50 protein-coding genes (2 of these 50 only partly in view) are annotated in these 57,671 nt (G+C 63.6%); 22 read left to right on the forward strand and 28 right to left on the reverse strand.

All coding sequences use genetic code 11. From position 1 onward, the window contains the following. From cyoA to FAZ95_RS38060, 14 genes are all read right to left on the reverse strand, one after another. On the reverse strand, window positions 1–64 hold the start of the coding sequence (gene cyoA, locus FAZ95_RS37995) for a ubiquinol oxidase subunit II (RefSeq protein ID WP_137337420.1). The gene continues 824 nt to the left of window position 1, outside the view; 64 of the gene's 888 nt are visible here — the first part of the coding sequence; its start codon is at window positions 62–64; its stop codon lies off the left edge, out of view. Window positions 65–501: 437 nt separating this feature from the next. Next, window positions 502–798, reverse strand: a complete 297-nt coding sequence (locus FAZ95_RS38000) for a cupredoxin domain-containing protein (protein WP_137337421.1) — start codon at window positions 796–798, stop codon at window positions 502–504. 85 nt (window positions 799–883) lie between these two features. Then, window positions 884–1,825 (reverse strand): metallophosphoesterase family protein, encoded by a 942-nt coding sequence (locus FAZ95_RS38005; RefSeq protein ID WP_137337422.1) that lies wholly within the window; start codon window positions 1,823–1,825, stop codon window positions 884–886. A 228-nt stretch (window positions 1,826–2,053) separates the two neighbouring features. Then, complete coding sequence (locus FAZ95_RS38010) at window positions 2,054–3,655, reverse strand: peptide chain release factor 3 (protein ID WP_137337423.1); 1,602 nt, start codon at window positions 3,653–3,655, stop codon at window positions 2,054–2,056. 88 nt (window positions 3,656–3,743) lie between these two features. Then, window positions 3,744–4,865, reverse strand: coding sequence for a glycosyltransferase family 4 protein (locus FAZ95_RS38015; RefSeq protein WP_254700399.1), 1,122 nt, complete (start codon window positions 4,863–4,865; stop codon window positions 3,744–3,746). A 95-nt stretch (window positions 4,866–4,960) separates the two neighbouring features. Beyond that, window positions 4,961–6,169, reverse strand: coding sequence for a glycosyltransferase family 4 protein (locus FAZ95_RS38020; protein WP_137337425.1), 1,209 nt, complete (start codon window positions 6,167–6,169; stop codon window positions 4,961–4,963). Next, entirely contained in the window at window positions 6,166–7,662 is a 1,497-nt protein-coding gene (locus FAZ95_RS38025; RefSeq protein ID WP_137337426.1) for an O-antigen ligase family protein, read from the reverse strand. The genes FAZ95_RS38020 and FAZ95_RS38025 overlap by 4 nt, the downstream gene beginning before the upstream one ends. 12 nt (window positions 7,663–7,674) lie before the next feature. Next, window positions 7,675–8,829: a glycosyltransferase gene (locus FAZ95_RS38030; RefSeq protein WP_137337427.1), complete on the reverse strand. Its 1,155-nt coding sequence runs from the start codon at window positions 8,827–8,829 to the stop codon at window positions 7,675–7,677. A gap of 17 nt (window positions 8,830–8,846) precedes the next feature. Continuing rightward, complete coding sequence (locus tag FAZ95_RS38035; protein WP_137337428.1) at window positions 8,847–9,770, reverse strand: glycosyltransferase family 2 protein; 924 nt, start codon at window positions 9,768–9,770, stop codon at window positions 8,847–8,849. A 13-nt stretch (window positions 9,771–9,783) separates the two neighbouring features. Further along, window positions 9,784–12,018, reverse strand: a complete 2,235-nt coding sequence (locus FAZ95_RS38040; protein ID WP_137337429.1) for a polysaccharide biosynthesis tyrosine autokinase — start codon at window positions 12,016–12,018, stop codon at window positions 9,784–9,786. Between the two features lie 94 nt (window positions 12,019–12,112). Beyond that, window positions 12,113–13,282 (reverse strand): polysaccharide biosynthesis/export family protein, encoded by a 1,170-nt coding sequence (locus FAZ95_RS38045; RefSeq protein ID WP_137337430.1) that lies wholly within the window; start codon window positions 13,280–13,282, stop codon window positions 12,113–12,115. Then, a complete protein-coding gene (locus FAZ95_RS38050) occupies window positions 13,276–13,710 on the reverse strand; it encodes a low molecular weight protein-tyrosine-phosphatase (RefSeq protein ID WP_137337431.1) in 435 nt (144 codons plus the stop codon). Before FAZ95_RS38050 ends, FAZ95_RS38045 begins: the two co-directional genes overlap by 7 nt. A gap of 671 nt (window positions 13,711–14,381) precedes the next feature. Then, a complete protein-coding gene (locus tag FAZ95_RS38055) occupies window positions 14,382–15,788 on the reverse strand; it encodes a UDP-glucose dehydrogenase family protein (protein WP_137337432.1) in 1,407 nt (468 codons plus the stop codon). Between the two features lie 79 nt (window positions 15,789–15,867). Next, entirely contained in the window at window positions 15,868–17,256 is a 1,389-nt protein-coding gene (locus tag FAZ95_RS38060; RefSeq protein ID WP_137337433.1) for an undecaprenyl-phosphate glucose phosphotransferase, read from the reverse strand. Window positions 17,257–17,714: 458 nt separating this feature from the next. Here FAZ95_RS38060 and FAZ95_RS38065 point away from each other — a divergent pair, with 458 nt between their 5' ends. Further along, complete coding sequence (locus FAZ95_RS38065) at window positions 17,715–19,247, forward strand: mannose-1-phosphate guanylyltransferase/mannose-6-phosphate isomerase (protein ID WP_137337434.1); 1,533 nt, start codon at window positions 17,715–17,717, stop codon at window positions 19,245–19,247. Window positions 19,248–19,260: 13 nt separating this feature from the next. Here FAZ95_RS38065 and FAZ95_RS38070 read toward each other — a convergent pair whose 3' ends face one another. From FAZ95_RS38070 to FAZ95_RS38090, 5 genes are all read right to left on the reverse strand, one after another. After that, window positions 19,261–20,421: a DUF6566 family protein gene (locus tag FAZ95_RS38070; protein ID WP_137337435.1), complete on the reverse strand. Its 1,161-nt coding sequence runs from the start codon at window positions 20,419–20,421 to the stop codon at window positions 19,261–19,263. 651 nt (window positions 20,422–21,072) lie between these two features. After that, the gene (locus FAZ95_RS38075; RefSeq protein ID WP_137337436.1) at window positions 21,073–21,654 is read right to left on the reverse strand and encodes a DUF3501 family protein; all 582 of its coding nucleotides are present in this window, start codon (window positions 21,652–21,654) and stop codon (window positions 21,073–21,075) included. 77 nt (window positions 21,655–21,731) lie between these two features. Continuing rightward, window positions 21,732–23,069, reverse strand: a complete 1,338-nt coding sequence (locus FAZ95_RS38080) for a (Fe-S)-binding protein (RefSeq protein WP_137337437.1) — start codon at window positions 23,067–23,069, stop codon at window positions 21,732–21,734. Window positions 23,070–23,322: 253 nt separating this feature from the next. Next, a complete protein-coding gene (locus tag FAZ95_RS38085) occupies window positions 23,323–23,745 on the reverse strand; it encodes a rubrerythrin family protein (protein WP_137337438.1) in 423 nt (140 codons plus the stop codon). Between the two features lie 240 nt (window positions 23,746–23,985). Beyond that, window positions 23,986–24,546, reverse strand: coding sequence for a TetR/AcrR family transcriptional regulator (locus FAZ95_RS38090; protein ID WP_137337439.1), 561 nt, complete (start codon window positions 24,544–24,546; stop codon window positions 23,986–23,988). A 218-nt stretch (window positions 24,547–24,764) separates the two neighbouring features. Here FAZ95_RS38090 and FAZ95_RS38095 point away from each other — a divergent pair, with 218 nt between their 5' ends. From FAZ95_RS38095 to FAZ95_RS38135, 9 genes are all read left to right on the forward strand, one after another. Next, window positions 24,765–25,793: a YncE family protein gene (locus FAZ95_RS38095; protein ID WP_254700207.1), complete on the forward strand. Its 1,029-nt coding sequence runs from the start codon at window positions 24,765–24,767 to the stop codon at window positions 25,791–25,793. 15 nt (window positions 25,794–25,808) lie between these two features. Further along, entirely contained in the window at window positions 25,809–26,780 is a 972-nt protein-coding gene (locus tag FAZ95_RS38100) for a sterol desaturase family protein (RefSeq protein WP_137337440.1), read from the forward strand. A 331-nt stretch (window positions 26,781–27,111) separates the two neighbouring features. After that, window positions 27,112–28,788, forward strand: a complete 1,677-nt coding sequence (locus FAZ95_RS38105; protein ID WP_137337441.1) for a methyl-accepting chemotaxis protein — start codon at window positions 27,112–27,114, stop codon at window positions 28,786–28,788. A gap of 33 nt (window positions 28,789–28,821) precedes the next feature. Further along, window positions 28,822–29,313, forward strand: coding sequence for a chemotaxis protein CheW (locus FAZ95_RS38110; protein ID WP_137337813.1), 492 nt, complete (start codon window positions 28,822–28,824; stop codon window positions 29,311–29,313). Between the two features lie 8 nt (window positions 29,314–29,321). After that, window positions 29,322–30,701 carry a CheR family methyltransferase gene (locus tag FAZ95_RS38115; protein WP_137337814.1) on the forward strand — a complete coding sequence of 460 codons (1,380 nt, stop codon included), beginning with the start codon at window positions 29,322–29,324 and terminating at the stop codon, window positions 30,699–30,701. Next, window positions 30,698–31,444 carry a chemotaxis protein CheW gene (locus FAZ95_RS38120; protein ID WP_137337442.1) on the forward strand — a complete coding sequence of 249 codons (747 nt, stop codon included), beginning with the start codon at window positions 30,698–30,700 and terminating at the stop codon, window positions 31,442–31,444. The genes FAZ95_RS38115 and FAZ95_RS38120 overlap by 4 nt, the downstream gene beginning before the upstream one ends. After that, a complete protein-coding gene (locus FAZ95_RS38125; RefSeq protein ID WP_137337443.1) occupies window positions 31,441–33,921 on the forward strand; it encodes a hybrid sensor histidine kinase/response regulator in 2,481 nt (826 codons plus the stop codon). The genes FAZ95_RS38120 and FAZ95_RS38125 overlap by 4 nt, the downstream gene beginning before the upstream one ends. 22 nt (window positions 33,922–33,943) lie before the next feature. Next, complete coding sequence (locus tag FAZ95_RS38130) at window positions 33,944–34,948, forward strand: chemotaxis response regulator protein-glutamate methylesterase (RefSeq protein ID WP_137337444.1); 1,005 nt, start codon at window positions 33,944–33,946, stop codon at window positions 34,946–34,948. 61 nt (window positions 34,949–35,009) lie between these two features. Next, window positions 35,010–36,143: a GGDEF domain-containing response regulator gene (locus FAZ95_RS38135; RefSeq protein ID WP_137337445.1), complete on the forward strand. Its 1,134-nt coding sequence runs from the start codon at window positions 35,010–35,012 to the stop codon at window positions 36,141–36,143. Here FAZ95_RS38135 and FAZ95_RS39700 read toward each other — a convergent pair. Then, the gene (locus FAZ95_RS39700) at window positions 36,140–36,397 is read right to left on the reverse strand and encodes a hypothetical protein (RefSeq protein ID WP_175425879.1); all 258 of its coding nucleotides are present in this window, start codon (window positions 36,395–36,397) and stop codon (window positions 36,140–36,142) included. The genes FAZ95_RS38135 and FAZ95_RS39700 overlap by 4 nt on opposite strands. Before the next feature lie 209 nt (window positions 36,398–36,606). Here FAZ95_RS39700 and FAZ95_RS38145 point away from each other — a divergent pair, with 209 nt between their 5' ends. Beyond that, window positions 36,607–37,134: a hypothetical protein gene (locus FAZ95_RS38145; protein ID WP_137337446.1), complete on the forward strand. Its 528-nt coding sequence runs from the start codon at window positions 36,607–36,609 to the stop codon at window positions 37,132–37,134. A gap of 68 nt (window positions 37,135–37,202) precedes the next feature. Here FAZ95_RS38145 and FAZ95_RS38150 read toward each other — a convergent pair whose 3' ends face one another. Next, window positions 37,203–37,469 (reverse strand): hypothetical protein, encoded by a 267-nt coding sequence (locus FAZ95_RS38150; RefSeq protein WP_137337447.1) that lies wholly within the window; start codon window positions 37,467–37,469, stop codon window positions 37,203–37,205. Between the two features lie 278 nt (window positions 37,470–37,747). On the opposite strand from FAZ95_RS38150, the gene FAZ95_RS38155 reads away from it, so the two are divergent. Both FAZ95_RS38155 and FAZ95_RS38160 read left to right on the forward strand, forming a co-directional pair. Next, window positions 37,748–37,945, forward strand: coding sequence for a DUF3562 domain-containing protein (locus tag FAZ95_RS38155; protein ID WP_137337448.1), 198 nt, complete (start codon window positions 37,748–37,750; stop codon window positions 37,943–37,945). A 384-nt stretch (window positions 37,946–38,329) separates the two neighbouring features. After that, the gene (locus FAZ95_RS38160) at window positions 38,330–39,598 is read left to right on the forward strand and encodes an NYN domain-containing protein (RefSeq protein WP_137337449.1); all 1,269 of its coding nucleotides are present in this window, start codon (window positions 38,330–38,332) and stop codon (window positions 39,596–39,598) included. 63 nt (window positions 39,599–39,661) lie between these two features. On the opposite strand, the gene FAZ95_RS38165 is transcribed toward FAZ95_RS38160, so the two are convergent. Further along, entirely contained in the window at window positions 39,662–41,077 is a 1,416-nt protein-coding gene (locus FAZ95_RS38165) for a cytochrome P450 (RefSeq protein ID WP_137337450.1), read from the reverse strand. Between the two features lie 88 nt (window positions 41,078–41,165). On the opposite strand from FAZ95_RS38165, the gene FAZ95_RS38170 reads away from it, so the two are divergent. Next, window positions 41,166–42,104 carry a helix-turn-helix transcriptional regulator gene (locus FAZ95_RS38170; protein WP_137337451.1) on the forward strand — a complete coding sequence of 313 codons (939 nt, stop codon included), beginning with the start codon at window positions 41,166–41,168 and terminating at the stop codon, window positions 42,102–42,104. Between the two features lie 27 nt (window positions 42,105–42,131). On the opposite strand, the gene FAZ95_RS38175 is transcribed toward FAZ95_RS38170, so the two are convergent. From FAZ95_RS38175 to FAZ95_RS38185, 3 genes are read right to left on the reverse strand one after another with little or no spacing between them, the layout of a single operon-like run. Then, window positions 42,132–42,869 (reverse strand): SAM hydrolase/SAM-dependent halogenase family protein, encoded by a 738-nt coding sequence (locus tag FAZ95_RS38175; RefSeq protein ID WP_137337452.1) that lies wholly within the window; start codon window positions 42,867–42,869, stop codon window positions 42,132–42,134. A 26-nt stretch (window positions 42,870–42,895) separates the two neighbouring features. Continuing rightward, entirely contained in the window at window positions 42,896–43,282 is a 387-nt protein-coding gene (locus FAZ95_RS38180; protein ID WP_137337453.1) for a VOC family protein, read from the reverse strand. 1 nt (window position 43,283) lies between these two features. After that, entirely contained in the window at window positions 43,284–44,555 is a 1,272-nt protein-coding gene (locus FAZ95_RS38185; RefSeq protein ID WP_137337454.1) for an MFS transporter, read from the reverse strand. 111 nt (window positions 44,556–44,666) lie between these two features. Between FAZ95_RS38185 and FAZ95_RS38190 the strand changes: the two genes are divergently transcribed. Beyond that, entirely contained in the window at window positions 44,667–45,539 is an 873-nt protein-coding gene (locus FAZ95_RS38190) for a LysR family transcriptional regulator (protein WP_137337455.1), read from the forward strand. Between the two features lie 4 nt (window positions 45,540–45,543). Here FAZ95_RS38190 and FAZ95_RS38195 read toward each other — a convergent pair whose 3' ends face one another. Continuing rightward, entirely contained in the window at window positions 45,544–46,425 is an 882-nt protein-coding gene (locus FAZ95_RS38195; protein WP_137337456.1) for an aldo/keto reductase family oxidoreductase, read from the reverse strand. A gap of 104 nt (window positions 46,426–46,529) precedes the next feature. Here FAZ95_RS38195 and FAZ95_RS38200 point away from each other — a divergent pair, with 104 nt between their 5' ends. Next, a complete protein-coding gene (locus tag FAZ95_RS38200; RefSeq protein ID WP_137337457.1) occupies window positions 46,530–47,426 on the forward strand; it encodes a LysR family transcriptional regulator in 897 nt (298 codons plus the stop codon). 48 nt (window positions 47,427–47,474) lie between these two features. Here the strand turns inward: FAZ95_RS38200 and FAZ95_RS38205 are convergent, their stop codons facing one another. Beyond that, window positions 47,475–47,756 (reverse strand): hypothetical protein, encoded by a 282-nt coding sequence (locus tag FAZ95_RS38205; RefSeq protein WP_137337458.1) that lies wholly within the window; start codon window positions 47,754–47,756, stop codon window positions 47,475–47,477. A 599-nt stretch (window positions 47,757–48,355) separates the two neighbouring features. Between FAZ95_RS38205 and FAZ95_RS38210 the strand changes: the two genes are divergently transcribed. From FAZ95_RS38210 to FAZ95_RS38235, 6 genes are all read left to right on the forward strand, one after another. Beyond that, the gene (locus tag FAZ95_RS38210; protein WP_137337459.1) at window positions 48,356–50,119 is read left to right on the forward strand and encodes a hybrid sensor histidine kinase/response regulator; all 1,764 of its coding nucleotides are present in this window, start codon (window positions 48,356–48,358) and stop codon (window positions 50,117–50,119) included. 113 nt (window positions 50,120–50,232) lie between these two features. Next, on the forward strand, window positions 50,233–50,826 hold the full coding sequence (locus FAZ95_RS38215; protein ID WP_137337460.1) for a helix-turn-helix domain-containing protein: 594 nt from the start codon (window positions 50,233–50,235) through the stop codon (window positions 50,824–50,826). Continuing rightward, window positions 50,823–51,353 (forward strand): GNAT family N-acetyltransferase, encoded by a 531-nt coding sequence (locus FAZ95_RS38220; protein WP_137337461.1) that lies wholly within the window; start codon window positions 50,823–50,825, stop codon window positions 51,351–51,353. The genes FAZ95_RS38215 and FAZ95_RS38220 overlap by 4 nt, the downstream gene beginning before the upstream one ends. A gap of 119 nt (window positions 51,354–51,472) precedes the next feature. Beyond that, window positions 51,473–52,879 (forward strand): TolC family protein, encoded by a 1,407-nt coding sequence (locus FAZ95_RS38225; RefSeq protein ID WP_254700209.1) that lies wholly within the window; start codon window positions 51,473–51,475, stop codon window positions 52,877–52,879. A gap of 10 nt (window positions 52,880–52,889) precedes the next feature. Continuing rightward, window positions 52,890–54,005 carry an efflux RND transporter periplasmic adaptor subunit gene (locus FAZ95_RS38230; RefSeq protein ID WP_254700210.1) on the forward strand — a complete coding sequence of 372 codons (1,116 nt, stop codon included), beginning with the start codon at window positions 52,890–52,892 and terminating at the stop codon, window positions 54,003–54,005. Next, window positions 54,002–57,049 carry an efflux RND transporter permease subunit gene (locus FAZ95_RS38235; protein WP_137337463.1) on the forward strand — a complete coding sequence of 1,016 codons (3,048 nt, stop codon included), beginning with the start codon at window positions 54,002–54,004 and terminating at the stop codon, window positions 57,047–57,049. The genes FAZ95_RS38230 and FAZ95_RS38235 overlap by 4 nt, the downstream gene beginning before the upstream one ends. Here FAZ95_RS38235 and FAZ95_RS38240 read toward each other — a convergent pair. Further along, window positions 57,023–57,671, reverse strand: partial view of an EAL domain-containing protein gene (locus tag FAZ95_RS38240; RefSeq protein ID WP_137337464.1) — the final stretch only. It continues 962 nt past the right edge of the window; only the last 649 of its 1,611 coding nucleotides appear in the window; its start codon lies off the right edge, out of view; the stop codon is at window positions 57,023–57,025. The two genes, FAZ95_RS38235 and FAZ95_RS38240, sit on opposite strands and share 27 nt — an antisense overlap.

Consider the following 57,671-nt stretch of genomic DNA (forward strand, 5'->3'; position numbering starts at 1 on the left):
CCAACAACATGACCAGTCCGATCTCGAAGGGCACTAACCACCTTCCAATGGTTTTTCTATCCATTACCTTAGCCCGGTTTATTGAACCACCCTGGTTGCTTCTTCGCATTCCTTAGCGCAATGACCGACTCTGGAACACGACGCGGCATTGTAGGAAGAGTCGTTTGTGCCGTCCGTGATCTTTCTCAAACAAAGCGCATAAAGCGCTTATGCTTTTGATTTTTTGGAGGGCGGGAGGTTGAAGGCGGGTGCGCTGCGCGAAGCGTTTTGCGGCCGGGACGCGTCGCCGGCGCGACGCCTTGCGACAATTCGCCGCAAAGATGAAATTGCAGCAGGTATTTAGGGAAGCGAAGAAGTGGAGAAGATCGTCAACCCATCGAGCGCACTGCCGCGGCAATAAGCCGCGGCAGTGGCGCGAAGATCGACGATCGACGGGTAGGCGCCCGTTGGCGTATCGGCTAACGAGCGGAAATCTGGGCGGCGTCGCTTATACGAATCCACCTACTGCACAGTGATGGTCCCCTTCATATACGGATGGATGCCGCAGCGCACGTTGTATACCCCGGGCTTGTCGAACTTGAACTGATACGTATCGTCCTCGTCGAGGGCGGAGGAGTGGAAAAGGCCGGCATCGTTGACGATCGAATGCGGCTCGCCGTCCTTGTTTTTCCAGATCACGGTCGTGCCCGCCTTGACCGTGATGGACATCGGCGAAAACATGAAATTTTTGATGACGATCTCATTGGGCTCCTGTGCTTGCGCGGCTGGCAACCCGGCGGCCAGTGCCGCGATGAGCATCCCGTTTCCGACGCAGAGGACGAACGCGCGACGAAAGAAAGTGGCTAGCATGGTTTGGATCCTTGTCGAGTGAGCGATTTCGTTGTCAAGCGAGGGTCGTGTCGGAAAGCGTCGCGGCGAGAGGATGGCGCGAGATCCTGATGCTCGTCACACCCAGCATCTTGGGAAGCTGATCGCTCGCCACCTTCAGCGGTACAGGTCCAGGGCCATCGCCGGCGGCCGGCTGCGGATAGGCGGTCGAACGTGCGGTATGGAACGTGATGTTCCCTTCCACCTTGGTAACGATTTGATGGATATGGCCATTGAGGACAGTGACTGAGCCGAACCGCTTCAGATACTCCATCGCCTGGCCGGCATCGCCCGTTCCCCACCCCCACGGCTCGTAGATCGTCCACATCGGCATGTGCGTAAAGACAACGATCGGCGTGCTGGACGAGCGTCCTTTCAAATCGCTTTCCAGCCAGGAAAGCTGATCCTCCCCCAGGCCCCCCAGCCCGTTTGGCTTGAAATGCATCACATTGACGAGCCCGATGAAGTGCACACCCTGGTGGTCGAAGCTGTAATAGCCGCGGTTGTCAGACGCCTGGCCGAAGCGTTTGAAGTATTCGCCCTGCGGGCCGTCTGTCACGTCATGCTCGCCAGGCACGGTGTGCAACTCGGTGACGTTCAGGCCCGACAACAATTGGGCCGCGAGGTCGAACTCTGCCGGCTTGGAAAGATGGGTGATATCGCCCGTGTGGATCGTCAGGGCCGGCTTGACCGGCATGGCGTTGACGAAATCAATCGTCTGTTTGAGCGTACCCACGACGTCCGGATTGGCTTCCTTGTTGAAGCCGATATGCGAGTCGCTGATCTGCAGGAATAAGGGAACGCCCGACGCTGACTTGTCCTCGCTGCCGGCGGCGAGTGCCAACTCCACCGGCGTGAGCACGCCTCCGGACAGCACGAACAGGGTGCCCACGCCACCGAAGGCGAGGCATTTCAACGCGCTGCGACGCGACGGTTGGGAAGGAAGATCTGACGACATGGTGTCCTCTCGACGGGAAATCGGAGGCACGCCGCCGGTTTCATCCGGAGGGCCTCCAGGGTTGGTTTCGAGAGTGATACCGCGGCGCAGCCCGTTTTATTCCCCGATCGAAAAATCGCGCATCTGGCGCTCGATGGAACCTGGCCCTTCACCGTGCTGCTGCAACGTGCATGACGTGCGGCCGGCAAATGCCGGCCGCAAGGCTCAATCGTTTTCAGAAGAAGCCTGTCACATGCTCTTGCGGAACGGCGCGCCCGAGTGCTCGCGCAACTCGTTGAAGACGATCTTCGGCCATGCCTTCTGCGCGACCTCGATCTCCGAAATGTGCGATGCGAGGTAAGTCGGCGCGTTCGACGCGTCGTGCGCAATGCGCACTGCGTAGGCGTCCATGAAGCGCCGCAGCTCGCCCGCGTCGTCGCAGGTGACCCAGCGCGACATCCGGTAGCGCGCGGGCATGATCCGCACGTCGACCTTGTACTCGGCGGAAAGCCGGTGCGACACCACCTCGAACTGCAGCTGCCCCACCGCGCCGAGAATCGTCAGGCCGCCGTGCGCCGGGCGGAACACCTGAATCGCCCCCTCCTCGCCCAGCTGCTTCAGCGCTTCGCCGAGCTGCTTCGCGCGCATCGGATCGACCACCTCAATGGTCTGGAAGATTTCCGGCGCGAAGAACGGCAGGCCGACGAATTGCAGCATCTCGCCTTCGGTCAGCGTGTCGCCGAGGCTCAGCGTGCCGTGGTTGGGGATGCCGATGATGTCGCCGGGATAGGCTTCGCTCACGGTTTCGCGCCGCTGCGACAGGAACGTCACGACGTTGTTCGCGCGGAACGTCTTGCCCGAGCGCGACACCTTGAGCGCCATGCCGCGCTCGAAACGGCCCGAGCACACGCGGATGAACGCGACGCGATCGCGGTGCGCCAAATCCATGTTCGCCTGCACCTTGAACACGACGCCCGTGAATTTCGGCTCGTCCGGCTGCACCGGACGCTGCACCGCCATGCGCATCGACGGCGGCGGGGCGAGGTCCACCAGCGCGTCGAGAATCTCCTTCACGCCGAAGTTGTTGATTGCCGAGCCGAACAGCACGGGCGACTGGTCGCCGGCGAGGAACGCTTCGCGATCGAACGTCGGCGTCGCGCCCGAGATCAGCTCGACCTCTTCCATCGCCTTCTGCCAGGGAAAGCCGAAGCGGCGCTCGCATTCTTCGTTGCCGCTGCCTTGCAGCGTCTCGACGTCGCCGCCCAGCGAATCCTGACCCGCGCGGAACACGCGCACCTGATCGCGCTGCACGTCAAAGACGCCGTGGAATTCCTTGCCCATGCCGATCGGCCAGGTGAACGGCACGGCCGAGACGCCCAGGTGCTGCTCGATCTCGTCGAGCAGGTCGAGCGGCTCGCGCACTTCGCGGTCGAGCTTGTTGATGAACGTGACGATCGGCGTGCGGCGGCTGCGGCAGACTTCGAGCAGCTTGAGCGTCTGCGCTTCGACGCCGTTCGCGCCGTCGATCACCATCACGGCGGCGTCGACCGCGGTCAGCACGCGGTAGGTGTCTTCCGAGAAGTCTTCGTGGCCGGGGGTGTCGAGCAGGTTGATGACGGCGTCGCCGTATTCGAACTGCATCACCGAGCTCGCGACCGAAATGCCGCGCTGCTTTTCGATCTCCATCCAGTCGGAGGTCGCGTAGCGGCCGCTCTTGCGGCCCTTGACGGTGCCCGCGATCTGAATCGCGCCCGAGAAAAGCAGCAGCTTCTCGGTCAGCGTCGTTTTACCGGCGTCCGGGTGGGAGATGACCGCGAACGTGCGGCGGCGCTTGAGTTCAGATACGGGCATTTTGGTCGGCGAATCAGGGATTTACGAGCAACCCGCAATGATACACGGAGTTGATCAAGCCCCTTTTCTCGACCTCATTTTCTTGACATCAACCCGCCGCGATCGCCTCCTCATACACCTGCGCCACGCGCCTTGCGATCACCGCGTTATCGAAGTGATCGCGAGCATAGGCGTGACAGGTTTGCGCGTCGGGCAGCGCGATCGCCCCATCGAGCACCGCCCCGACCCCTTCGGCAATCGCGTCCGCTCCCGTCGAGCGCAGCACGAGGTCCTTCGACAACCCCGCCACGGCTTCCGGCAGACCGCCAACCGGCGTCACCAGCACCGGCGTGCCCGCCGCGAGCGACTCGACCGTGATCAAGCCGAAGCCTTCCAACGCCACCGTCGGCACGACGCTGATCGTCGCGGCGCGATAAAGCGCCGCCAGATGCTCGTCGGGCACGAAGCCCAATAGCTTCACGTTGTCTTCGAGACCGCTCGCATCGATGCGCGCCTGCAGTTCGTCTTGCAGCCGCCCTTTTCCGGCGATCAACAGCAGCACGTCCGGATGCCGCTCCTTCACGGACTTGATCGCGTCGATCAGATCCTCGAGCCCCATGCGCTTCACGAGCCGCCGCACCGCCAGCACAATCGGCCGGTCTTGCGGCAGTTGCAAGCGCCTGCGCGCCTCGCGCTTCGTGATATCCAAGTCGAACTGCGCGACGTTCACGCAGCCCGGCACCACGCGGATGCGGTCCGCCGGAATGCCGTAACGCGTATGAAGAATCTGCCCGAACGCGTCCGACAACACGATCAGCCGCGACGAGCGCGCGTACACCGTGCGCTCGAGAAAGTGCTTCGCGCGCTGCCCGAGCGAATCGGCGCCTTCGACATGGCTCTCGTCCGCCCACGGCCCCTGGAAATGCGACACCTGCGGAATGCCGCGCAGCACGTCGAGGCCGGGAAACGTATAGAGCGCGAAATGCGACGAAATCACATCGGGCCGCTCGGCACGCACGACATTCGCCAGCATCTTGCGCGCCGCCATCAAGCGCAGCGGCAGCGAACGCGCGGCCGAACCGAAGCCCTGGATCGCGCCGCCGGTATCGGCGGCCACGCGCGGCGAGCCCGCCACCATCCCGCGCACCGCGACGCCCGCCCCAGGCAGCGCGCCGACGAGCGAGTAGTACATGCGGTCGAGGCCGCCCGCACGCTCCGGAAACCAGTGCATGCCGATTTGAAGCGACTTGATCTGGCGCGCCGGCCGGCCAGGGGGAGCCGCGTCCGTCGCGCGAAAGGAAAGGACTTGTGCGGCAGCAGCTTGGCTCATGATTGTTTCGCTCCTTCATTGGACGCAAACTGCGCCGGTGCGAGTGTCGAATTCGTGCGCGCGGGCAGTTCGCCCTTCGCGCCCGCCATCTGCCGATACAGCGCGATGTATTGCATCGCCATGCGCGACCAGCCGAAATCGCGCGCGAGCCGGCTCGCGGCGGCCCCCATCGCGCAGCGCGTGCGGTCGTCGCCGGCGAGGCCCGCGATGGCGTTCGCGAGCGCGGCTGCGTCGTCGGGATCGTCGAGCACGATGCCGCACTCGGTCGTGATGATCTCGGCGCCGCCCGCCGTGCGCGCGGTCACGACCGGCAAGCCCGCCGCCATCGCTTCGAGCAGCGACAAGCTCATCGCCTCGTAGCGCGACGGAAACACGAACGCATCGACCGAGTGCATCAACGCCGGCATCTCCTTCACGAGGCCGAGGAAGTGCACGCGCGATTCGATCTTCAGCGCACGCGCCTCGTCCGGATAGGGGCTGCCCGGCAGATAGCCGGCCACGGCGATGTGAACGTGCTGGGGCAGGCGCGTGAGCGCCTGCAACACGGTGCCGAGGTTCTTGCGCGGCGTGCGCAAATCGCCGACGAACAGCAGCAGGAACGCGTCCTGCGGCAAACCGAACTTGCGGCGGTCGCCGAGCGCCGCGGCGAACGTCTCGGTATCGACGCCGTTGTAGATCACGCCGACTTTCTGCGCCGGCACGCCGGTATTGCGGATCTCGGCGGCAACCTTCTGCGAGACGGCGGTGACCATGCGCGAGCGCCGATAGGCCCAGCGTTCGAGCCGCGAGTTGATCGCCGTATAGACGAACTGATAGGCCGACCACGGCCCCTTCGCCAAACCGAACGGGTAGTACGGGCTCGCGAACCAGCCGCCGTGCACGAAGTGCGCGGTGTTCACGTCGGCGTGCGCCCACGAGATGAAGCCGTTCACATGCAGCACGTCGTATTCGTCGCGATGCTTCTTGAGCCACAGCGCGCTCTTCAACGCGAACACCTGCTGGCGCAGCAGATTCGACGGCCAGCCGCGGCCGATGCGGATCGGCACCCAGCGCACGCGCGGATTCGCGAGCAATTCCGGCGCGACGTGCGAGGCGACCAGTGTCACCGAGATATTTTCTTCGAGCGCGGCGCGCGCGATTTCGTAGTTGACGCGGCCTTGTCCGTCGTTATGACGTACCACGTGCGTAACAATGGCGACTCTCAATTTGACAGACTCCCCCGTAAAAGCCGCACGCGCTGGATCTTCTGCCAGTGCGCTGCGGACAGCAGCAAGAACACGCTCATGAACAGCAGCAGGCCGCCGGTGCCGACGAGCGAATTGGTGAAGACGAGCATCGCGAACACCGCGAGCGCGAGGCTCAGGCACGCGCCGGCGAACTTGTCGTCGCCGAGCGCGAACGACGCGCGCACCGCGCGCGCGAGCAGCCAGACGATGCCCGAGAGATAGAGCAGCGTGCCGGGCCAGCCGAGCACGAACGGGATGTTCATCACGCCGCTGTCGAAGCTGCCGTATTTGCCGAGCTCGCCGCTGTCGCTCGATAGTTTCGTCGACGAGCCCGTCGCGCCCATGCCTTCGCCGGAGACGTCGGTGAAAGCCGTTTGCGCAAACGTCGCGTAGAACTGGTTGCGCGCTTCGTAGCTCTGGTCGTCGTGCAGATTGGTGACGGTCTGCAGACGCGTCGCCAAGCGGTCCGCGACCGGCCCGACCGCGAGCAGCGGCACGCACAATCCGGCGAGCAGGATGGCGCTCATGATGATCCGCACGCGCACGCGGTTGCTCGATTTCGCGAGCTGAATCACAACCGCGATCACCCAGCCACCCCACGTCGAGCGCACGAGGCACAAGCAGAACGAGATGAAGCCCGCGGCCCCCGCGAGCCAGCGAATCCGCTGCGCGGCGGCGAGCATGAAGATGAGCGAGCCCATCATCGCGAACGCGAACGGCCCCGAGGAATTCATCGTGCTGAACACGCGCACGCCGAACGGCACGGGGTCGCCTTGCGAGTTCATCTGCGAGCCGAGCATCCACAGCGCGTCCCACGGCGGCATGATGAAAAACTGCACCATGCCGTAGACGCCCATGATCAGCATCCCCCAGATGAACGCCGAGAGAATCGCCTCGCGATACTGCGGATAGTTGCGCGAGTCGGCCATGATGTGAAAACCGATCAGGATCGGATAGGCCCAGTTCGTCAAGTCGTATATAGCCGCGAGCGGCCCGCTCGAGACCACGCCGACGAGGAACGCATACGTGAGTCCGAGCAGGATCAAGAGCACCGGCAGGCCGCGCCGCTGCGCGAGGATCCGGTAGTGGCGCAGGAGCGTGAGGCCGGAGAGCATCGTCACGGCGAGCGGCGCGATCTGGATCAGGCTCGTCGGCGTGAAAGCGCCCTTCGCGAAGTCAGCCAGGCGCCGGACTTCGGGGCTCAGGAACCACATCCACCACATGAAGCCGACATAGCGCGCCGGGCTCTTGAAGTAGAGCCAGACGCCCGCCATCGTCGCGAGCACCGGGAACGCGAGCGTGAGCACCGTGCCCTGGTGCGCGACGATCAGGACGAGCGTGATGAACCACAGGATCGCCTGCGCCGCCCAATGCTTCGGATCGGTGCTGAAGAGGCCGCCCTTCTTGCTCTTCGCGCTTTTCGCTTCGCCGGGCGCGGCTCCGAAGTTGCGTGCGAGGTTGGGTGTACTCATGCGATGCGGACCTTAGCGGCGCTCGATCGGCACGGCGCGCTCGGCGATCGCGAGATCGCTCGCGCTCTTACGCCCGCGCGCGACCGGAGCGCCGCGCTCGCCCAACATCGCCCGCGTGATCTGCACGTGCTGCTGCGCGAAATGCTGCGTCGTCAGGCTGCGTGCGGTCAACTGCGCGCCGGCCGCCCACGCTCGGCACAGCGTGGCCTCGGGATGCGCGGCGAGATCGTCGGCGGCATGGCGCAATGCGGCGGGGTCGTACGGCGGAATGTAGGTGACCTGCTGCGCGGTGAAATAGTCGCTCAGGCCGCCCACGTCCGATGCGATCACCGGCTTGCCGAGCGCCGCCGCTTCCAGCACAACGGTGATGCCGGACGCGTGGTAGTTCGGCCGCAGCGGCACGACGACGATATCCGCCCAGTCGTACAGCTCGCGCTGCTTCGCCAGCCCGGAAGCGGGCGCGATCTGTACGTTCGATGCATGCAGCGCCTTCGGGATCTTGCGGCGAGTGGCAAGCCGCACCGTATAGCGTGAATCGTTGCCGAACGCTTTGACGAGCGTGGTCCAATCGCGGTCGCGATCGTTGCCGATCGCCGCGATCCGCAGCGGGGTATGCGGCTGCCACGCGTGCGGCTCGGCCAGCGGGAAGTCCGTCATGTTCAGGCCGTAGTAGACGTGGAGCGCGTCGCGCTTCAAAAAGCGGCGGCACAGCTCGGCGTTGTCGCGCGCGAGCGTCGTCAGCACGTCGGCGCGCGCGAGCAGCTTGCGATAGAACCAGCGGCGCAGCGCGCCGTAGCCGCTCCACTTGTCGAAGAGCCACACGCTTTGCGCGAGCAGCAACGGCTTCCTGCCGCGCTCGCCGGCCAGGAGCAGCACGAGCGCGACGGACAGATGCTCGGCTTCGGTGTGCGTCCAGATCACATCCGAGCGCAGAATTTCGTCGCGATTGCGCAGCGTGTGGATCAAGTCGAAGCCGAGCATCAGCTTGAGTGCGCGGCGTGCTAGGCTCACGGGCTTGCTTTCCTTCGCATCGCGCGAGTACGTCAGCGCGAACTCGTCCGATTCCGCGTGGTGATAGCCGTACAGACAGCCGAAGTCTTCGCCCTTGCGGTAGACGCGCGGGTCGGCGCCGTAAAAGAGGTGCACGTGCACTTTGGTCGCTTGCATGCTTGAGCTCCTGTCGGTCACGACGTCGCCCGCCGCGCGTCTTGCGCGCCGAGGCGCACCGCGCGCCAGCGCGAGCGGACCGTCGCGCCGTCTTTCGAGGTTGCCGACAGCACCGCGTGCACGAGCCCCGGATAGACGCGCGTGCCGACCAGCGTGTACCACCACCACGCGGTTTCGCGCTTGATCGGCGGCAGATGCTCGCGCAGCACGAGATGCAGGTTGTAGGCGGCATTGCGCACGGCGGCCATCGTCTGCACGTCGCGCCTGTTGTCGTCGAAGCGTTCGGCCGGGTAGTGATCGACGGCCACGTGCGGGTCGTACACGAGCTTCCAGCCCGCGCGCTTCACGCCCATGCTGAACGCCATGTCGTTGTGGACCTGCGCGCCCGCGCCGCGCAGACGCTCGTCGAAGCGAAGGCCGGCGATCGCGGCGCGCCGGTAGCTCATGTTCGCGCCCTTGAGCATGTCGACTTCGCGCGCGGCGCCCACGCCGAGATGGTGGTTGCCGATGATCTTGCCCGACGGCAGGATCTTGCCGACCTGATCGCGCTCGCCGTCGAGCACGCGGCCTCGTTCGTGCACCCAGTCTCGCCCGCCGAGCGCACCGAGCCGCGGATCGAGCTTGAACGCCGCCGCGATGCGCTGCAGCCAGTCGGGACGCGGCGCGGCATCGTCGTCGGTGATCGCGATCACGTCGCCCGACGACGCATCGAGGCCGCGGTTGAGCGCCGCGACCTGCCCCGGCACTTCGATCAGCGCGACGCGCAGCGGTAGATTGCCGCGCACCGCGGGATCGGCGAGCCGCTCATGCGTCGCGTCGTCCTCGGGACGCGCGACGACGATCACTTCATCCGGCTTCTTCATCTGCCGCTGTAGCGCGATCAGGCAGCGCGCGAGATCGGCGGGCCGGCGGTAGGTCGGTACCAGTACGGATACTTTCATGCGCTCCCCTCGTTCAGGCAGTCAGATATTCCTGCACGGCCGCATAGCCCGCGCGACCGTAGCCACGGTTGACTTGCGGCATTGCGTTGAAGATGCCGCCTTGCACTTGAATGCCCGCCGAGCGCAGACGCTTGAGCGAATCTGTGATCTCGACTTCGTTGTGCATGCCCGAGCGCAGCACGAGGAAGGTCGAGCCGGCCAGCTCCGCGATGATCGAGGCATCGGTAACGGCGAGCACCGGCGGCGTATCGATGAAGATCACGTCATAGCGCTTGCTCAAACCGTCCAGATACGCCTGCAGACGCGGCGACATCAGCAGCTCCGACGGATTCGGCGGACGCGAGCCGCTCGCTACGAAATCGAGGCCCGTCACGACAGTCGGACGAATCGCGTCCTCCAGCGAGATCTGTCCGCTCAGCAATTCGGACAAACCGCTCTCACGCTGGCCGCCGATATAGCGCTCGAGCGAGCCGCGCCGCATGTCGCCGTCGATCAACAGCACACGCTTGCCGGAATTCGCGAGCAGCACCGCGAGATTCACAGTCAGGAAGCTCTTGCCGATGCCAGGCGAGGGACCGGTCAGCACCGTCACGCGGTTCTTCGCATCCATCAGCGTGAACTGCATCGAGGTGCGCAGACTGCGCAGGCTTTCGACGCAGACATCCTTCGGCCGCAAGAGCGCGAGGATCGGCCGGTCGACGCGATTCATGCGCTCGTTCTGCAGCTCGAGCTTGACGAGTTCCTGACTCAGCGGCACGAGACCATAGAGCGGCAGGCCGAAGTTGCGCTCCACGCGTTCCGGATCGTCGATGCCCGCGAACAGGTTCTTGCGCAGGAACACGACGCCCGTACCGACGATGAGCCCCAGGAACACCGCCGCCGACAAGATCAGCACCTTCTTCGGCTTGACCGGCTCGCCTGGACGCAGCGCGGGGTCGACCAGATGCACGTTGCCGCCGGTGCCCGCCTTCTGCACGGAGAGCTCCTGCACGCGATTGAGCAGCAGCACGTAGATGTCTTCCGCAACCTTCGCATCGCGCTGCAGCGCCACTGCCTTCACTTCCGATGCGGGCAAGTCGCGGAAGCGGTCGGAGAACTTCTGCTGCTCGCCTTGAAGTTGCGTGAGCTGTTGCTTCGCGGTCTGCATGACCGGGTTCTCATTGCCGTAGCGCTGTTCCATCGACGCGATCTGCAGCCGCAATGCCGCGATCTGCTGCTCGTACTGGATGCTGCCTTCGAGGTAGACCTTCGCTTCGTCGCTGGCGTTGATCGAGCCCGACTGCTGTTGATATTGCGTGAGCGCGGCCTCGGCGCGTTCGAGATCGGACTTCAGGCGCGGCTCTTCGCTTGTCAGGAAGGTCAGCATCTTGCTCGCCTCCTCCTGCTTGCTCGCGATGTGCTGGCGCAGGTACGACTGCGCGAGCGCATTGGCGATTTCCGCCGCGCGCGCCGGGTCTTTGTCTTCGAGCGAGATTTGGATGACGCCCGTCTGCTTGCCTTGCTCGGTCACCGTGATCGCGGACTGGAATGCCGTGATCGCATCGAGATCGTTCGCGCGCATCACCTTGAATTGCGTGCCGGGACGCGCGACGAGCTGATTGACCGTGATCGTCACGCCGTTGCCCTTCTCCTGCTCGCCGACGCGGCCGCGCAACAGCAGCTCGCCGTCGGCGGACTGCAGCGAGTATTGGCCGTCGCCGAGCGCCGTCATCGTGAGCTTTTGGTTTTCGAGCGACGGCGTGACTTCGATCGAATCGACGTCCGCGATTTCGCCGCCCCATGCATACGACGCGAGGCCGAGCCACGGCTTCCCCGGTTTGCCCGGTTCGGCCAAATGCGCGGCGATGCTGCCCAGCAGCGGAATCGTCTTCGGCGTCACGGAGAAATTCAGCTTGCACTGCTCGACCACGGGCGCCACCACGCCGCGGCTCTTGATGATCTCGATTTCCGCGTCGGTGGGCAGCGTCTGCGAGCCGCTGTTGATGACCGCGCCCGTCTGCGTTTGCGTGAGCGCTTGCGAGTTGTTGTCGCCTGTTTCCACACGCACGTGCGCGTCGGCCGAGTAGATCGGCTTGGCGAGGTAGCAGTACAGCGCAGCCATCGCGACGATCGTGAGCGCGATGCCGATGAGCCACCACACGTCGTCGAGAATCACCTGCAGCAACTGACCGAGGACGAGGTCCTCTTCCTCGGTCTTGATCGCCGCGAGGGGGGCGGTATGGGTATGCGTGCTCAAACTTGTGCTCATGCTTCGTTCCCGTTTCTGGTCACGGCCGCCGCTAAAAAGCGGCGGCCTAGGGGCCCTAAACTTATTGCGCTCATTACTGCGCTGACTACCGCGCTTACTTCGTCAGCTCTTTCAGATAGAACGCGGTCTCCAGCGCAGGCAGCACCTGCTGGATGACGCGGTTGACCTGCACCGCGCTCGCGGTGCCGACGTAGACCACGTCCATCGGCTGCAACTGGAACTGCGCCGACAGCAGCAACGAATCGGGCTGGGTCATGTCGAGGCGGTAAATGTCGGGCGAGCCTTGCTGCTTGCCTTGCAGGCCGCGAATCACATAGACCTGGCGCGGATTCGCGTCGGTGTCGAGAATGCCGCCCGCGTTCGTCAACGAATCGGCGATCGTCAGGCGCCCGCGGATCATCTGCACGGGCATCGGCGTCTTCACTTCGCCCATCACGAACACGCGGCTATCCGAGCGATCGGGGACGTTGATGATGTCGCCGTCTTGCAGCATCACGTTGTTGCGCACGTCGCCGCGATCGAGCACGCCGTTCAGGTCGATCTGATAGAACTGGTTGTTGCGCGTGAGGCGCACGCGCTGCAGATCGGCATCGGTATTCGCGCCGCCGGAGCGCGTGACGGCATCGACGAGCGTGAGCGGCACGTCGGTGACCGCAAGCGGACCGGGCGTCTTCACGTCGCCCGTCACTTGAATCTTCTGGCCGCGATACGCGAGCACGCGCACGTCGAGCTGCGGGTTCTTGATGTAAGGGCCAAGCGCCGCCGAAAGCTGGTCGCGCACTTCCTCGGTCGTCTTGCCCGCCACCTTGAAGCGGCCGATGAACGGAAAGAAGATCGTGCCGTCGGCGGACACCGTCTGCCCGAACGGATCGGCCTGGCCCGGCAGCGCCGTGGTGTACGGCTGCGCGAGCGCGCCGGCGATCGATTGCGTGGTGTTGCCGCCGGTCGAGAACGACTGGCCTTGCTGCGTCGTCAGCTCCGGATGGTCCCAGATCGTGATGCCGAGGATGTCTTGCGGCGAAATGCGATAGACGTATTTCGACGCATCGCCGAAGCGCGCTTGCGGCAACGGAGACGGCGCCGACTGCGCGGCCGCTTCGTTTCTGAGCAGCGTGGGCGTGATCAAATGGACCGGATAGGTCTCGGTCGGCGTCGCGTCTTTGTCGTCGAGGCGCGACGTATTGAGGTTGTAGCCGGGTGCCCAGGCGCAGCCTGACAGAAAAGCCGTCAGCAAAAGAGAAGTCGCGGCGCAACGTTTCAGCATATTTTTTTCAGCCATCCGGTGACGAGATGTTCGATGAGGGCGAAGCTCTGGCGATAGGCGTCTTCGTGGCCGCCGTAGGGATCGGCGACGTCCGAGTCTTCCCATTTGCCGAGCAGATGGACCTTCCCGCGAGCGGTAGGCTCGATGGATTCCACTGCTGCGATTTGCTGTCGCTCGCTGACCAGGATCAGGTCCGCGTCGCGGATATAGCGCAGGTTCAGGCGCTTGGCGCGGTGTTCCGTGCTGTCGATCCCATTGGCGGCTAAGAGGCGCCGCATCGTCGGGTCTATTGAGGCGCCGTCTTGGGCGCGCAGTCCCGCCGAGTGAAATTCGATGCTTTTGTTTGGGCGCCTGGCACTGAATAGCAGCTCCGCTGCGGGGCTTCGGCAAACATTTGCGTGGCACACCACTAAGATGTTTTTAAACATAAGCGTGGGTTCCGCTCGTGGGCTCGCTAGCGATGGGCCGTTCGCTTGGGCTCTCGTGAAAACTTTGATTTCGCGCCGTTCCGTATAGTCCGTCCCTCCCCGGGACCGGGGTCACTTTTGTCCTTGCCAAAAGTAACCAAAAGCGCGTCCTCGCCGGACGGCTCGCCCGGAGGCACTCAACCCTGTTAGTACCGGTGTACCGAAGGCCACCCTCGGAAACCGTTACCACGCGCCGCACGCCCGTTAGCACGCGGCACAGAATTACGTCCGTTCGCGTCAAATCGAAGTTGAAGGTCAGGAAAGATCCGAAGGTGCTTGGCTTGCGATGCTGCTCATGCGCATGGACTCGCTTGAATCGTAGGCAACGTGGGGCGTGGTCAAATCGATCGCTTCGATTTGTTTCGTATCGGCGCAATTCGGTGCCGCGTGCTAACGGAACGCACGGCGCGTAGTAACGGTTTCCCACGGTTGCGCTTGGTACACCGGCCCTAACAGGGTTGAGTGCCTCCGGGCGAGGCCGTCCGCCTAGGACGCGCTTTTGGTTACTTTTGGCAAGACAAAAGTGACCCCGGTCCCGGGGAGGGACGGACCAAACGAACCGGCGCGAATTCAAAGTTTTCACGAAATCCTTGGCGAACGATCCAAATCCAACACCGCAAAAAACCGCAAAATCACCGCGCCGCGACGGCAACAGAACCCGCGCTTGCGCCGACAAAAGCGCCCCCGCGTCCTATCGCGTGATACTCCACCCCAATCTCACGCATCGCGTCCGGCTCATACAAATTACGTCCATCGAAAATCAAAGGCACCTTAAGCCCCTTCTTGAGACTATCGAAGTCTGGGCTCTTGAAAGCCTTCCACTCGGTAAGAATCACAAGCGCGTCAGCATTCTTCACAGCCTCCATCTGCTCATTAGCAAACGTCAGCCGCGCGAGCCACTCGGGCTCGTCCTGCAAATCGAGCTCAATGGCGCGCTTAGCGTCCCGAATCGCAACCGGGTCATACGCCACCACTCGCGCGCCACGCGCAAGCAAAGCCGCGATCAAGGTCCGGCTCGGCGCCTCGCGCATATCATCGGTATTGGGCTTGAACGCGAGCCCCCAAACCGCAAACGTGCGATCGGACAAGTCGTCGCCCAAGCGAGCAATGATCTTCTGCGCCAGCACTTGCTTCTGCGCATCGTTGACCGACGAAACGGCCTTAAGAATCTTCAGCTCATGCGAGTTCTCGGCCGCCGTGCGAATCAGCGCCTCCACATCCTTCGGGAAACACGAGCCGCCGTACCCACACCCCGCATACAAAAAGTCATAGCCGATGCGCGGATCCGATCCAATTCCGCGCCGCACGGACTCGATATCGGCGCCGATGCGGTCCGCGAAATTCGCGAGCTCGTTCATGAACGAAATGCGCGTCGCGAGCATCGCGTTCGCCGCGTACTTGGTGAATTCCGCCGAGCGCACGTCCATCCACAGCGTGCGTTCGTGATTGCGGTTGAACGGCGCGTACAGACGGCGCATCACCTCGCGCGCCTTCTCGCCCGGCACGTCCTCGTCGCAGCCGAGCACGATGCGATCCGGCCGCGTGAAGTCGTCGACCGCCGCGCCCTCTTTCAGGAACTCGGGGTTCGACACGACCGAGAACATGTGCTCTTCGCCGCGCGCGGCCAGCTCCGCCGCCACGGTCTCGCGCACGCGCAGCGCCGTGCCGACGGGCACCGTCGATTTGTCGACGATCACCTTGAAGCCGGTCATATAGCGGCCGATGTTGCGAGCTGCCGCGAGCACGTATTGCAGATCGGCCGAGCCGTCTTCGTCCGGCGGCGTGCCGACCGCGATGAACTGCACGTCGCCGTGGGCCACCGCGGCGCGCACGTCGGTCGAAAACTTGAGGCGGTTCGCCGCCAGATTGCGCGCGATGACCTCCCGCAAGCCCGGCTCGTGGATCGGAATGCCGCCGCTATTCAATACGTCGATCTTCTTCTGGTCGACGTCGAGGCAAAACACGTCGTGGCCGATGTCGGCAAGACATGCGCCCGTGACGAGACCCACGTAACCGCTGCCAATGATGGTCAGATTCATCCGTTACTCCAAGAAACAGGAAACTGAGCAGAAAAGGTCGCGAGGCCGGCATGCAGCGCGCGCTGCCGGCTTCGCGTCTTCAATACGCATTGCTGCCGGCAAAGCCCTTCCACAAGGTCAGAACGACGATCTTGATGTCGAGCCAGAAGGTCCAGTGCTGCATGTAGTACAAATCGAGCTTCACGCGCCCCATCATCTTTTCGACGCGGTCGGTTTCGCCGCGATAGCCGTTGATCTGCGCCCATCCCGTGATGCCGGGCTTGATCCGGTAGCGATGCATATAGCCGCGCACCAGATCCTTGTAGATGTCGTCGTGCTGAAGCGCGTGCGGACGCGGCCCCACCACCGACATCTCGCCTTTAAGCACGTTGATGAACTGCGGCAGCTCGTCGAGGCTCGTGCGGCGCAGGAAGCGGCCGACCGTCGTCACGCGCGTATCGTTCTTGGTCGCCTGAGTCACCGTGCCGGCCTTCTCGGCATGCACTTTCATCGAGCGGAACTTGTAGATCTCGAACTCGTTGCCGTCGAGACCCTTGCGCTTCTGCCGGAAGAACACCGGCCCCGGCGACGACAGCTTCACCATCGCTGCGATCACCACCATCACCGGCGAAAGCGCGGTCAGCGCGCAAAGCGCAAAGAGGCGATCGAAGACGAACTTAGGCAGGATGCGCACGTCGGTGATCGGCGACGCCGCCAAATTGATCGCGGGCACGCCCAGCAGATCGACCACCGCGTGATTGAACAGCGACAGGCTGCGCACATCGGGAATGAAGCGGATGTTGACGAAGTCGTGCTTGAACTCCGTCACCATCTTGTGAATCGTGCGCTCCTGCGAGATCGGCAAGGCGAGCCACAATTCGCGAATCGCGCGGCTTTTCACGAGATCCGTCAGCTTCGCGAAGTCGTGCTCGAGCGGCACGCCGGCCACCATCGCGGCCACGCCGCCGCCATTCACGCTCGCCTCCTCATCGAAGACGCACACCGGGCTGAATCCCGCATCGGGCCGCTTCTGCATCTGTTCGACCAGAAACTGCCCGTACTGCCGGCCGCTCACCACGGCAACCGCCTTCTGATTGAAGCCTTCACGGCGCAGCTGGCGCAGGATCGCGTAGACCAGCGTTTTCGTCACGAGCAACAGCGCGATCGTCGCCACGGCCCAATAGGCGAGCCACAAGCGTGACAGTTCCTCCGCGCGGTGCGCGCTGAAGCTCATCAAAATGCCCGTGCCTTCGACGATCAGCCAGCCGATCCCCACGCGCCACAACAGCTCGCGCACCGGCTTGCCGCGCCACGACTGATAGATGCCGAGCGACGGAAAAAACACGATGACCAGCACGCTGTTGAACGCGACCGCGATGGTTTCCATATCGTTGAGCCACACGAAGCGCCCTTCGTGCAGCCCCGCCGCGATGAGCGCGCCTAAAGCGGCCATGGCGATGTCGATGATTCTCGATAGAACGCTCAGCATCCGATACACCTCTGTTCGTCAGTCACGTTCCGCGTATTGGCGTATTGATTCGGTGTCGCGAGGGCTCGAACGCATTGCCGCGATTCGTGGAAACCCTTGCTTGGCGACAATGAAGCGGCATTAAAAAACTTGCTGCAAGTGCAGCAATATTTCGAAAATTATTCAGCAAGATTTGCCGAATTTTTTCCGATTTCGTGCGGAATGTTTTTCCGAAAGTGAGCGAAGAAAGCCGCGTGGACGGCCAAATCGGCGGGGCGTGAGCGCAATTTCGCATAGGCATGGGCAAACGAGCGCGCAACCCACCGCTCGACGCCACCGTCATGCGCAATTCATTTTTCCCAATTGTTTTCTATTTTTTTATTCGAAGCGATTCAAATTAACGAAACACGATCTTTTATTGTGAATTTACGTCGTGCTAAAACTTGAGGCATTCCTTTTCATGCCCAAGGAGTCCCACCATGATTGCTCCGGTTGCTGTGACCGACGCCGATATCGACACCAAACACGAACAGGAACGTCCGCGCGCGGCGGGCGTGCGGCTCGAAGTGCATCCCGTGATTCTGGCGGGCGGCTCAGGCACGCGCTTGTGGCCGATGTCGCGCGAGCACTATCCCAAGCAGCTCATCGGCTTGCTTGGCGACGAGTCGCTACTTCAATCGACTACCCATCGCCTCGAAGGACTGACAAGCGGATTTGCGCTCGCGGAACGCGTCACCGTCGTCTGCGGCGAAGAACACCGCTTCACGACCGCCGAACAATTGCGCATGAGCGGCCATGCCTCGCGCATTCTGCTCGAGCCGCTCGGACGCGATACGGCGCCCGCGCTGACGGTCGCGGCGCTCGATATCGCCGCCCATGCCGGCGATGCGCTGATGGTCGTGATGCCGGCCGATCACGCGGTTGCCGATCTCGAAGGCTTCCAAGCCGCCGTAGCGGCCGGCGTTCACTACGCGTCGGAGGGGATGATCGCGACGATGGGCATCGTCCCCGATCGTCCGGAAACGGGCTATGGCTACATCCGCCTTGGCCAGCCGGTCGGCGAAGCGGGCGGGATCGCGGCGCGCAAGCTCGAACGCTTCGTCGAGAAACCACACGTCGAACTCGCGCAGCAGTACGTCGCGTCGGGCGAATATTGGTGGAACAGCGGCATCTTCATCGTGCGCGCATCGACGTGGCTCAAAGCGGTCCAGCACTTCCAGCCGGCCATTCACGAAGCCTGTGTGCGCGCGCACGCAAGCGGAAAAACGGACGGCGACTTTTTCCGGATCGACACTCAAGCGTTTGCCGGCTCACCGTCGAACTCGATCGACTACTCGGTGATGGAGCCATTGAGCAACGATCAATCCGTGTGCGGCAGCGTGGTCGTGCCGCTGAACGCGGGGTGGTCCGACGTCGGCTCGTGGGACGCGATCTGGAAGATTCTGCCGAAGGACGACAACGGCAACGTGGCGCGCGGACGCATCATGTTCGAAGGCGCGCAATCGACGCTCGCCCACTCCGAAGGCCGCCTGATCGCCTGCGTCGGCACGCAGGATCTCGTCGTCGTCGAGACGGCCGATGCGATTCTCGTCGCCGAGAAATCGCACGTGCAGGAGGTCAAGAAGATCGTCGGGCGCCTGAAGGCGGAAAGCGGCCCCGAAGCGGCGAGCCACCGCAAGGTGCATCGCCCGTGGGGCCACTACGATTCAGTCGACAACGGGGAACGCTTTCAGGTCAAGCGCATTGTCGTGAAGCCGGGTGCGCGGCTCTCGCTGCAGATGCACCATCACCGCGCCGAGCACTGGATCGTCGTACGCGGCACCGCGCTCGTGACGCGCGGCGAGGAGTCGTTCATCCTGTCCGAGAACGAATCGACCTACATTCCGCTCGGCGTCACGCATCGGCTCGAAAACCCCGGGAAAATGCCGCTCGAAATCATCGAAGTGCAGTCTGGCGCCTATCTCGGCGAGGACGACATCGTCCGCTTCGACGACAAATACGGACGCGAATGAATCGCGTCCCCGCTCATCCGACCTGGTAAAGCAGTTCGGATGACTTAGCTTCCGAGCGGCCGTCCTTAGCGGCGCGCCGCTCAGGAACGATGCGCTTGACCACCGGTTCGAGCGGAAGCGTGATGCTCGTTACCGTCGGCTTGGTCGGGACCGGCGGCATCGCGGCGGAAGAGGCCGCAGAGTCAGAAACGGATGCCGGCACGGGCGGCGCCAGCGGCACGGCCGGGGTCTCGGCGGCGCTTTCGTTTTCGTCCTCGATTGGCGAGACGCGGTCGACCGCTTCCGTGCGGCTTTCCCCTTCGATCCAGTCGCGCCCCCAGTCGAGCGCGAAATGCCGGGCGGCTTGCGCATCCGTGAAGCGCGGCCCGATCAGCCCGGAGCGCTCGATGCGCTTGCCGTCTTTCACGATTTCCGTCCACGCGCGGTACATCAGCTTCGCGACGGGCTGCGCCGACGCGTAGATCGTGTAGCCCCTGTAGTGGTCGACTTGCGCCTCGCTCGACGCGAAATTCATCCAGGGCGTGCCGCGCGGAAGATCGCGCTTGGCTGCTTCGCCCGGTGGACCGGCCAAACTGGCGTCAGCCGACGGCGCCAGGCTCCGGACCGGGTCGGAAGGTGCCGATCGAGTCGCTGCCCATGCTTCGGCGCGCAGTCGCAAGCCTTGCAGAGCGCCGGCATCGAGCTCGGGCTCGAGCTCGGACTCCGGCAGCGCCTCGGCGCCAGCAAGCTGGCGCGTCATCGCGGCAATCGGGTCGCCCGGTGCGCAAACGTTTGCGGCGCCCGGCGACGCATGCCACGATTCGGGATTCTTCCAGAACACGCCGCGCAGACGGTCGATGTCGGCAGTCGGCTCGGGGCGCGGTGCGGAGACCGGCGCCGGGGGTTCAGGAATATAAGCGAACGTTCGTCCGAATTCCTTCAGCACGCGGATCATTTCCATCATCGTGCCGTCGACCAGCCATTCTTCGAAACGGCGCCGGCAAGTGGGCCCGGACGGATAGCGTCCCGGCAGCTTCGACCAGGGGTTGCCCGTCGTGAGGATCCACAGCACGGCGTTCACCACCACCCGCGTTTCGGCGCGGGGTCTGCCTCGACGATTCAGGCGCACAGGTTCATCGGCCACCAGACGGGATAGTCGTTCCCATTCGTCGTTGTTCAACTCATCGAAGAACATGCTTTTCTCCACGCGGCCAGGCCGGGCCGCGACTATCGGCGAATGACGGCAGGTCATGCGCATTCGCCATTTGGTTGCACAAATTGCTGGTTCACTGGGCGCATCGGTCAAATTCGCACGTATGCAGTGCAGAATTTCCCTAGCTTGACGCACAAAACTCGGTCTCACTCGTGCATGGGAAAAATTGTGCAGGAAGCATACCATCGCTAGGGTTTGTCTGAATATGCTGCGCTCTTTATGTTACGTACAGAAACAAGTTGGCCGCAATTCGTTACAGAATTATGAATTGATTTTTTGATTCGATCGTTATCGATCCAGGTGGAAAGCGACCGTAAGGCACGACGCTTGAGACCTCAGCCGCTAGCGGCTAAGCCGGTGGAACCGGGCTCACACCATACAGCAAAAGGCATAAATCAATAGAAAATGACTGGTAAGAATTTGCAAAGAGGATGTAAAAGCGTATTGAGTTTTGCCAAGCGAGCTTTTACGAACGAATGGAATGGAGAGGCAATCGAGGAGAGAGAGGCGGCATGCGTCGAGCACGCCGCATCGAGAGGGGAGGCTCAGGCCGAGCGGCCAAAACCGTATGGCTCGATGAGCCGAGCCTAGGGCCTGTTCACACTAACGACAGGCCCTAAAGGTTCAAGCGGTTCAAGCCAAGTCTTTGAGAAGTGAAGCGAGCACGACAGGCTCGATCGGCACGAGCGGCACCGGGTAGTTCGGATGGTCGCATCCCGCCAAAAGCTGCGCGCCCTGCTTCAGCTTCGCCTTCATGTGCGGCGTGAATTCGAAGCGCACGAAATGCACGGCCGAGGTCTTTTCGTCGTTCTCGCGATCGAGGTCTTCGTCGGCGATCGCAAACACCGGCGCCTCACCGTCCACCTGCATGAATACGCGGTCCTCGATGCCGATCAAACGACCCAGCGCCGCGCGGCGCTCGATCACGTTGTCATATTCGATCTGCATCGTCGCGATGAGGTTGTTGCCGGTGGGCACGAGCGGCAGGTACGTGTTCAGCTCGCCGAGGATGCCTTCTTCGTCGAAGATCTTTTCGATGTGGAGCATTTCCTGAATTTGATAGCGAATCGTCGTTTCGTCTTCGAACAGGAACACGATGTGGTTGCCGAGATGCACGGCACGCGTTTTCTTATGTTCGATCACCCGTGCGCGCATCTCGGTGCGCACCTTCGAATAAGCCTCGAGTGTCAGCAGCGAATTCCTGGAAATGGTCATTGCGCGTTCCTTGCATAAAAAGAATAGGAGCGGCCTTAAGCGAGCCGGCTCTTGAACGTCATGCGAACCTCATGCCGTCACACGCCATAGGCTTTGCGCAGCAACGTCAGCGGATGCGCCAGCGGCGTTTCCTTCAAGCCGTTTTCCTCGATGCCCTGGGCGATGTGGTGCCCGGCCAATTGGCAATCGGACGCAATGTAATCCGGCTCTGCCCCCGCCATCGCCTTGAATACCGGCGTGCCGATCTGCATCGCCATGCGATGAAACTCTTTCTTCACGCCGAAGGTGCCCGCATGCCCCGAGCAACGCTCGACCACGTTCAGCTCCGTGCCCGGCACGAGCGATAGCGTCTCCGATGTTTTGCGCCCGATGTTTTGCACGCGCCCATGGCAAGGCACGTGATACGAGATCTTGCCGAGTTCGCTTTTGAAGTCCGTCTTCAAGAGACCATCGCGATGGCGCGAGACAAAGTATTCGAACGGGTCCCAGAATGCCTCGCTCACGAGCTTGGCTTCTTCGTCATCGGGAAACATCAGCGGCAACTCGTGCTTGTACATCAGCACGCAGCTCGGAATCGCCGACATCAACGCATAGCCTTCGCGCGCGTACTTGGCGAGCACGGGCATGTTCTGCGCCTTCTTCGCCGCTACGCCATCGAGATTGCCTTGCTCCAAGAGCGGCATCCCGCAGCACGCTTCGCTCGACACGAGCACGTACGGAATCTCGTTGTGCGCCAGCACGGCGAGCAGATCGTGCCCGATGCCGGGCTCGTTGAAGTTCACGTAGCACGTCGCGTAGATCGCGACCTTGCCGGGCGTGCGCTCGCCGTCACGCACCGCATGCTCGGGCGACGCCTGCGCGTCGCTTCGAAACTTGCGCGGCGCGAAATCGGGCAGCCACGCGTTCTTGTCGACGCCCAACGCCGATTCCATCACACCGCGCGCAAACGCCGTATGGTTCACGGCGTTGATGGTCTGCGTGACGATCGGTATCCCCGCGAAGTTGCCGAGCGCATCGGTATTCGAAAGAAACTTGTCGCGCAGGCTCACGTCGCCGCGTTTGTATCGCGTCGCCTTCGCGCGCAGCATCAGATGCGGGAAATCGACGTTCCACGGATGAGGCGGCACGTATGGGCATTTCGTCATGTAGCAGAGGTCGCACAGATAGCACTGGTCGACGACTTTGGGATATTCGCTCGGGCTGACATCGTGCGCTTCGCCGGAATCGGTCTCGTCGACGAGATCGAACAGCGCGGGAAACGCGCCGCATAGCGACACGCAGCGCCGGCAGCCGGCGCAAATGTCGAAGACGCGCGCGAGTTCCTTATCGAGTGAAGCCTGATCGTAGAAATCCTCTGAGCGCCAATCCAGCGGGTGACGAGTGGGCGCCTCGAGACTGCCTTCCTTATGTGGCATGACATCACGCTCCTTGACGGTATCGGCCTTGAAAGCGGTGAGCGAAGTGGAGCTTTGCATGGGACCGGAGTAAGTGCTGAAGCGCTAACTCTGGTCGACAGGAGCCAGGCTCACGTCCGCGCTCGGGTCTGCGCCAAGGTCCACGCTCACAGACGGCAGCCTTGAAGCGCGCAGCACCCAGCCGGGCGCCGCGCGCTCTTGGAAACGGTGCTGGGCATGCCGGCGCGAGCCGGCATGCTTGCCCGCGCGTCAATCAATCGACGAGCGCTTCGAGCGCCTTCGTATAGCGATTGGCGTGACTGCGTTCGGCTTTCGCCAGCGTTTCGAACCAGTTGGCGATTTCGTCGAAGCCTTCCTCACGCGCCACGCGCGCCATGCCGGGATACATGTCCGTGTATTCGTGCGTTTCGCCCGCCACGGCCGATTGCAGGTTCAGGCGCGACGAACCGATCGGCAAACCCGTTGCCGGGTCGCCCACTGCCTCCAGATACTCCAGATGACCGTGCGCATGGCCCGTCTCGCCTTCAGCCGTCGAACGGAATAGCGCCGAGATGTCGTTCTGTCCCTCGACGTCCGCTTTGGCGGCGAAGTACAAGTACCGCCGGTTCGCCATCGATTCGCCCGCGAACGCGTCCTTCAGGTTTTGCTCCGTCTTCGTACCCTTGAGTTGTGTCATCTGGACCTCCTGTTGATCCGGCATCGTGGGGACGCGCTTTTCGTGAATTTGGGATCTGCAACGCTGGTAGGGAGAATGCACGCCGCGGCGCCCGCCGGAAAAGCGCCGTACTTTTAAATCTAGGAGGTGAAACGCCGGTTCCCAATTGGCATTTTCAATGCCAGCGATAGCCGGAACCGGCGCTAGGGAGGAAGGTGTAAAAATCGAAGGAGTTGCTGTGCTGCAGCACTTTATGCGGGACTAGGCGGCCTTGACCGTATTCACCACATCGTCGAGCCGTGCCTTCGAATGAAACAGGCGGCTTGCCATCACGCTGCCCTGGAACGACGCGAACAGGACGCGCGCCGCGCCTTCGGCCTTCCCGTTGACGCGCAGCGTGCCGTCGGCCTGCCCTTCTTCGAGCAATTTCGTGAGCCACGCCTCGTTCGTCTTGAAGAACGCCTGCACGGCGTGGCGGACGTCGTCGGGCAGCGACTCGATATCGGCCGCCAGCATGCCGCACAGACAGATTTGCGTCCCGTCGCCCATCACGCGGCCGAAGAGCTTCGCGTAGCGGTCGAGCTTCTTGTCGGCGGGCAGCGAGGCATCGATGGTGGCGACCGCCCCCATCACGTCGCGGCTATAGACGTTCACCGCCTCGAGCGCCAAGTCCTCTTTCTTCGGGAAGTAATAGTGGATGCTCGACGTCTTGACGCCGACCAGTGAGGAGAGATCGCGATAGCTGAAGCCGTTGTATCCGTGCGTCATCATCAGCGTCACGGCGTGCTCGATCAGTTGTTCGCGGACAGTTGAAGGTTCCATGCGCTTAAATTTATCTACCACTAGGTAGTTAGTCAAGCACGACAGCGGATGCTCGCTCCGGCGCGCTTGCGCGAAATTCTTCAAAAACCCCGCACCGTATAGCGGAAATGAAAGAATCGATGCGTATAGTGACGTGCGACCGCTTCACCATCGAACGCTTTTCTCAAGTGGCAGCGCTTCCGCTTGGAGCCGCAGCCGCACTCCGATCGCACACATCCATGAAGCTTTCCCGCCGTGAACTGCTAGGCCATAGCCTGGCCATTCCCCTCAGTCTCAGTCTGTCACCCATTCTCGCGCTTCGTCCCCGCAACGCCAGCGCCGCGGCATCGGCCTCGATACCGTCGCTCGCCATCGTGATGAACTCGGGTGAAGCGAGCGTCTCGGTCATCGACATGACGACGCATCAAGTGCTCCGCAATCTGCCGACGCTGCGCGAACCGAGCCACTGGGCGCTCTCGCCGGACCGCAGCAAGCTGTATATCGCGGACGCAAGCGGCAACGCGCTCTTCATCGTCGATCCGAAGACAGGCACCGCGCTCGGCCACAAGACCATCGCCGATCCTTATCAGCTTGGCTTCACGCCCGATCACCGCTATCTCGTCGTCAACGCGCTGCGCCTGAACTACGTCGATATCTACCGCGCCGACGATCTCTCGCTCGTCAAGCGCTTCTCGCCGGGCGGCATGCCGAGCCACCTCGATTTCTCGCCGGATTCGCGCTGGAGCTTCAACTCGATGCAGCAGTCGGGCACGCTCGTCTCGTTCGACCTGACCAACATGACGACGCGCTGGACCTCGAAAGTGGGCTCGACGCCCGCCGGCGTGCTCTGGCACAACGGCAAGGTGCTCGTCTGCGTGATGGGGGCCGACTATGTGGCCGAGGTCGATCCGGCCAACGGCAATGTTCTGCGCCGCGTTAAAACCGGCGTGGGCCCCCACAACGTGTTTCTCACGCCGGACAAAAGCACGCTTTACGTGTCCAACCGGATCGGCGGCTCGCTCGTCGCGCTCGATCCGAACACGTTCGCGATCCGCCGCACGTATCCGTTTCATGCCGCGGGCCCCGACGATATCGCGGTCGGCCCGGACGGCAAGATTTGGGTGACGCTGCGCTTCCGCGAGCAGGTTGCGGTGCTGGACCCCGTGAGCGGCAGCTACCAGACGATCGACGTGGGCCGCTCGCCGCACGGCATCTTCCTCACGACCGAGTTGAGCCGTCCGGGGCTCGTCACCGCCGAAACGCTATAAAGAGGCTAACGCGTCATGCTGGTTTTCCTCGACCGATTCTTCAACATGCTCGCCGGCGAAATCGACCAGTACCTGGTCTTGCCGGTGCTTTATCACTTCGGCTGGATGGAGTGGGAAGAGCTCTCGTTCGATTGGGCGCTGATCTGCGTGTATGGATTCTTTGCCGTGATCGTGACGTACGCCATTTGCTGGCCGCTCGAAGCGATCTTCCCGATCGAGAAGTGGGACGACCGCAAAGCGGTGCTCACCGACGCGTTCTATACGGTCCTCAATCGCGTCGGCGTGCTGCCTGTCGTGGCCTTCCTCTTGTTCTATCAGGTGCAAGTGTGGGTGAACGGCTTCGTGGTCGCTCAAGGCTACATCCCGCCGACGCTCGAAACGCTGATCCCATCGCTGCTCGGGCACCCGATCATCACGTTCATCTGCTACGCGCTGATTCTCGATTGCGCCGATTACTGGCGTCATCGGCTCTCGCATTCGTTCCGCAGCTGGTACGCGCTGCATGCCTTGCATCACGCGCAGCGGCAAATGAGCTTCTGGTCCGACGACCGCAATCATTTGCTCGACGATCTCGTCGCCGGTATCTGGTTCGGCATCGTGGGGCTCGCGATCGGCATTCCGCCGCTGCAGTTTCCGCTGCTGTTCCTGTTCATGCGCTTCATCGAGAGCTTGAGCCACGCGAACATCAAGCTCTCGTTCGGCTGGCTCGGCGACCGGATTCTGGTGTCGCCGCGCTTTCATCGCTTGCATCATGGCTTGCGCGCGGCGGGCCGCAATTCGTGCAATTACGGCGCGGTGTTTCCGATCTGGGACATGGTGTTCGGTACGGCGGATTTTTCGGCGGAATACCCGCCGACCGGCGACAAGCGCGCGCCTGAATCGATGGCGACGGGCGGCTACCTTGCACAGCAGCTTGGCGGATTGCAGTTCTTTGTGGATGAGTTCAAGGCCGCGTCGAGAAGCAAACGCATGCGGCGGAGTGCGTGAGGCGCGGCGCGTCAAAACGCGGGCATTACGGACTTTCAATACGCTTTCTTTGCAGTTTTTATTGCCTTGTCATAATTACGGATTGACCGGCGCGATCCGGCCTATAGAAAATCCTTCAAACCACAGACAAGCGAGACCACGCGAGCCGTAACGAGCGGCATTGCCTTTGACCGGAAGGCCCGCCGCAACCGCCGAAGCATCGATCTGCCAGGCATTACTTGCACTTTTCGACGAAATGGTTCGCCGCGAAGTCGTTTAGCTTTAGGTCATTGCCGGAATTGCGCTCGTAGCACTGGCGCCCGCTTAATCACTTCAGAAAGAGGCATTGACGATGGCTACCGTGACGCCACGCGCGAACAGCACCCCCCTGCCCGGCGTTTCCGTCGGCGCAAGGTTTACGCTCGGCCGCCGCATTGTCGTGAGCTTCGGCGCGCTGTTCGTGTTGATGCTCGTGATGGCGGCGATTTCCTATACGCGCTTGCGCGCGATCGACGACGAAGCGGTCAGTCTGAACCGCGACTCGGTGCCCGGCCTCTACTACGCGGCCGCGTTGCGCATCACGTCGGTCGAGAGCTATGAGGCGCTGGAACGCGCCGTGTTCACCGCCGCCGACGACCAAGCCGCCAAACGCGATTTCGATCGTCTGGCAAACACCATGCGCACGTTCGACAAGAACGTCAGCGACTATCAAACCACGCTCTTTCGCGACGACGACAAAGCCCGTTTCGCTCAGTTCAAGTCGGCCTACGACCAATATCTGCCGCTCGTGAACGATGTCGTGCAGCAGGCGCAGACGTCGCGAGCGTCCGCGCAAGCCGCGTTCTCGCGCGTGCGGCCCGCCTGGGAGAACGTGATTCGCCAAGCGGACGTTCTCGTCGCGGAGAACCACGGCCAGGCCGACGATTCCGCCCACGCGATCCGTGATTCCGTCAGCGGCACCGAGTACACGCTCGCCACGGCGCTCGGCGTCGTGCTGCTGGTCGCGCTCGTGACCGGCTATGCGCTCTTGCGCGCGGTGACGGTGCCGATGGCGCGGCTCGTCGAAGTGCACGACGTGATGCGCACCGGCAACCTCACGCAGCGGCTGAACCTGCGCCGCAACGACGAGTTCGGCACGCTCGAGGACGGCTTCAACCGCATGGCCGAGGAGCTCACGAGCCTCGTCGCGCAGGCGCAGAAGTCGTCGCTGCAGGTGACGACGTCGGTCGGCGAGATCGCGGCCACGTCCAAGGAGCAGCAGGCCACCGCGAGCGAAACCGCCGCAACGACCACCGAGATCAACGCGACCTCGCGCGAAATCTCCGCCACGGCGCGCGATCTGCTGCGCACGATCAACGAGGTGTCCGCGGTCGCGGAGCAATCGGCGACGCTCGCGGGCGCGAGCCAGAGCGGCGTCGCGCGCATGGAGGAAACGATGCGCGGCGTGATGGAAGCCGCCGGCTCGGTCAACGCGAAGCTCTCGATCCTCAACGAGAAGGCCGTCAATATCAATCAAGTCGTCGCGACGATCACGAAGGTCGCCGACCAGACCAACCTGCTCTCGCTGAACGCCGCGATCGAAGCCGAAAAAGCCGGAGAATATGGGCGCGGCTTCGCGGTGGTCGCCACCGAAATCCGCCGCCTCGCGGACCAGACAGCCGTGGCCACCTACGACATCGAGCAGACCGTCAAAGAGATCCAATCGGCGGTCTCGGCAGGCGTGATGGGCATGGACAAGTTCTCCGAGGAAGTGCGCCGAGGCATGCGCGACGTGCAGGACGTGGGCGGTCAGCTCTCGCAGATCATCAACGAGGTGCAGGCGCTCGCGCCGCGCTTTGCGCGCGTGAACGACGGCATGCAGACGCAGGCGAACGGCGCCGAGCAGATCACGCAGGCGCTTTCGCAACTGTCCGAATCGGCGCAGCAGACCGCGGAGTCGCTGCGCCAGTCGTCGCAGGCGATCGACGACCTCACGCTCGTCGCGAACCAGCTTCGCACCGGCGTGTCGCGCTTCAAGATCGAAGCCTGATTGACCGGCGCAACGCTTGAGCGGCCCGACGCGATGCTTTTTCTTCTGTTCGAACTCGACGGCGACCGGTACGCGCTCGACGCGGCGCAGATCGTCGAAGTGCTGGCGCTCACGCCCGTCAAGGCGATCCCCGGCGCGCCCGCATGGGTGGCCGGCCTATTCGAGCGGCACGGCGAGCCGGTGCCGGTCATCGACGTGCCGCAGCTCGCGCTCGGCCGCCCCGCGCGAGCGCTGCGCTCGACGCGGCTCGTGCTTGCTCGCTATCGCGTGAGCGTGGATGGCGCAGTGGCAGACCGCGCGCTCGGCCTGGTCGTCGAGCACGCGACGCAAACGCGCCGCATCGCGCGCGAGCAGTTCGCCGACAGCGGCGTGGCGACGCCGCATGCCCGCTGGCTCGGACCGGTGGCGAGCGATGCGGATGGCCTCGTGCAGTGGGTCGACGTACGCGACATGCTCGACGACGAGGTGAAGGCACTGCTGTTTGCGCCAGCCCCCGCCGAGGCCCAAACGGCGCCTGAAGCATGAGCGCAACCATGGACGCCGCCCACTCGCGCTACGAAACGTGGCTCGCCCGCGAAACCGGCATCGACGCATCGACGCTGGGCGTGCGCGCACTGTCGCGCGCGGTGCAGGAACGCGCTCGCTTGACGCAAGCCCCTGACGAAGCGCTCGACGCCTACTACCAACTTTTGATCGCCTCCCCCGAAGAGCGGCAGGCGCTCATCGAAACGCTCGTCGTGCCGGAGACCTGGTTCTTCCGCGACAGCGAAGCCTTCGCGGCGCTCGCGCGCCTCGCCGCCGAGCGGCTCGTGCGCGAACCGGCGCGCGTGCTGCGTGTCCTGAGCGCCCCTTGCTCGACCGGCGAAGAACCGTACTCGATTGCGATGGCGTTGCTCGATGCGGGCATCGGCGCCGAGCGATTCACGGTCGATGCGGTCGATATCAGCGAGCGCGCGCTCGCTCATGCGCGTACCGCGCTGTATGGACGCAATTCGTTTCGCGGCCGTGCGCTCGATTTCCGCGCGCGCCACTTCGGCGAGACACAGGACGGCTGGCTCTTGAACGAGCGCATCCGGCAAACGGTGCGTTTCACGCGAGTGAATCTGTTCGACGCAACGTCCAGCGGCGATGCGTCATATGACTTCATCTTTTGCCGCAACATGCTGATCTACTTCGGCCGAGACGCGCAGGACCACGCAATTCGCCGCCTCAATGCGCAGCTCGCGCCGGGCGGCACGATTTTCGTCGGGCCTGCGGAGACCGGCTTGATGATGCGGCATCCGTTGAGTTCGGCGCGCATTCCGCTCGCGTTCGCGTTTCAGCGTGCGATTCCGGAGGAAGCGGCCGCGCGTGCGGCGCGTGTGTTGCCGCTTTGCGTGCCCGTGTCGGTGTCCGTGCCGACGGCGCGCAGCGTCGTGCCGCCGGAGCCGGCGCTGCCCCTCAACAGGCCGCGCCAAACGGCGGCATCGGCTGCGGCGCCGCTTTATACACCGCCGAGGCTGATCTCCCCGCGTGTTCCCGTGGCGCGTCAAACGACAGCACCGCCGCAGTCCGCAGCCAATCAAACCGCCACGCTCGACGACGCCCAACGCTGCGCCGACGCGGGCCGTCTCGACGAAGCCGAAATACTTGCGCACGCGGTCATGAAACAGCACGGCCCGCACGCGGACGCGTTCTACCTGCTGGGCCTGATCGCCGACGCACAAAACCGCAGCGCCGAAGCACGCGAGCACTACCGCAAAGCGCTCTATCTGGAGCCCGCGCACTACGAAGCACTCACGCATCTGGCCGCGCTGCTCGACATGATCGGCGATGCGGCGGGCGCGCAGCAACTCATGCGGCGCGTCGAACGCGCGAAGCCGCGCGCGAATGCCACCAGCGGCACGCGTGAATCCCCCGTGAGGACGCCATGAATCGCGAGGACGCCGCCACGCCAAGCGCCACCGCGCCCGTCGATGCTTGCTGGAATCGCATCGGCACGCGCGGCGACGGTTCGTGCGAGCAACTGTCGACCTATTCGCGCTGCCTGAACTGCCCCGTCTTCGAGCACGCCGCATCCAAGCTGCTGGATCGCCCGCTCGACGACGCGGACCTCGCCGCCGCGGCACAAGCCGCGCGCGCGACGAATGCCGATCGAGCGGTTCGCGCCTCGAGCCGCAAAGCGGCCGGCGCACCCGGTGCAAGCTCAGCCGCGGCAGCCCCCCACTCCGCCCTCGTGTTCCGCGTCGCCGACGAATGGCTCGCGCTGCCGAGCACGGCACTCAAGCAAATCGACGACATTCGCCCGATCCATTCGCTGCCGCACCGGCGCAACCGCATCGTGCTCGGGCTCGTCAACATTCGCGGCGCGCTGACGGTCGCCGTATCGCTCGCGGAGCTGCTGCATCTGGACCGCACCGCCTCCGTCGCGAACGCGCCGCGCAAGATCTATCCGCGCATGCTGGTAGCCGCGCATCGCAGCGAGCCTGTCGCGTTTCCGGTGGACGAAGTCGAAGGCGTCGTGCGCTTTGCCGCGAGCGAGCTGCTGCCCGTGCCGACGACGCTTGCGCACACAACCCATTCGCATGCGAGCGGCGTGCTCGCGTGGCGCGACACCACGATCGGCCTGCTCGATCCGGACCGCGTGTTCGAATCGCTTGCCGGGAGCCTGCGATGAAACAGCCCCCACGCTCACCGCGTTCGCTGCCCCCCGAGGGGGCGCCTCTGTCCGCTTGGGGCGGCCCGGCGCGCACAGAGGGCACCGACGACGACCTGAGCCACGTATCGCTGCTCGATCTGTTCCGCGAGGATGCGCTCACGCAAACGCGCGTGCTCTCCGATGGGCTGCTCGCGTTGGAGCACACACCCGCCGATGCCGCCGCGCTCGAAGCCTGCATGCGCGCGGCGCATTCGCTAAAGGGCGCCGCGCGCATCATCGGCTTGCAGGATGGCGTCGACATCGCGCATCTGATGGAAGAGTGCTTCGTTGCCGCGCAGCGCGGCGAGCTCACGTTGAGCGCGTCGCATATCGATGCGCTGTTGCACGGGATCGATCTGATCGTGCGCGTCGGCGATACGAATCCGGCCGCTGCTGTCACGCGCGCCGACGTCGATACGTTCGCGATGCGGCTCGCCTCGTCGCATGCCGCGCCTGGGCAGGATGCAGCGGCAACGAGCGGCACTCGCGCAACCTCCAGCGCCGACGAAGAGGCAACCATGCGCGCCGCGCTTGCGCTGCTCGGCGCGGATACTGCGGCGCTTGCGTCGTCAAGCCCTGGCCCTGCGCATACGGCTGACACCGGCGCCACGGAGCCCACTCCGAGCCGCACTGCGGACGACTCAACCGCTCGAGCATCCGAAGCGCCGACCGCATCGCTCGCACAAGCCCCCGCTCGCGAAAGAACGACACGCGAACCCGACCGCATGCTGCGCGTGCGCGCCGACAACCTCGACCGATTGCTGAGCCTCTCCGGCGAATCGCTCGTCGAATCGCGCTGGCTCAAGCCGTTTGCCGAATCGATGCTGCGCGTGAAGCGCACGCAACGCGACGCGGCGCGCGCGCTCGATGCGTTCTACGACGCACTCGCCGACCGCCTGGACCCGCTGACGCTCGCGGCGCTCGGCGACGTGCGCGCGATGCTCTCCAACACGCAGCAACTGCTTGCCGCGCGCGTCGACGAACTCGACCGGTTCGATCGCCGCAGCACCCACCTCGCGCAACAGCTCTACGACGAAGCGCTGCAATGCCGGATGCGCCCGTTCGGCGACGCGACGCACGCCTACCCGCGCCTCGTGCGCGACCTCGCGCGCTCGCTTGACAAGCGCGTGCGCTTTTCGATCGTCGGCGCGGCCACGCAGGTCGATCGCGATATCCTCGACATGCTCGAGGCGCCGCTCGGCCACCTGCTGCGCAACGCCATCGACCACGGCGTGGAAACGCCCGACGAGCGCGAAGCGAAAGGCAAACCGCCCGAGGCGACGCTCACGCTCGACGCGCGGCATAGCGCGGGCAAGCTGCTGATCAGCGTCAGCGACGACGGCGCGGGCATCGATCTCGATCGCCTGCGCGAGGCCGTCGTGCGCCGGCAGTTCGCGGACGAAGCAACAGCGGCCCGCCTCAGCGAACAAGAGCTGCTGGAATTTCTGCTGCTGCCGGGCTTCTCGATGCGCGAGCACGTGACCGACGTGTCGGGGCGCGGCGTCGGGCTCGACGTCGTGCGCGAAATGGTCACCGCCGTGCGCGGCACCGTGCGCATTCACAACGAGCCGGGCCAAGGCACGCGCTTCGTGCTGCAACTGCCGCTCACGCTCTCGGTGATTCGGAGCCTGCTCGTCGAAGTGGGCGGCGAAGCGTACGCATTCCCGCTCGCGCACGTGCGCCGCACGCTCGAATTGCCGCGCGAGCGCTTGGACATGCTCGAAGGACAGCAGCACTTTCCGTTCGAAGGACGGCCCGTCGGGCTCGTCACCGCGCATCAATTGCTCGGCGCGAACGCACCCGAGGAAACGCGCGAGAACGTGGCTGTCGTCGTGATCGGCGACGAGCACGAGACCTTCGGCGTCGCGGTCGACCGCTTCCTCGGCGAACGCATGCTCGTCGTCCAGCCGCTCGATGCGCGCCTCGGCAAAGTCAAGGACATCGCCGCGGGCGCGCTGATGGAAAACGGCGACGTGGTGCTGATCGTCGATATCGACGACCTCTTGCGCTCCGTCGACAAGCTCGTGCGCGGCGGCCAGCTCGACAAAGTGCGGCGCATCGAAGGCGTTGCGGCCCGCCGGCGCAAGCACGTGCTCGTCGTCGAGGATTCGCTGACCGTGCGCGAACTCGAACGCAAGCTGCTCGAAAAGCGCGGCTACGCGGTGACGGTTGCGGTGGACGGCATGGACGGCTGGAACGCGCTGCACAGCACGAACTTCGATCTCGTCGTGACCGATATCGACATGCCGCGCATGGACGGCATCGAGCTCGTCACGCTGATCAAGCGCGACGCGATGCTGAAGACCATGCCTGTGCTGATCGTGTCGTACAAGGATCGCGACGAAGACCGCCGGCGCGGCCTCGAGGCAGGCGCCGATTACTACCTCGCGAAAGGGAGCTTCCATGACGAGGCATTGCTCGATGCGGTGCGCGATTTGATCGGGGAGGCACGGTGATGCAGAAGACGAGGGAGGCATCGTGAACATCGGCATCGTCAACGATTTGCCGCTCGCCGTCGAAGCGATGCGCCGCGCGATTGCGAAGCGGCCCGATCATCGTGTGCTGTGGGTGGCGACGGACGGCGCAGAGGCTGTCGATTTTTGCGTCGCCCACCCGCCCGATATCGTGCTGATGGACCTCATCATGCCGAAGTTCGACGGCGTGGAGGCGACGCGGCGCATCATGGCGCGCGCGCCGTGCGCGATCCTCGTCGTCACGCACAGCGTGGGCGCGAATACGCGGCGCGTCTATGAAGCGATGGGGGCAGGCGCGATCGACGCGATCGATACGCCGACGCTCGCCGAAAGCACTCTCGCCGACGCCTCGCAGCCGCTGCTCGCGAAGATCGATCAGATCGGCCGCTTGCTCGACAAGCCGCTTGCGTACCGCGAGAGCGTGCCCGTTATGGCACATACCGGCAGCACGCCGCTCGTCGCGATCGGCGCGTCCGCGGGCGGCCCGACGGCGCTGGCCGCCGTACTCGGCGCGCTGCCCGAGGACTTTCGTGCGGCGCTCGTGATCGTGCAGCACGTCGACCGCGCGTTCGCCGACGGCATGGCGCAATGGCTCAACGACCAGACCCCGCTGACTGTGCGCATCGCGCAGGACGGCGACTCGCTGCGACCCGGCGTTGCGCTGCTCGCCGCGACCGACGACCACTTGCGCCTCACGCGCAGCGGCTCGCTCGACTACACGCGCGAACCTGCCGAGATGCCATACCGGCCATCGGTCGACGTGTTTTTTCAGAGCGTGGTCGAGCACTGGCAGGGCGACGCCATCGGCGTGCTCTTGACCGGCATGGGCCGCGACGGCGCGATTGGATTGAAGGCGATGCGCACGAAGGGCTACCACACGATCGCGCAGGACCAGGCGACGAGCGCCGTGTACGGCATGCCGAAGGCGGCTGCCGCGCTCGATGCCGCGCGCCGGATTTTGCCGCTGGAGAGCATCGCGCGCGAGCTGACGGCACTCGTCAAAACGTGACGACGGTCCAGCGCGAAACGACCAGAACACACCCATTGGAATTCAGACTAGAGGCAACAGAATGACTGTCGATCACCTCGGCTCCCCTGACGACGCGGCGACCCTGCGACCCCTGGCCGACGGCGCCGACGCCGCGCTCGAAGCGGCGCGCGTGGCGCTCATGACTCCGACGGCCGCCGACATGCCGGTGATGGTGCTGCTCGTCGACGACCAGACGATCGTCGCCGAAGCGGTGCGCCGCGCGCTCGCGGACGATCCCAACATCGATTTTCACTACTGCTCGCGGGCGGATGAGGCGATGGAGGCGGCGCATCGGACGCGGCCTACGGTGATCCTGCAGGACCTCGTGATGCCGGGGATCGATGGGCTGACGCTCGTCAAGGAGTATCGCGCGGACCCGGCGATGCGCGATGTGCCGATCATCGTGCTTTCGACTAAGGAAGAGCCGGTTATCAAGAGTGCTGCATTTGCGGCTGGAGCGAACGACTATTTAGTGAAGCTGCCGGATCGGATCGAGCTGGTGGCCCGCGTGAGGTATCACTCGCGGTCGTATATCAATCTGCTGCAGCGTGACGAGGCGTATCGCGCGTTGAGGCAGTCGCAGCAGCAGTTGATGGAAGCGAATCTGGAGTTGCGGCGGCTGACGCATTCGGATGGTTTGACGGGGCTTTCCAACCGGCGGTATCTCGATGAGTATCTCGCGGCGGAATGGCGCCGAGGGGCGCGCGAAGACCTGGAGTTGGCGATGCTCATGATCGATGTCGATAGCTTCAAGCCGTATAACGATACGTATGGGCACGTGGCCGGGGATGATGCGTTGAAGCGGATTGCTTCGACGGTGGCGAATTGCTTAGGGCGGCCGGGGGATTTGGCGGCGCGCTTTGGGGGTGAGGAATTTGCCGTGGTGTTGCCGGCTACGCCGACGGGCGGGGTTAGGCAGCTCGCGGAAAAGATTCGGGCAGAGGTCGAGGCTTTGCGCATACCGCATGCGGGGTCGTCGACGGGGGAATGCTTGACCGTCAGTATTGGTGGGGCTGCGCTTGTGCCTGCTGTGGAGATGCCGATTATGTCGCTGGTGGAGTTGGCGGATTTCGCGCTGTATCAGGCTAAGCGGGAGGGGAAGAATCGGGTGGTCATCGTTGAGGATTCGGTGGGGGTGAGGGAAAGGTCGGGGGTGTTGGGGGGGAGGGGTTAGATCGGCACGACGATCAGCGCAGACCCTAGGGCAGGTGCAATCCGAGGCACCACCGAAGCGATAACCACGAACAACACCAATGGAGTTGACGGCACAGGCAGCACGCCAAGTGCAGCGGAAATGCGCTCCCCGGGGTTTGCCCTAACCATAGGGTCCTCACTGGCTTTCTTTGTTCCCTGGCGAACAGACTCTTTTTGTCCGTTGGCAAAAATCTTGTCCGCATAAAGCAGGAGATAAAAAACAACCGGGGACAAACATGGCTAGCCTAATCGCGGTAAGAATCAGGTCTTCAGCGAATCGTTTGTGTGCAACAGTTTTCCTAGCAATCCTGACTGGTGCGGTGTCGGGTTGCACGGTGCCCCATCAAGGTAGCCAGCCGCAGTCGTCGGTGCTTCCCTCCTTGCCAGCCCCCGTCGCTCCCGCACCCGTCGAGACCAAAAGGGACACGGGACTGTATGGCGTCGTGATCGCCAAGCCGATCGGGGGAATTCCCGAGTGCCCGGCTCAGGCCGCCTTGCCCGGCGACATTGGCGCCCCCGACCATGCATGCTTCCAGCACGCCGACGCGCGGCGATACGGTCTTGCGCCCTTCGGCACGGAGACGCTGGTTGTCACATGGCCGGCGGGCAAGCAGCCTGACCTTGTCGACGGCGACAGCATGCGCGTCAGCATCATCGATGGCATCGTCGAAGGCATCCGTTTGAGCACCCGAGGGCTTGCATTCCAGCAACGCAACTACACGTTGCTGGAAGCCCGATTTGGCCAACCGGCATTCAAATGGAAGGTCACCATGAAAAGCCGGACGGGGGCCAGATTTGAAGTGCTCAAAGCGGCCTGGAAGCGGCCGGGTCGAATTACGATCGTTTATGACGGTGCGGAGAATTCAACAGACTCCGGTGCGCTCATTATTGCCAGTGTCCGGGAACAGGCCCGTATGGACGCGGCGCCCGAGCAGAACTACACGGGGGCGCTCGCTTTGATCTCAAACTGATATCGGGTTGTCGTCGTTGAGAATTCGGTAGGCGTGGGGGAAAGGTCGGGGGTATTGGGTGGGCAGGATTAGAGGTCGGCAGGCGAAAGCTCTACCCGTTCCCCTGTTAGTGGGGGCACCCGTTGCTCGATCGCCCGCACGATCCGGAGTTTGCCGAGTTCGAACGCGAGCGCGAGTTGCTTGGTACTTTCATCGGCGGCGCCAAGCTTTTCGCAGACCGTTTGAGCGGGCAGCGCGAAGGCGCAGTAGCCCCAGCCGAAACGGTAGGCCGAAAACCATATCGTCGAGTTCGGGGAGAAGATCGGAGGCGTAAGGCTTGTAGTGGGTTGCGCCATCGCTTTTGGCTCCCTGACCGGTCACTGTGGAGTGTAATTCTTGCACAGCATGCTGACAGAAGGCGAGTGCATTCGAGGCGACGCTCACGCCTACACAATGAATGGCGTGCTTCGTGATGACTCACTCGACGAGCCGTATGCCATTTGACAGGCTGTGATCCGACAAATCCAGATCAACCAATACGGTCGTTCGGATAGGCTAAATGTATTTGCCCGTCGGATAGTCGACGACGTTTAATGGTCCTCCCATGCCCACCGTCCCCCCAAAGGAGGCATTGATGAGCCGCTCCGTCGCCGAAGAACTCGTCAAGACGATCGCCGCCGAGACCAATGCGCCGATTGAGACCGTTTCGAAGATGTATGAAGAAACGTGGGCCGAATTCAGCGATGGCGCACGGATTATGGATTACCTGGCCGTGCTGGTCGCGCGGCGAGTGCGCGAGAACCTTCGCAACGCGCGCAGGGATGTGCACTGAACTCCGGCAGCGATGTACTGAAAGACCGCCGCACCCGTCGCTTTCCTGACTTGGCATCGTAGACCCGGCCGAGATAGCGGGGATCGTCACGCGTTCTCGTCAATCCGGAGTGTGACGCAGCCAAGACTATCGCGCATGAAATCAAGAGTTTCAGGCATTCACGGACAGATGGGCCGGATGACGCCTGGTGTCCGGCCCTACGCTGTCGACGCGGAACACGCCAAGTCGCTCTGGACAAAAAGCGAGCACTTGGTAGGCGAGCGCTTCTGATCGCCCGTCGTACGCAATCGACGCCAGCCATTTCAGTCCCTTCACCGCAACCCGCTATCATGTGCGCTATTCCAAACCCACAGCCCCCATAGCCGTCCACGGCCGGAGCACCTCATGGCATCCCCTCAAGACAGCGTCAGCATGGCGCTATTCTGCGACTTCGAAAACGTCGCGCTCGGCGTCCGCGATGCGAAGTTCGAGCAGTTCGACATCAAGCCGGTTCTCGAACGGCTCCTGCTGAAAGGCAGCATTGTCGTCAAGAAAGCCTATTGCGACTGGGATCGCTACAAGGGGTTCAAGGCGTCGATGCACGAGGCCAGCTTCGAGCTGATCGAGATTCCGCACGTGCGACAGTCGGGCAAGAACTCGGCGGATATCCGGCTCGTCGTCGATGCGCTCGATCTCTGCTACACGAAATCGCACGTCGATACCTTCGTCATCATCAGCGGGGACTCGGATTTCTCGCCCCTCGTTTCGAAGCTGCGCGAAAACGCCAAGAAGGTCATCGGCGTCGGCGTAAAGAATTCGACCTCCGATCTTCTGGTCGCCAACTGCGACGAATTCATCTTCTACGACGACCTCGTACGCGAACAGCAACGCGCGATCGCGACGCGCGAGGCACGTGAAGCGAGTGCGTCGGCGAAGCGTCCAGCCGATGGAGACAAGCACGCGAAACAGAAGCTGGAAGCGCGCAAGGCGCAAGCCATCGCGATCGCGGTCGAAACCTTCGACGCGCTCGCCTCCGAGCGCGGCGAAAGCGGCAAGATCTGGGCGTCGGTGTTGAAAAGCGCAATCAAGCGCCGCAAGCCCGATTTCAGCGAGTCGTATTACGGCTTTCGCGCCTTCGGCAATCTGCTCGATGAAGCGCAATCGCGCGGCCTGCTGGAAGTGGGACGCGACGATAAATCCGGCGCGTTTGTCTACCGGACCGCTCAGGCCGCAACAGCGGAAGTCGCCAAGCAATCCGAATCGCCCACCGTTGCAAAAGACGCTGCACCGGCACTCACGCCCGAGGCCGCGAGCAAAAAAGACCGTCGCTCGAACCGAAACACCCGGAAGCAGGCTTCTCAGCAAGCGCCGGTAGCAACCGGAACGGCGGCGTTGGAAGAACCCGCCCCGGCGGTCGTTGAAAACGTGCTCGAACACGTGACGTCGATCGAAACAGAAGCGCATACGGAGACGGTGAAAGCACCCACGCCCCGCCGCGCGCGCAAAACCGCCACGAAGAAGAGTGCCCCGGCTGTCGCGCAAACGAAGAACGCGGAGGTCCCCGCAGCGGAACCCTCTGCCGACTCGGCAGCCGGGACCAAGCCCGCGAAAGCCCCACGCAAATCGGCCTCGCGGGCCGGTCGTTCACGCAAGGCGGCGGCTGAAGGGAATTGAAGTCTGACGGTCGTCGACGAGCAGCGTGCTAACGAACGGCGTGCAATGAGCCGGCCCGTTTTCCTAACGGGCCGTCGCCACCTGCAATCGCAAAGGCGTTTCAGGCCGCAGCGTGACATTCATCACCGGCGGAGGCGAAGCCATCCCCTCCGGCGCCGACAACTCGAACCGCTGCAACACCATCGCCGCGATCACCGTCATTTCAACCAAGGCCAAGTGCTGCCCCAAGCAAACACGTGGCCCTGCACCGAACGGCAAATAAGCGCCACGCGGAACCTCCGGCGCATCGGCAGCGAACCGCTCAGGCCGAAACTCCAACGGCTCGGCAAACCACCGAGGATCGTGATGCATCAACTGCACCGGCACCATGAACATCGTGCGCTCGGGCAGTTGCCATGAGCCCAACGTGATCGGCTTGGCGCATCGACGGCTGATGAGCACCGGCGCGGTCGGATAAAGGCGCAACGTCTCCTTGATCGTCTGATTCAGATATCGCAGCGACGACACCGTCTCCACCGTCGGCACGCGGCCTCGCAGCACCTGGCGAACCTCCTCCCTAGCCGCCTTCTGTGCCGCCGGATTCGACGCCATACACCACGCCCACCAAACCAGCGTCGCCGCCGTCGTCTCATGCCCCGCCAGAAACGCCGTCATGCACTCGTCGCGGACCGCTTGAAGAGGCCACGTCATCGCATCGTCGCGATGCAATTGCAAAAGACGCGACAACAAATCGTCGGGCCATGCGTCATCAGGCAACGTCAATCGCGCCTGCAATTGCCGCTCGATCAAATCTTTCAAAGCCGCAATCGCTCGACGCTTGCCCCGCTTCCAAGGCACCCACTCCGGCGAACTCGCAGGCCAATAAAACTCGGCGTTCGCCGCCGCGCTGGCCACACGCACCGCCTCTTCCGCCACGCGAGCATCGTCGCCGATCTCGCTGGAAAAGATCATCTGCATGATCACGTCCATGGTCAGCGACGTGAGCGCGCTTTCGATCGGCCATCGCTCGTGGTTCATCGGCCACTGCGCGAGCGCGTTTTCGGTCGCGGCTGCAATGGACGGTATGAAAGCCTGCACCGCCTTCGGCGTGAAGCTCGGATTCAAAGCGTGCCGCTTGTTGCGCCACGCCTCACCCTCGGCAATGAGCACGCTGCTTCCATGCACGTGAGAAAAAACGCGTATGCCGCGCTCCCAGCGCACCAGCGCGTCGTGATTCGTGACGAGCAGTTCACGCGCCAGCTGCGGATCGGCGACGACGACGTCATGTTCGGGCCAGAGGCGCAGATGCACTACGTCGCCGAACTCCCGCTGCCACGCGGCGAGCGTGCCGAGCAAGTCGCGCGACATCCGGACCAGCAAGCTCCAGCCGGTCAGCCCGGCAGGCGGACCAGGAGGCCATACGCCAAGAGGATGCAGTATCGGCGCCGGTGTCTTCGCATCGGCGTGGAATGGGCATTGGGAAGACGAGGTCGGGTTCATGCCGTCCATTATTCGCCCGCATGCGGCGCCCTGTCTTGAACGCAAACGACATCGACTCGCGCACGGCCCCTCCCTATACTTCGCGGTCATGTCCTCCGCTCTGGCATCCCGCCTGCCGCCGTGCCCCGATCCGTTCGCACGCGCTCCCCTCGCCTCCGGAGAAGGAAGGCGTGCGCACACGCGGCTTTATCTCGCGCCGCCGGTTCTGCAAGGCGCGGTGGTGGCGATCGTCTGCCGCGATACGCGCGGCCTCGACTTGAACGGCGAGCAGCGCCTGACGCACTTTCCGGCTACCGAAATTGTCTCGTTGTCTTGGTTCCAGGGCCTCGAGGCCGGGCTAGTCGAGCGCACCGAAAGCGGCCCGCAATGGCGGCCGCTCGGCACATCGGTCACATTCGCGGGCAGCCAGTCCCTTCCGACCGTGAGCTGGGCGCCGACCACCGGGCGTGGCGGGCTCGTGTGCTTCACGGCGGATGTCGCGCAAACGCTGTTCGGGATCAATATGGCCGACGTGCATGATCGCATCGTCCCCGCTCATGAGTGGCTCGGCGCCGACTGGTGGCCGTTCCTGGATGCGCTCGTCAACGCGTCCGACGATGCCGCGACGCTGGCCGCGCTCGAACAGCATCTCGCGCCGCGCTGGCAAGCGCACCAGGGCCGCTTCGAGTCGACACCCTCGCTGAGCCAGATCGGCCGGCATTGGGTCGAGCGCTTGGCTTGGCAAGCCCACGAATGGCGGCGCACGCATAGCCCGCGACAGGTGGAGCGCCGCATCAAGGCACATAGCGGGCGATCGCTGCGCGAATGGCAGGCGCTCGTCAAAACCGAGGGCGTGTTCTTCACCGCGCGCAAGCGTCACGAGGCGGGTTTGCCCTTCGACTGGGCAACGCTGGCCCAAGAAGAAGGCTTTGCCGATCAGGCTCACCTGAGCCGCGCGGTCAAACGGATCACGGGCTTTTCGCCGAGTGAGTTCGCTCAGCGCTTTGTGGAAGACGAATCGTTCTGGCTGTATCGGCTGTGGGTGTGATCGATACGAACGGCGCTGGACCCGGGCTCACTTCCCTGCTGTCACCTGCGCTGCATCTCCGACACGCGCTCCAAGCTGCAGCGAAGCGTTGCCGCCATTCGCCGCAACTTCCAGCAACCCAATCGAGTTCTCATACCAGAACGCTTGCCCCGCCGGGACGTCTGAAAACACGCGAGCATAAGCCACTTCTTTCCCCGCAATGCCAAGCTTCGCGCTCTTAGCCACACTGCCCGCTCGCATTCCCGTCAGCACGTTGCCATAGTGATCGACATAGACAACTTCGGCTAAATCGTCAGCCCCAAGCTGCACTTGCAAACCTGGGATCTCACTCAGCTTGTCCGCGGCCAACTCGCCACGGCTCACCCACCCCGCCACCGGCGCAAACAAGTCCCGCCCATGAAACGAGGCGGAAAGCCGCTCGGGCCGCCACGTAATGCGCCAAGTGCGGGTGCTCGCGGCACGCGCCGCCACCACCGAGAGCAATCCGTTATCGGGTCCCACGAACCACTGCCCATCGGCCTGCAGCACGACGGCATCGCGGGCGCTGCCCACGCCGGGATCGACTACGCATAGAAAGACCGTATCCGCGTGATACCAGCCGCGAAGCGCAGCAAGCAAATGGGCCGCGGCACGCGCGTCGTAGTTCGGCACGCTGTGCAGCATATCGATGAGCGTGACGCCAGGCGCCGCATGCTGCAGCAACGCCACCTTCATCTGCCCGACATAGATGTCGTCGGCGCCAAAGTCGGTAAACAGCGCAATCATCGCGTGGCCTCCTTCGAATCCCGCACTCAACCCATCAACTCCGAAATCTCGATCAGATTCAGATCCGGGTCGCGCACATACACCGAGCGGATCTTCTGCGTCGCGCCGGTACGCTCCACCGGCCCCTCGACGATCGGCCAATGGCGCGCCTTGAGATGAGCGATTACGTCATCCAACGGCACCGACGCGATGAAGCACAAATCCAACGCCCCCGGCACCGGCAAATGCGCCTTCGGCTCGAACTCGCTGCCGCGCACATGCACGTTGATCTTCTGATTGCCGAAGCGGAAAGCGATACGGCCAGCGCCAAACGTTTCCAGGCGCATCTGCATGACCTCGGTATAGAAGCGCTTCGTCGCTTCCACGTCGACACAGGTCACAACCAGATGGTCGAGATGATCGATCATTGCCATTTCAGGCTCCTTGCTTGCGCGACTGAACTCGCGCAACGTATATCGCCAGCGCGCCGCACACGGCCAGCAGCGCAAACGCAAAACCGGCAACCGAAGGCCACGCGCCGTTTTGCCAGAACCACCCGCCCCACGAGCCGAGCACGCTTGACCCGAGGTAGTACGCCAGCAGATACAGCGACGTGGCGTGCCCCTTCGCGCCGTCGGCCAATTGCCCCACCCAGCCGCTCGCAACCGAGTGCGTGACGAAGAAGCCGATCGTCAACAGGACAATGCCGAGCACGATCGGAACGAGCGTGTGCATCATCGTCAACGCAATGCCGATCACGGCAACCACGACGCCGCTAGTCATGATCGGCCCTCGTCCGCACCGGTCCGCGAGCGCGCCCGCGACGGACGATGCCACGATACCGAAAAGATACGCGCAGAAGATCAGTCCCGTTTGCGTCGCGCTGAGATCGAACGGCGGTGCAATCAGCCGAAAGCCCGCGTAGTTGTAGACGGTGACGAACACGCCCATTGCCAGGCAGCCGATCGCGAAGACGAAAGGCAGCGTGGAAGCCGTCAGATGCCTGCGCCACTGCGCGAGGTGGTGTGCCGGGCTCAAGTCGCGGCGCGCCACGAAATTGCGCGATTCCGGCAACAGCAGCACGAACGCGATGGCCGCCACGATATCGATCACGCCGATCGTCAACATCGCGTGGCGCCATGAGAAGTGGTCGCTCAAATAGCTCATGCCGACCCGGCCGATCATGCCGCCGAACGCGGTTCCGCCGACGTACAGCCCCATCGAAAGCCCCAGCCCGCGCGGGTTGATTTCCTCGGCGAGATACGCCATCGCCACAGCGGGCACGCCGCCGAGCGCCAGGCCTTCCAGCGCGCGCGCCACCAAGATGCCATGCCAGCTCGGTTCGATCGCGGCCCACAAGTTGCACGCTGCCGCGAGCGTCATCGACGCAAAGATCAGGCCGCGCCGGCCAAGCCGTTCGGAAAGCGCACCCGCGCAAAGAATCGAAAACGCCAGAAAACCGGTGGACATCGAAAGTGCAAGCGAGCTTTGCGCGGCGCCGATATGAAACTCGCTCGCGAATTCAGGCAACAGCGGCTGCACGCAATACAGCAGCGAAAACGTGGCAAAGCCTGCCAGAAAGAGCGCAATGCTGATGCGCCGATACGCAGACGAGCCGGGGCTCACGCCGCCGGCGCTGTCCGCTCGCGGACGCACGGATGACGACTGCATAGGGCTTCGTGTTACGGCGACAGAATCGGAGTTCATGATGAATCGCGTTGCCTTGGACGTTCAATCTCGATGTCGCCAATTGTCCTGCTCCGTGGCTATACTGTCCAATATATAGAACTGGCTAACCCGATACGTTTTAGCACTGGCATGGAACTGCGTCATCTACGTTATTTCGTTGCGGTCGCAACCGAAGGCAACTTCACGCGCGCCGCCGAAAAGCTCGGCATCGGGCAGCCGCCGCTCAGCCAGCAGATCAAGAGTCTCGAGCGCGAACTCGGCGCCGAGCTGTTCCGCCGCACGGCGCACGGGGCGGAACTCACCGTCGCGGGCGAGGCGTTTCTGATCGAGGCTCGGCGTGTGCTCGAAGGCGCCGAACGCGCCGCGCGCGCGGCGCAACGGGCCGCACGTGGAGAAACCGGGCGCCTTCGCATCGGCTTCACGGGTTCGGCGGCGTTCAATCCTGTCGTGCCCGCGCTGCTCCAACGCTTCAAGAGTCAGTACGCCGCCGTGGACCTCACGCTGGAAGAAGCCAACACCGTGAGTCTGCTGCAGGGTTTGTTCGACGAGCGGCTCGACGCGGTGTTCTTCCGGCCGCGACGCTTGCCGCCGGACGGTGTGCAGGTGCATCGCTTTCCCGACGAGCCGATGAAGATCGTGCTGCCGTCCACGCACCCCTTGGCGGAGAAAAAGCGCCTGCCGCTCAAGGCGCTCGCCAACGAGGCATTCGTGTTCGTGCCTGGGTCTGCGGGCGCCACGCTTTACGACGAGGTCATCCGCGCATGCGGCGAAGCGGGGTTCAGCCCGCAGCTCGCCCAGCCCGCGCCGCAAGTGTCGTCGGTCGTGAATCTGGTGGCCGCGGGCCTCGGTGTCTCGATCGTGCCGGTGTCGATCGCACAAGTGCTGGTGAAGGGGGTGCGCTATATCGACGTGCAGGGGTCCAAGCTGAGCGCCCATCTCGCGCTTGGCTGGCGAGAGGGCGACCGGTCCAACGCACTTGGCAATCTCGTCGCGCTGTTGTGAGCGCTCAGTGCTCCCCGTTGCCCTCGCCTATTGCGTCGAGTTCAGCAAGCACGTCATCCGTCAGCACGAATTGCGCCGCCTTCATGTTTTCGCGCAGATGCGCAACCGACGATGTGCCCGGAATCAGCAGAATATTCGGCGAGCGATGCAGGAGCCACGCGAGCGCAACCTGCATCGGCGTCGCGTCGATCCTCTGCGCAATGTCCGAGAGCGCCGACGATTGAATCGGCGTGAACCCGCCAAGCGGGAAGAACGGCACGTAGGCGATGCCCTTGCTCGCGAGTTCGTCGACGAGCGCGTCGTCCGCGCGATGAACGAGGTTGTAATGATTCTGCACGCAGACGATCTCCACGATGCCTTGCGCCTCGGCGACTTGCGTCGACGTCGCGTTGCTCAAGCCGATGTGACGAACGAGCCCCTGCCGCTGAAGCTCGGCCAACGCGGTTATCTGCTTTTCGATCGATCCTTCAGAGGGCGCATGAACGTCGCCCATGAGGCGCATGTTGACGACATCGAGCGCGTCGAGACCGAGGTTGCGCAGGTTGTCGTGTACGCCGCGCTCGATGTCCCGCGGCTCCTGCGCCGGCAGCCACGAGCCGTCGCTGCCGCGCACGGCGCCCAGCTTGGTGACGATCACGAGGTCGTCCGCGTAGGGATGCAGCGCTTCGCGGATGATCTGATTCGTGACGTGCGGGCCGTAGAAGTCGCTCGTATCGATGTGATTGACGCCCGCTGCCACTGCTTCGCGCAGCACCGCGATGCAGGCGTCGCGATCTTTCGGCGGCCCGAATACGCCAGGCCCGGCAAGCTGCATCGCACCGTACCCCATGCGGCGCACCGTCTGGCCGGCAAACGAAAACGTGCTGACAGGTTTGAAATTCGACATGACGCTCTCTCCTTGATCAAAGTTGAGAGCGAGTATGGTCGCGATTGCGTTGTTAGATAATCCGGCCTAGATCGCACGGGCTGTGCAAAAAGGTGAACAGTGCCATGGAGATGAATGATCTTGCCGCGTTCGTTTCAGTCGCGCGTGCGGGCGGGTTTCGCGACGCCGCGCGAATCAGCGGCGTTTCCGCGTCGAGCCTTAGCGCCGCGGTGAGGCGCCTCGAAACGAAGCTCGGGCTGCGGCTGCTGAACCGCACGACGCGCAGCGTGGCCCCCACTGAAGCGGGGCTGCGCCTCATCGAAAAGCTGACGCCGTTGTTCAGCGAAATGGAAGCGGCGCTCGATGTGCTGAACGTGTTCAGGGACAAGCCCTCCGGCACGCTCAAGCTCAACGTGCCCGCGAGCGCCGCGCGCACCATCTTGCCGTCCATCGTCGCGGCGTTCTTGAAGACCTATCCCGACATTCGCGTCGAAGTCGTGGTGGAGGACGGTTTCGTCGACGTGCTCTCGATCGGCTGCGACGCGGGTATCCGCTACGACGAGCGTCTCGAGCAGGACATGATCGCCGTCCCGATCGGGCCGCGCGTCCAGCGTTTCGCGACGGCGGCCGCGCCGGGCTATCTCGACGAGCACGGCAGACCCGAGCATCCGCGCGAGCTGCTTGCGCATCGGTGCCTGCGCGGCCAATTCGCGGGGGGCGCCAAGCCGACTTGGAAGTTCGAGCGCGACGGCGAGAGGGTGGAACTCGATCCCACGGAAACGCTTCTCGTCAGGCCCGGTGCCGTGATGGATCTGGCGATCAGCGCCGCCGTGGCGGGGATCGGCGTCATTCACTTGTTCGAGGACATGCTGCGCCCGCATCTGGACAGCGGCGCGCTGGAGCCCATCCTCGAGCCATGGTGGACGAGCTTCTCAGGGCCGTTTCTCTACTATCCGGGACACCGCCACGTGCCCGCGCCGTTGCGGGCATTCGTCGATTTTGTGAAGGCGAATCCGGCGTGAACAGATAACCGGTGGCATTCGCCGGATAGGCGGCTTATCGGCGCCCGTTCAATAACGCCAGTGGCCACGGTCATGCCACTCGCGCTCACGCCATTCGTGTTCCCGCCACTCATGACGGCGCCATTCGCGTTCACGCCACTCGCGGGCGCGCCAGTCGTCGTAGCCGCCATAGTCCACCGCAACGGGAGCCGGAGCGACGTACACCGGTTGCGGAGCATAGACGGCGCCAGGAACACCCAGACCGATGGCCACATCGACGTGGGCAGACGCTGCAGTCGAAACTGCCAGGGCGGCGGCGCCCAGAACCGCGGCAAGCATCTTCTTGTTCATTTCGCTACTCCTCGCACGTTGCGTGCATGTGTGGTGAACATGGCTTGGAGTGTAGGCGGCGAGTCTGGACACAGGTGAAACGGCCGTGCGAGATTGGTAACAGGGAATTACCTTGAAGCTCGCCGACCTTCCACTATCATGGCGCCTCCGTTGTTCGTAGGTTGACCATGATCGATTTCATCGACAAGGAAAATTACTTCGTATTCCATACGATTCGATTTTCAGAAACGGCTCTTGAGAATTGACGTCGTTGGAACCGTTGTCCCGGACGACTCCAGAGGCGTCCGGATCTCTCTGAGCAGTCGCGCGATAGGGACTGGCTTCATCAATTCCACATCCCACAACGGTTCATCCGGGTGTGGCGGCGACGACGCTGAAAGCAGAATCACAGCCCCAAAGCCCATCCAAGAAGCTTGTTCAATTCGTCCTGCAACATCCGTTCCTGGCAAGTCCCGCCACGCGAAGGCTCATATCCGGACGAGCCGCTCATTGAAGCAGTAAATATTCCCGGTCCGGCCGTCCTGTCGCGATTTCGCGAACTACAATGGCAAATGGGCCGAGCCGTTGTTCACGTTATGGCCTATCCCTAAGAGGTCGATATGTCAGGGCCGACAGCGTCACCAACGCTGAAGCGCGTTGAGCGAGCGGGAGCGCTGATTACCGCTGAACTAGAGGGACGCCCCCGCCGGCCGCCCGACTTCGAGGCGGAAAACGACGCGCTGCACGGGCTGGCACAAGCGCTCGTGTCGTCGGATAGCTCCGTTCTTCAGACACTTGCCGATATCGCGCTGAAACTGTGCAATGCCAGCCACGCCAGCATCTATCTGCTCGAAACCGATGGCGACCAGAAACCTGCGTTGCGCTGGGCTGCGTTTTCAAACCACGGCACCGAAGACCCGACAGGTAACTTCATACCATTCGACAACAGCCCCGCCGGGGTCGCACTCGAACTGAGCTCGGCGCAGCTGTTTGCGTTTCCCGAGCGCTACTTCTCGGGCCTCGGCAGCGTCTTATCGGGGGTCGTGGAAGAGCTGGTTGTACCGATTCCCGGCACACCCGAGTCGTGGGGCACGCTTTCGGTCATGTGTCGAGACGAGCAGCACCGGTTCGACGCTGAACATCTCCGAATCCTGACGAGTCTCGCAAACTTTACCTGTGCAGCGCTGACCATTTCTAAGGCGAGGAAAGATGCTGAAGTGCGCGCACATGAAGCGGAAGTGGCAAAGAATGCGCTGGCGGCGGCTGAAGCCCGCAAGGATGATTTCATTGCCCAAATCGGTCACGAACTGCGCAATCCAATCGGACCCATTGACAGCGCGCTGACCGCTGCGCGAAAGCTCGCTTCTGACAACTCTCCAGTCCTTTCCGCACTTTCGATTGCCGAACGTCAGACGCGTCAATTGAAGCGTCTGGTCAGCGACCTGCTCGATGCATCCCGGATTCGGCACGGCAAGCTTTCGGTTCGCCGTTCAGAAAGTCTGCTCTCCGACATCGTGAAAGACGCAACGGCGGCTGTGCGAACCGAGGCCGACCGGCGCCAGCATCAGTTGCATACGATACTTCCGACCTATCCGGTAACGGTCTTCGCCGACTCCGTGCGCCTCACGCAGGTCCTCTCAAATGTCTTGTCGAACGCAGTGAAGTACACGCCTGCCGGCGGCGAGATTACGATCACGGTAGACGCGCCGGACCCTGCCACGATCCCGGAGGACGACTCGACACTTCGTGAAACCGTCATCACCGTTCGGGACACCGGTATCGGCATTGCGCCGGTTTTGCTCCCAACCGTCTTCGATATGTTCACCCAGTCATCCGCAGCCCAGTCGCGTGCGGAAGGAGGGTTGGGCATCGGCTTGTCCGTTGTGAAATTTCTCGTGAGTGCGCACAAAGGTCATGTCGCGATTTCAAGCCCAGGCCCAGGCAAGGGCACCGAGGTGACCATTCGACTGCCCATTGTTTGCAGGAGCAAAGCCGAGCCTGGCGTCGCTACGATGCGCAGAACGATGCCGGCCCGCATCCTCCTTGTGGACGACAACGCCGATGCGACTGAGGCGCTCAGCGTACTGTTGTCTCTAGAAGGCCACGAAGTGAAACGCGCGCTGTGCGGGCCAGAAGCGCTGTCGATCGTCAATTCGTTTGCGCCAGACGTGGCGCTGATCGACATCAGCATGCCTGGCATGGATGGTCATGAGCTTGCACGTCTGCTGCGCCAGCAAACGAGTTGCGCCGTGACGAAGCTGGTGGCTTTGACGGGCTACACGGTAGCCGTCTCCGAACCCGATGGCGGCAAAGGTGAATTCGATTACCACCTTGTGAAGCCGCTGACCCTCGACGACCTCGCGGAAGTCCTACGGCAATCGTGACATCCGGCACGTAGCCGCTTCCACCATTTCATTTGTTTTCTGACAGAAGACGTTGACAACACAACCATCGCACTCTAGTTTACTGGAAAACAATTCCATCAAACTGGATGCCCATGGATATCAACAACACGATCGCGCGCCGCGTGCGCGAATTTCGCGATGTGCAAGGGTGGTCGCTCGACGCGCTCGCCGAACGCAGCAAGGTCAGCCGCTCGAATATCTCGCTCATCGAGCGCGGTCAAAGCAGCCCTACTGCCGTCGTGCTCGAAAAGCTCGCGACGGCGCTCGGCGTCGCCTTGGCTTCGCTGTTCGAGGACGCATCGAGCCATCCCTCCGAGGAACCGTCGCCGCTTGCCTCCGCACGCGAGCAAACGGTCTGGACCGATCCGGATTCGGGCTACGTGCGCCGCAATCTGTCGCCGGGCGTACGCTCGCCCCTGCAGTTGGTGGAAGTCAAATTCCCGGCGGGCCAGCGCGTCGCCTTCGACAACGGCATGCGCGACGCCGAAATCCATCAGCAAGTCTGGATCATGGAAGGCGCCATGGAAATCACGGTCGGCGACGAGCAATGGCGGCTCGAAGCCGGCGACTGCCTGGCCATGCAGCTCGACCGCCCCATCGTCTTTCGCAACCCGACACGCAAGTCCGCTCGCTACCTCGTCGCGCTAAGCAAGTTTGCGCCAAGCGATTCCCGGAGCCACGGATGAACGACACCATTACCGTGCGACGCATCGGCATGAACGAGGCCGCAGCTTGCGTCGATGCACTCGCCGACGTGCTCATCGATTGCGTCGAAGGCGGCGCTTCTGTGAGCTTCATGCTGCCGATCTCGCGCAGCACCGCCGTCGATTTTTGGCGGCATGTCGCCAACAGCGTCGCAAGAGACGAACGCATTCTGCTGATTGCCGAAGACGCAAGCGGCGAGATCGTCGGCACGGTGCAGTTGATCACGGCGCTGCCCGAGAACCAGCCGCATCGCGCCGACGTCGCGAAGATGCTCGTCAGCCGCAAGGCGCGGCGCCAAGGCATCGCACAGCGCTTGATAGCCGCCGTCGATGATGAAGCGAAGGCGGCCGGCAAGTCCGTCCTCGTGCTGGACACGGTCACGGGCGGGGACGCCGAGCGGCTCTACGAGCGAGCGGGATGGCAGCGCGTCGGCGCGGTGCCGAACTACGCGCTCATGCCGGACGGCGAGTTCTGTGCGACGACGTATTACTACAAACAGCTTTCATGACCCGCCCTTAAGGCGCCGCTAAGGTTTGGCTAAGTCAGCGACCGCATAATAGGCACCCGTTTCAATGCGTGCCCCGCGACCACTGCGCATGCACGCCGTCGCATGCCAGGAGCCTGAATTTGCGCGCCTTTCCCACTGCCCGCCGTACGATGCTGTGCGTCCTCGCGCCAGCATGCGCGCTGCTGCTCGCGAGCTGTACGTGGTATCACCGCGAGCCGTTGTCCTTTGAGGACACGTCGACATCGGCGCGCACCCTCGAGCGCATTCAGATCGATCCGTCGACCATGCCGCTGCCCGATCTCGCCACCCATCGTTTCGATCCATCCAACGGGCTCGATATCGAAGACGTCGCGATGCTCGCGGTCGCGAACAATCCCGATCTGAAGCTCGCGCGCGACGATCTCGGCATCGCCCGCGCGCAGGCGTTTTCCGCGGGCCTGCTGCCCGATCCGCAACTGAGCGTTTCGAGCGACTATCCCGGCGCCGCGGGCTTCGAGCGCGCGTTCAGCTATGGCTTGAGCATGGACGTGATGGCGATCGTCACTCGCGGCGCGAACAAGAAGTCGGCTGACGCAACCGTCGTCAAGACCGATCTCGGGCTGCTGTGGCAGGAATGGCAAGTCGTCGCGCAGGCGAAGCAACTGTTTCTGAAGGCGCGCTTGCAGGACGAAACGCTGCCCCTGCTGCAACAGCAACTCGACCTCACGCGCACACGCTACGAGCGAATGGCCGCGGCGCAACGCGAAGGCAACTTGACCGAAGACACGTTGACCGCCGCGCTCACGTCCTACAGCGACGCGCGCAAGCAATACACGGACGCACAACGTGCAGCGGAACAGACGCATCACGATCTCAACGCACTGCTCGGCCTCGCGCCCGATGTGCGACTCCAGCTAAAAGGCGGCGACGACGCGCCCCTGCTAGCCGATGCGACCGTCGACGACGCCGTCGCCGCGCTGCCGAAACGGCGTCCCGATCTGATTGCGCTGCAAGCGGGCTACGAAGCGCAGGAGCAGAAATATCGCGCGGCGATCCTGAGCCAGTTTCCGAGCCTGTCGGTTGGCTTCGTTCGCTCACGCGATACGTCCGAGATCTACTCGAGCGGCTTCCAGATCAACCTGAGCCTGCCGGTCTTCAACCGCAACCAGGGCAACGTCGCGATCGAAAACGCTACGCGTCAGCGTCTGCGCGACGAATATCAGAACCGCCTGAATCAGGCCTACGCCGATGTCGCGCATCTGCGCGCGGACACCGCGATCCTCGCGCGCCAGCTCGATCAAGCCGAGGCTGCGATGCCCGGCATCGAAAGCGATGCGCAGCATGCCGGGCAAGCCTACGCCCAGCACAACCTCGCGCTCGGCGCGTACACCGATGCGCAAAGCGCGCTGCTGACCAAACGCGTCGATGTCGCGACGCTGCGCGAATCGCTCGCGGAACAGCGCGTCGGTTTGCAGGCGCTGCTCGGCAGCGCGATCCCCGACGCCCTCTCATCCGATCAGACCGTTACCGACAACCATGCGAAATAGCCGCTACTCTATGCAATCGCGAGGCGCGGCAGCGGGCTTTCTCGCTGCCGCCGTAATCGCCGCCATCGCCGCCTCGGCAGGCGTCAGCCACTCCGCTCACGCCGGCGATGCACCCGATAACACCGTCGTCACCGTCCAAACCGTGCGCGTCGAGCGCAGCGCGATTGCCCAGCCGGTTCGCGCTTACGGCATCGTCGCTGCGTCCTCATCGAGCGTGACCACCGTGAATCTGCCCTACGTTGCGCGCATTTCTCAGTTGCGCGTGCAGGCGGGGCAAGCCGTCGCGCGCGGCACGCCGCTCGCGGTCATCGAAGCCGATCCGTCCGCCGTACTGGCGGCCACGCAGGCAAAGAGCGCGCTCACGCTCGCGCAAGGCGAGCTCGGCCGCACGCAATCGCTGTACGACAAGGGCCTCGCCACGCAATCGCAGCTCGCCGCCGCGAAGAAAGCGCTGCTCGACGCGCAGCAGGCGCTGCGCGCGCAAGACCTGATGGGCGTCACCGCGGGTAGCAAAACGATCGTCGCGCCGTTCGACGCGGTCGTGCTGCAAGTGTCGGTCGCGCCCGGCGATCAGGTTCAGGCGGGCGCCCCGCTCATGCAATTGAGCGCGTCGGCGAGCGGCAAGGACGCGCGCCCGAACGTGATGCTCGGCATCGAGCCGTCCGATGCGGCCACCGTGCATGTCGGCGACACCGTCACGCTGCACGGGCTATCCACCGCGCTCGCGAGATCCGCGGTGACGGGCCGTGTGGTCATGGTCGGCGCGTCGGTCGATACGCAGAGCCAGCTCGTCAACATCGGCGCAAGCGTGCCGGTCAACCAGACCGCGTTCATCGCCGGCACGCGCGTGGCCGCCGATATCGCGACGCTCGCCGGCACGCACTGGGTCGTGCCGCGCTCGGCGGTGTTGAAGGACGACAAGGGCGAATACGTCTACCAGATCACGCCGAATCACACAGCGCGCCGCGTCTCCGTGGCAACGAAGATCGAAGCCGGCAACCGCTACGGTGTCGACGGCACGCTCGACGCCTCGCAGCCGCTCGTCGTCAGCGGCAACTATGAATTGAAGGACGGCATGGCCGTACAGCTCGCAGGCAACGTTGCAGCCGGAGGCGCTGCACGATGAATTTCGGCCAATGGATGCAGATGCACCGGCGGTCGTTGCTGTTCGTGATCGCGCTCGCCGCGCTTGCCGGCACGCTGACCGCCTTCCGTCTGCCGATCTCGCTGTTTCCGAACGTCGCGTTTCCGCGCGCGGTCGTCTCGCTCGATGCGGGCGACCGCCCCGCCGAGCAGATGGCGACGCTCGTCACGATGCCCGTCGAAGAAGCGCTGCGCCGCGTGCCGAACGTGCTCGACGTGCAGTCGACAACGAGCCGCGGCGCCGCCGAGATCTCGCTCAACTTCGGGTGGGGCACCGACATGGCGCAAGCCACATTGCAGGCCCAGTCCGCGATCAGCGAGATTCTCGCGTCGCTGCCGCAAGGCACGACCATGCAGGTGCGGCGCATGGACCCGACTGTGTTCCCGGTGCTCGCGTACAGCCTCACCTCGAAACAGCAATCGCTCTCGGCGCTGCACGATCTCGCGCAGTTTCAGATCCGGCCGCTGCTGTCGTCGCTGGAGGGTGTGGCGCGCGTCGACGTGATGGGCGGCGCGCAGGACGAATTCGAAGTCGAGACCGATCCCGAGCGGCTCGCCGCGTACAAGCTCTCGCTCGCGGATGTGTCGAAGGCGATCGGCGCGAGCAACGTGCTGATGGCGACCGGTCGCATCGAGGATCACTACAAGCTGTACCTCGTGATCGCGAACACGGCGATCACGCAGCTCGACGCGTTGAAGAACGTCGTCGTCGCCACAAACGGCGCGACGCAAATTCGCCTCGGCGATGTGGCGACGGTCCGCCAGGGCGTGATACCGCAATGGATGCGCGTGACCGCTGACGGTCAGGACGCCGTGCTCATCAACATCTATCAGCAACCCGGCGCGAACAGCGTCGCGATGGCCAAGGCGATCCGCGCGAAGCTCGCCGACTTTCAGAAGCAGATGCCGCCCGGCGTGCATCTCGCGAATTGGTACGACCAGAGCGAGCTCGTGGTCGCGTCGGCGAGCAGCGTGCGCGACGCGATCATGATCGGCGTCGTGCTCGCCGCGTTCACGCTGTTCGCGTTCCTGCGCAACTGGAAGATCACCGCGATCGCGGTCGCACTCGTGCCCATCGTGATGGCCGCGACGATCCTGCTGCTCGACGTGTTCGGCATGGGCTTCAACATCATGACGCTCGGCGGCATGGCGGCGGCCGTCGGCCTCGTGATCGACGACGCGATCGTGATGATCGAGCACATCGTGCGGCGCATGCGCGAAGCGGGCGCGCACGCCTTCCACGGCCGCGTGATGAGCGCGGCGCTCGAATTCACGCGACCGCTCGCGGGCTCGTCGGCGGCGACGCTGATCATCTTCGTGCCGCTCGCGTTCCTGTCCGGCGTGACGGGCGCGTTTTTCAAGGCGCTGTCGGTGACGATGGCCAGCGCCCTCTTCATTTCGTTTCTCGTCACGTGGCTCGCGGTGCCGATCCTGTGCGATCGCTGGCTGAAGGCGAAAGACGCCGAGGAGCACACCGAATCGCGCTTCGCGCTGTGGATGAACCGGCGCTACATGTCCCTGATCGAGCACGTGACGGCGAAACCCGCGCTCGTGCTGATCGGGCTCGCGCCGCTCGTGATCGTGGCGGCGTTCGCGTCCACGCGCGTCGGCAGCGGCTTCATGCCGACGATGGACGAAGGCGGCTTCGTGCTCGACTACCACACCGAACCGGGCACCTCGATCACCGAGACAGACCGCCTGATGCAGCAGATCGAAGCGATCATCCGCGCGAATCCGAACGTCGCCAACTACTCGCGCCGCACGGGCGCGGGCCTCGGAGGCGACCTCAACGAGCCGAACAAGGGCGACTTCTTCGTGCGGCTGAAATCGGGCAAGCGCGAGCCGATCGAGACCGTGATGGAGGAAATCCGCTCGAAGATCGAGACGCAGGTGCCCGGCGTCAACATCGAACTCGCGCAGTTGATGGAAGACTTGATCGGCGATTTGACCGCCGTGCCGCAGCCGGTGCAGATCAAGATCTACTCCGACGACCAGGACACGCTCGACGCCACCGCGCAGAAAGTCGCCGCGCGCATCGGCAAGATACCGGGCATCGTCGACGTGGATGACGGCATCAACCCCGCCGGCGACGCACTCGAACTGCATATCCGGCCCGACGCCGCAGCGGCGGAAGGCATGGACCCGCAGTCGATCGCGCAAGCCGTCTCGGACATGGTCGAAGGCAATGTCGCGACGCAGTTTCAGGCGGGGCCGAAGACGGTCGGCGTACGCGTGCGCATCGCGGATGCGATGAAGCTCACCGATACGCAACTGGGGCAGTTGCCGATCCGCGCACCGGACGGTCACCTGTTCGCGCTGCGCCGCGTCGCGGACCTCGTGACCGTGACCGGCCAGCCCGAAATCAGCCGCGACAACTTGAAGCGCATGGTCGCGGTGACGGCGCGCATCGACGGCCGCGATCTCGGCTCGACGATCGCCGACGTGCAAAAGGCGCTCGGCGAATCCGGCCTGCTGCCTGCCAGTGTCTACTACGAACTCGGTGGCCTCTATCAGCAGCAGCAGATCGCGTTCAAGGGCCTCTTGACGGTGTTCGGCGCAGCAGTCGCGCTCGTGTTCGGCTTGCTGCTGTTCCTGTATGAGCGCTTCCGCGTCGCGCTCGCGGTGATGGCGATGCCGCTGCTCGCGGCGGGCGCGGTCTTCGTCGGCCTGTGGGTGACGGGCATCGAACTGAACATCTCCGCGATGATGGGCATGACGATGATCATCGGGATCGTGACCGAGGTCGCGATCTTCTATGTGTCGGAACTGCAGGGGCTCGTGCGCGACGAAGGCGTGCCGTTCAGGCAGGCACTGATCGACGCGGGCCGCAACCGCCTGCGCCCGATCGCCATGACGACGATCGCCGCGATTCTCGCCTTGCTTCCGCTCGCGTTCGCGCTGGGGCAAGGTTCCGCGATGCAGCAGCCGCTCGCGGTCGCGATCATCGCCGGCCTGATCGTGCAGTTGCCGCTCGTGCTGCTGCTTCTGCCGGTGCTACTGCTATTGCTGATGAAAAAGGTCGACTGACCGCTCAGCCGCGAAGGCGGAAGACACGCTGCGGGCCTGCAAATACTCGATGAGCGCGCCCGCCGGCATCGGTGCGCCGAACAGCCACCCCTGGCCGTATTGAACGTCGTGCTGCGCGAGGTAATCGGCCTGCGACGTGTGCTCGACGCCTTCCGCGACGATCGCGAGACCGAGCGCATGCGCCATCGAGATGATGTGCGGCGCGACGATGCTGGTGGCCGCTTCCTGGGCGATCGTATCGATGAACGCTTTGTCGATCTTGAGTACGTCGACTTTGAAATTCTGCAGATAGGCGAGGCTCGAATAGCCGGTGCCAAAGTCGTCGATATAGACAGGGTGTCCTGCGCTTCTGAATGCCTCGATGGTTTTGCGGGTCGCGTCGGCATCGAGGAAACTGCGCTCGGTCGCTTCGATGCGGACCTGGTCGGGGCGGATGCCGGTGTCCTTCAAGCTCGACGTCAAGACGCGCAGAAAGCGATCGCTCTGGAGATCCGCGACGCCGACGTTGATGGACACGTAAAACGCGGGGCGCGAACGCAAGAGCGGCGTCAGTTCGGCGAGCATTTTCTGCAGGACGAGATCGGTCAGCGGCTGGATCAAGTCCCGCTCCTCGGCAACGGGA

Origin of the sequence: Trinickia violacea (genome assembly GCF_005280735.1) — a bacterium.
GTDB lineage: Bacteria > Pseudomonadota > Gammaproteobacteria > Burkholderiales > Burkholderiaceae > Trinickia_A > Trinickia_A violacea.

Excerpts from the sequence above, each read along its gene's own strand:
- FAZ95_RS38000 (WP_137337421.1), bottom strand. The coding sequence starts at position 798 with ATGCTCATCGCGGCACTGGCCGCCGGGTTGCCAGCCGCGCAAGCACAG.
- FAZ95_RS38005 (WP_137337422.1), bottom strand. The coding sequence starts at position 1,825 with ATGTCGTCAGATCTTCCTTCCCAACCGTCGCGTCGCAGCGCGTTGAAA.
- FAZ95_RS38010 (WP_137337423.1), bottom strand. The coding sequence starts at position 3,655 with ATGCCCGTATCTGAACTCAAGCGCCGCCGCACGTTCGCGGTCATCTCC.
- FAZ95_RS38015 (WP_254700399.1), bottom strand. The coding sequence starts at position 4,865 with ATGCACTGGTTTCCGGAGCGTGCGGGCGGCCTCGACCGCATGTACTAC.
- FAZ95_RS38025 (WP_137337426.1), bottom strand. The coding sequence starts at position 7,662 with ATGAGTACACCCAACCTCGCACGCAACTTCGGAGCCGCGCCCGGCGAA.
- FAZ95_RS38030 (WP_137337427.1), bottom strand. The coding sequence starts at position 8,829 with ATGCAAGCGACCAAAGTGCACGTGCACCTCTTTTACGGCGCCGACCCG.
- FAZ95_RS38035 (WP_137337428.1), bottom strand. The coding sequence starts at position 9,770 with ATGAAAGTATCCGTACTGGTACCGACCTACCGCCGGCCCGCCGATCTC.
- FAZ95_RS38040 (WP_137337429.1), bottom strand. The coding sequence starts at position 12,018 with ATGAGCACAAGTTTGAGCACGCATACCCATACCGCCCCCCTCGCGGCG.
- FAZ95_RS38045 (WP_137337430.1), bottom strand. The coding sequence starts at position 13,282 with ATGCTGAAACGTTGCGCCGCGACTTCTCTTTTGCTGACGGCTTTTCTG.
- FAZ95_RS38050 (WP_137337431.1), bottom strand. The coding sequence starts at position 13,710 with ATGTTTAAAAACATCTTAGTGGTGTGCCACGCAAATGTTTGCCGAAGC.
- FAZ95_RS38055 (WP_137337432.1), bottom strand. The coding sequence starts at position 15,788 with ATGAATCTGACCATCATTGGCAGCGGTTACGTGGGTCTCGTCACGGGC.
- FAZ95_RS38060 (WP_137337433.1), bottom strand. The coding sequence starts at position 17,256 with ATGCTGAGCGTTCTATCGAGAATCATCGACATCGCCATGGCCGCTTTA.
- FAZ95_RS38065 (WP_137337434.1), top strand. The coding sequence starts at position 17,715 with ATGATTGCTCCGGTTGCTGTGACCGACGCCGATATCGACACCAAACAC.
- FAZ95_RS38070 (WP_137337435.1), bottom strand. The coding sequence starts at position 20,421 with ATGTTCTTCGATGAGTTGAACAACGACGAATGGGAACGACTATCCCGT.
- FAZ95_RS38075 (WP_137337436.1), bottom strand. The coding sequence starts at position 21,654 with ATGACCATTTCCAGGAATTCGCTGCTGACACTCGAGGCTTATTCGAAG.
- FAZ95_RS38080 (WP_137337437.1), bottom strand. The coding sequence starts at position 23,069 with ATGCCACATAAGGAAGGCAGTCTCGAGGCGCCCACTCGTCACCCGCTG.
- FAZ95_RS38085 (WP_137337438.1), bottom strand. The coding sequence starts at position 23,745 with ATGACACAACTCAAGGGTACGAAGACGGAGCAAAACCTGAAGGACGCG.
- FAZ95_RS38090 (WP_137337439.1), bottom strand. The coding sequence starts at position 24,546 with ATGGAACCTTCAACTGTCCGCGAACAACTGATCGAGCACGCCGTGACG.
- FAZ95_RS38095 (WP_254700207.1), top strand. The coding sequence starts at position 24,765 with ATGAAGCTTTCCCGCCGTGAACTGCTAGGCCATAGCCTGGCCATTCCC.
- FAZ95_RS38100 (WP_137337440.1), top strand. The coding sequence starts at position 25,809 with ATGCTGGTTTTCCTCGACCGATTCTTCAACATGCTCGCCGGCGAAATC.
- FAZ95_RS38105 (WP_137337441.1), top strand. The coding sequence starts at position 27,112 with ATGGCTACCGTGACGCCACGCGCGAACAGCACCCCCCTGCCCGGCGTT.
- FAZ95_RS38110 (WP_137337813.1), top strand. The coding sequence starts at position 28,822 with ATGCTTTTTCTTCTGTTCGAACTCGACGGCGACCGGTACGCGCTCGAC.
- FAZ95_RS38115 (WP_137337814.1), top strand. The coding sequence starts at position 29,322 with ATGGACGCCGCCCACTCGCGCTACGAAACGTGGCTCGCCCGCGAAACC.
- FAZ95_RS38120 (WP_137337442.1), top strand. The coding sequence starts at position 30,698 with ATGAATCGCGAGGACGCCGCCACGCCAAGCGCCACCGCGCCCGTCGAT.
- FAZ95_RS38125 (WP_137337443.1), top strand. The coding sequence starts at position 31,441 with ATGAAACAGCCCCCACGCTCACCGCGTTCGCTGCCCCCCGAGGGGGCG.
- FAZ95_RS38135 (WP_137337445.1), top strand. The coding sequence starts at position 35,010 with ATGACTGTCGATCACCTCGGCTCCCCTGACGACGCGGCGACCCTGCGA.
- FAZ95_RS38150 (WP_137337447.1), bottom strand. The coding sequence starts at position 37,469 with ATGGCGCAACCCACTACAAGCCTTACGCCTCCGATCTTCTCCCCGAAC.
- FAZ95_RS38155 (WP_137337448.1), top strand. The coding sequence starts at position 37,748 with ATGAGCCGCTCCGTCGCCGAAGAACTCGTCAAGACGATCGCCGCCGAG.
- FAZ95_RS38160 (WP_137337449.1), top strand. The coding sequence starts at position 38,330 with ATGGCATCCCCTCAAGACAGCGTCAGCATGGCGCTATTCTGCGACTTC.
- FAZ95_RS38165 (WP_137337450.1), bottom strand. The coding sequence starts at position 41,077 with ATGAACCCGACCTCGTCTTCCCAATGCCCATTCCACGCCGATGCGAAG.
- FAZ95_RS38170 (WP_137337451.1), top strand. The coding sequence starts at position 41,166 with ATGTCCTCCGCTCTGGCATCCCGCCTGCCGCCGTGCCCCGATCCGTTC.
- FAZ95_RS38175 (WP_137337452.1), bottom strand. The coding sequence starts at position 42,869 with ATGATTGCGCTGTTTACCGACTTTGGCGCCGACGACATCTATGTCGGG.
- FAZ95_RS38180 (WP_137337453.1), bottom strand. The coding sequence starts at position 43,282 with ATGGCAATGATCGATCATCTCGACCATCTGGTTGTGACCTGTGTCGAC.
- FAZ95_RS38185 (WP_137337454.1), bottom strand. The coding sequence starts at position 44,555 with ATGAACTCCGATTCTGTCGCCGTAACACGAAGCCCTATGCAGTCGTCA.
- FAZ95_RS38190 (WP_137337455.1), top strand. The coding sequence starts at position 44,667 with ATGGAACTGCGTCATCTACGTTATTTCGTTGCGGTCGCAACCGAAGGC.
- FAZ95_RS38195 (WP_137337456.1), bottom strand. The coding sequence starts at position 46,425 with ATGTCGAATTTCAAACCTGTCAGCACGTTTTCGTTTGCCGGCCAGACG.
- FAZ95_RS38200 (WP_137337457.1), top strand. The coding sequence starts at position 46,530 with ATGGAGATGAATGATCTTGCCGCGTTCGTTTCAGTCGCGCGTGCGGGC.
- FAZ95_RS38205 (WP_137337458.1), bottom strand. The coding sequence starts at position 47,756 with ATGAACAAGAAGATGCTTGCCGCGGTTCTGGGCGCCGCCGCCCTGGCA.
- FAZ95_RS38210 (WP_137337459.1), top strand. The coding sequence starts at position 48,356 with ATGTCAGGGCCGACAGCGTCACCAACGCTGAAGCGCGTTGAGCGAGCG.
- FAZ95_RS38215 (WP_137337460.1), top strand. The coding sequence starts at position 50,233 with ATGGATATCAACAACACGATCGCGCGCCGCGTGCGCGAATTTCGCGAT.
- FAZ95_RS38220 (WP_137337461.1), top strand. The coding sequence starts at position 50,823 with ATGAACGACACCATTACCGTGCGACGCATCGGCATGAACGAGGCCGCA.
- FAZ95_RS38230 (WP_254700210.1), top strand. The coding sequence starts at position 52,890 with ATGCAATCGCGAGGCGCGGCAGCGGGCTTTCTCGCTGCCGCCGTAATC.
- FAZ95_RS38235 (WP_137337463.1), top strand. The coding sequence starts at position 54,002 with ATGAATTTCGGCCAATGGATGCAGATGCACCGGCGGTCGTTGCTGTTC.